Source organism: Mesorhizobium sp. B2-4-12 (assembly GCF_006441575.1).
In the GTDB taxonomy this organism is placed as follows: Bacteria; Pseudomonadota; Alphaproteobacteria; order Rhizobiales; family Rhizobiaceae; genus Mesorhizobium.
Genome location: NZ_VFVC01000019.1, coordinates 1 through 57,671, shown reverse-complemented (window position 1 = coordinate 57,671; position 57,671 = coordinate 1). Strand labels below are relative to the sequence as shown.

Genomic DNA, 57,671 nt, shown 5'->3' with positions numbered 1-57,671 from the left:
AGTCTGCGGCTCGCCTGGCCGCCGGAACAACAGCTCGCGCGCCAGTCCGCGCAGAAAATTCGAGATCGAGAGGGTCGTTTCGGCTGCCAAGGTGGAACTTTGCAGCGCGTGGCGCAGGCGCAGGATTTCGACGCCAACGGTGACACCGGCTATGCTGCCGTCCAGAACCGCATCGCCTTTTTTTCCAATGCGCTGCGTCTGCGACATCAGTTGATTGACCCGATCATAGGCGAGACTCTCGAAAGCGGTACGTCTTGGCACACGCTCATGCAAGCAGAGGCGCGCCAGGTCTTCGCGCATCACACGCACGATGCGGTTGACGAAGATCCACGGATCGGAGGGCAACACAACGATGAAAACACCGATTGCCAGCAGGATGCCAACCAGGATCGATGCGCAACCCGCCAGGAAAGGGCCGGGATCATAGGTCATCGCCTGATGCGGGCTGAGGAAAGCCAGAAAATTGATGGCAAAGGCCGTCGCCACGCCAACATAGCGCGGATTGGCCATCGCCAGCGCGGCAGGCACCAGGATCGGCACGACGAAGATCGTGAACCAGCCGAAGCCGGGCAAGGCGGGCAAGGCGATCTGACCGACAACGAAGGCAAAGGGCAGGGCCAGCAAGGTGCCCTTGAAAAAGCCCCAGGCCACTTGCACGGGATCGGGGCGGGCGGCGAACAGGCTGGAGACGACGGAGACCAGGATGACCGTGCCCGCGGCTTCCGACCATTTCGTCGTCAGCCAGAAGGCCGCGACCAGCAAGGTGGCGAGTGCCGCGCGCACAGCGTTGCGCGAGGCCGCATGGTAGTCGCGGTGTACCACCAGCGCCGGCTGCTTGCGCACACGGGCGGCGCGCGGGGCTGGCGCACGCAACGCGTCGAGGCCGCGCAGCACCTGCTTCAAGGCTTCCGCGAAATCGGCGGCGATGGTCAGGCGAGTGATGGTGCCGAGCCTCTCATCACCTTGCCCATCCGGCATGTCCGGCATCTGCCGTGCCTTGGCGGCGATGGTATCGAGCCGCACCACCCACGGCGTGGTGTCCTCGAGAGCGCCTGGTTTGCCTGCGAGTTCCCTGACCAGGGTATGCAGGTCGGCGCGCACGGGAATGAGCGCCGCGTTCTTTGGCGCGGCATGGGCATGCAGTGCGCGCGCGGCCGACAGAGCGGACAGAAGCTGGCCGATGGTGCGCCGGACCGGATGCGCGCGGGTCGCCAGGCTCGGCGCCTCCAGCCTTGCATAGACGCGCATTTCACCAAGTATCTCCGCTTCGGCGATCAGCTTTCGGTGAAGATCGGCCAAGACCGCGCTGTCGCGGCCGGAAAATGCACCGCCCGCATAAATGGCAAGGTCGAGAATGGAGCGCTTCAGCCTTTCGATGATGGCATCGCCCGCCAGCTTCGGCAGGATCAGCCGGCTGGTCACGCCGGCGCAGACTATGCCCAGCACGATTTCAGCGCAGCGTGCGACCGCCAGATCGACCACGAGATGGGGTTGGCCGAAAGCCGGCAGGCCAATGATCATCGCGGTGTAGCCGGCAAGCGCCGCGCCATAGGCCTCGGGATTGCGCAGCAGCGACGAGACGAAGGTGCTGATGCCGATCCAGACGGCAAGCACGGTCACCAGCAGCCACGGATTGGAGCCGAAGACCGTGGTGATGGCGATTGACGCTAATCCGCCCGCCAATGTGCCGAGCAGGCGGTAGAAGCCTTTGGCCAGCACCATGCCCGCGACCGGCTGGGCAACGATGAACACCGTCATCATCGCCCACTGCGGATGGTCGAGCTTGAGGGCGTAGGCGGCCAGCAGCGCGATCAGGCCGGCCGAAACGGTTCTAAGGGCGAAGATCCAGTCCGAGCGCGTGGGTCGCGTCAGGTCGGCGAACCGTGTCCCGAGATAATCTTTCAGCCGCGCCCCGATCACATGTTCGACTCCGTACCCGCACGGACAAGGTAGAGCAGGGGGCGCTCAGATATCCAGCACTTCCGTTTCGGCGAATTCGGCACGTTCCTGGATGAAGCGGAAGCGAGCCTCCGGCTTGGTGCCCATCAGCGCGTCGACCGCGTCCTTGGTCGCCGCCTCGGCATCGATCACATCGACCCGCAGAAGCGTGCGCTTCCTCGGATCCATGGTGGTCTCCTTGAGCTGCGAGGCCATCATTTCACCCAGGCCCTTGAAACGGCCGAGCTCGACCTTGCCGCGTCCGGTGAATTCAGTGCGCAGGAGCTCGTCCTTGTGCGCGTCGTTGCGGGCATAGGCCACCTTGCCACCTTGCCTGATCGAGTAAAGCGGCGGCACCGCCAGATAGAGGTGACCGCCACGCACCAGCGCCGGCATCTCCTGATAGAAGAAGGTGATCAGCAGAGAGGCGATGTGGGCGCCGTCGACGTCGGCGTCGGTCATGATGATGACGCGGTCGTAGCGCAAATCCTCGTCGCGATACTTGGAGCGCGTGCCGCAGCCGAGCGCTTGGATCAGGTCCGATATCTGCTGGTTGGCGGCCAGCTTGTCATTGCCGGCGCTGGCGACGTTGAGGATCTTGCCGCGCAACGGCAGCACTGCCTGGCTGGCCCGGTCGCGCGCCTGCTTGGCCGAGCCACCGGCGGAATCGCCTTCGACGATGAAGAGTTCCGCACCGGCGGCGGCGTTCTGCGTGCAGTCGGCGAGTTTGCCCGGCAGCCGCAGCTTGCGCACCGCGCTCTTGCGCGACACTTCCTTTTCCTGGCGGCGGCGTACGCGCTCGTCGGCGCGAGCGATCACCCATTCGAGCAGCTTCGAGGCTTCCTGCGGATTGTCGGCCAGCCAATGGTCGAAGGGATCGCGGATCGCGGTCTCGACGATCCGGATCGCCTCGATCGTCGCCAGCCTGTCCTTGGTCTGGCCAACGAATTCCGGTTCGCGGATGAACACCGAAAGCATGCCCGCCGCCGAGATCATCACGTCTTCCGAGGTGACGATCGAGGCGCGTTTGTTACCGACAAGATCGGCATAGGCGCGCAGGCCGCGCGTCAGCACGTTACGGAAGCCGGCCTCGTGGGTGCCGCCTTCGCCGGTCGGGATGGTGTTGCAGTAGGAATTGATGAAGCCGTCGCCGCCGAACCAGGTCACCGCCCATTCGAGCGAGCCATGGCCTCCTTGCCTGTCGCTCTTGCCAGAGAAGATTTCCCGCGTCACCTGAAATTCGTCGCCGAGCGACGCCTTGAGGTAGTCCTTGAGGCCGCCAGGGAAATGGAATTCCGCCTTGGCCGGCGTCTGATCCTTTTCCTTGATCAGCGAGGGGTCACAGGTCCAGCGGATCTCTACACCGCCAAACAAATAGGCTTTCGAACGCGTCATGCGGTAGAGCCGCGCCGGTTCGAACGCCGCGCCCTTGCCGAAGATCTGCTCGTCGGGATGGAAGCGGATCCTGGTGCCGCGCCGGTTGTGCACTTCACCGAGATGCTCAAGGCCACTCACCGGAATGCCGCGCGAAAAGCGCTGGCGGTAGAGCTGCCGGCCACGCGCGACCTCGACCTCGAGATGGTCCGACAGCGCGTTGACGACGGAAACGCCGACGCCATGCAGGCCGCCTGACGTCTCATAGACCTTCGAGTCGAACTTGCCGCCCGAATGCAGCGTCGTCATGATCACTTCGAGCGCGGGCTTCTTGTATTTCGGATGCGGGTCGACCGGGATGCCGCGGCCATTGTCGGTGACGGTGAGAAAGCCATCGGCCGAGAGTTCGACATCGATGAAGGTGGCGTGGCCGGCAACCGCCTCGTCCATTGAGTTGTCGATGACTTCGGCGAACAGGTGGTGCATGGCCTTGTCGTCGGTGCCGCCAATATACATGCCTGGCCGACGACGCACCGGCTCCAGACCTTCCAGCACCTCGATATCGGCGGCGCTGTAGCCCTCGCTGCCGTCCTTGGACGCCGCCGGGCGTTTTGCCGCCTGGACCAGCGGATCCGCCGGGCGCGCGGCCGCCCGAACCGGCTGCGGCTGCTTGTCCATATTGGCGAAGAGATCGTTGTTTTCGTCCATGCCTGCCATAGAGTCCGATGCTGCGAATCACCCGTCGATACTGCCACGCTTTTCAGCGCCAAGCGACGGAGGTTCCTGTTACGTTCGGGGGTCTAGCCCCTCTTATCCTAAAACCATTCGATAACCAAGCGGCCGGAAATAGATCAAATGCGGCCGTGCGGGATACCTGATTCTTTAACAATGCCGCCTAGCGTGAGCCCAACATAACAAGAAACTGCGGGCATCAGGGGTTTCGGCGTGAAGGGCAAGGCCATAACGATGATCGGCATCGCCGCCGTTTTCGGCGCGATCTCGATCTTTGCCGCGGATTTCTGGGTAAAGAGCCAGGCCAAGGCCGATGTCGGGGAAAAGACGGCGTCGATCGCCACTCCAGCGCCGCCCAGGATCGAATTCAAGACCATCGTCGTGGCGAACGCGCCGTTGCGTTACGGCATGGAGATCGACCGCGCCAAGCTCAGCGAAATTCCGTGGCCGCAGGATTCCCTGCCGCAGGGCGCCTTTGCCACCGTCGACGGATTGCTCGGCGAAGGCGGCCGCGTGGTGCTGTCACCGATCGAGGTCAACGAGCCGGTGCTGCTGGCCAAGCTGTCGGGACCAAACGGCCGTGCGACGCTCTCCAACATGCTTGCGCCCGGAATGCGGGCGGTCACCATCCGGACCGACGAGATCGCCGGCGTCGGTGGCTTCGTCACGCCGGGCGACCGGGTCGATGTCGTGCTGACACGCGATGCCGGCGCAATCCAGGAAGTGGCCAAGAATGCCCAAGGGGCTGCAGGTTCGACCGTCACCTCCGAAATCGTCGTCGCCGATGCCAAGGTGCTCAGCGTCGGCCAGGGCGCCGACGAGCGTCAGACGACGCCGCAGGTGGCCAATTCCGTGACCATCCAGGTGACGACCGATGGCGCGCAGAAAGTGGCGCTTGCCCGCACCGTCGGCACGTTGTCGCTGTCGCTGCGGTCGGCCAGCGAAGGCGGTGACGGCAATGGCGGCGTCACCACCATTTCCTCCTTCGGCGGATCGGTGGCGTCCAAGACCGAGGCGGCGGCCGGCTCGCTGTTCGACGCGGTGGCCAAGGAGCCTGAGAAGCCGACATTCAAGACGGTCATCGTGACACGCGGCACACAGGCCGAGGAATATCAGGTTCCTTCGCGGGACCAGAAATAAAGGCCGGTGGGGACCGGACGAGACGGGACAATGTTGATGCGTACGCTATATCGAATGACGGCTCGGCGGCACTTCGTGCGCGCCTTGGCGATGGTCGCCTCGCTGGCCGCGAGCGGAGTGCTCGCTTTACCCGGCGCCGCCAGGGCGGACAACGATGTCGTCTACGTCTCGTCGACCAGGAATGCATCGATCAAGGTCGCCAAGGGCAAGCCCAAGACGATCATGACGAGTGCTGCCTTCTACCAGATCGTTATCGGCGATCCGGAGATCGCCAACGTCAATCCACTGACCGACAAGTCTTTCTATGTGCTCGGCAACAATCTCGGCACCACCGGTATCGCGCTGTTCGACGACAAGAAGCAGCTGGTCGGCACCATCGACATCGAGGTGACGCTCGACACCGACCAGCTGGCGAGCACGATCCGCGCCAGCGTGCCGGATGCCAAGATCAAGGTCGGCTCGGCCAATGGCCGTGTCGTGCTGTCGGGCGAGGCGGATGACGCGGTCGCCGCCGAAAAGGCAAACAAGATCGCCACCCGCTTCTCCGGCAAGGAAGAAGTGATCAATTCGGTCAACATCTCATCGTCGCAGCAGGTCCAGCTCAACGTCCGCTTCGTCGAGATCAACCGCCAGGCAGGTCAGGATCTCGGCGCCAAATACAGCGCCAACTTTGCCTACGGCTTTGGTGGACGCGATGTTTCGCTTGACCCCGGGGCGGTGCCGGCGGCAGGAACCGGTGAAGCCATCGGCCGGCTGCTGTCCAACGGCGTCTCGATCGACATCGCCATCAAGGCCCTGGAAGAGCGCGGCCTTGCCCGACGCCTCGCGGAACCAAACCTTATTGCCCGGTCCGGCGAGACGGCGAGCTTCCTGGCCGGCGGCGAATTTCCGATCCCGGTTTCGGAGGACAATGGCAAGATCTCGGTCAGCTACAAGAAATATGGCGTCAGCCTCGACTTCACGCCGACCGTGCTCAAGGACGGGCTCGTGAGCCTCGACATCGCGCCGGAAGTATCCTCCATCGATGCGTCGGCCTCCTACAATATCGGCAACATTTCGGTGCCCGGTTTCATCGTTCGCCGCGCCAAGACGTCGGTCGACCTGAAGAACGGCCAGAGCTTCATGATCGCGGGACTGCTGCAGTCGCAGAACGACATCACCACCTCGCGCATTCCAGGCCTCGGCAAGATGCCGGTGCTCGGACCGCTGTTCTCGTCTAAATCGTATCAGCGGCGCGAGACAGACCTCGTCATCATCGTCACGCCCTACCTGGTCAAGCCCGTCGATCCGTCGAAGAAGATGGCCGGGCCGACGGACGGCACTCAACCGGCCAGCAACGTCGACTACTTTCTCAACAACACCGAGGAGGTGAAGGGGGCGAACAACGGCCGTGCGCTGGCGTTGGCCGATGGCAGCGCCGCGCGGACGGCCACCACGGTCGGTCATTTCCTCGACCTGCCGAAGGATTGAAGCGATGCGTGTGATCCTGAGAGCAAGCATCGCGTTGCTTCTTGCCGGTATCGCCGCCGGCTGCACCAGCGACGACTATGTGCGCAGCGAAGGTCCGACGACAGGCGCCGGCGAAGCGCAGGCCGCCAACACGGTCATGCAGATGGTCGATCCGTGGAAGTACGGTGTCCAGAACACCAGACTCCTCGTGCCGGCCAAGCGCGGTGATGCCGCCCCCGTCACATCCGATCAGGCGGCTGGCGCGAAGACGGCGCAGACAAGCACAAGTGACTGATTCAGGCGGGCAACTGATTCAGGCGGGCAACTGATCCAGGCGGGGATCGACTTCACAGGCGGCGAGAATGGCAAACGGCATCAAGACCAAGAAGATCCTGCTCGTATCGACGGACAGCACCTTCGTGCAGGACACACGCACCGCATTCGCCGCCTCCGAGGTCATCCAGCTCTCGACGGTGGAAAAGAATGTCACCGAATTGCGCGGCGAGATCCAGGAAACCGACTTCGGCGCCATCATCGTCGATATGGACGCGGCGAAGCTGGAGGAGATCGAATCGCTGCAGCGCGTCATGCGCAGGCTGGAGGGCAAGGCCCCGGTGGTCGTCGTCACCCAGGAGTTCAACGCCGCCGCCGTCCGCATCCTGGTGCAGCTCAAGGTCGCGGACTTTCTCGTCAAGCCGATCACCACGGCCGACCTGGTGCGATCGGTCGTGCGGGCACTGCAAGGGCCGGGGCGCGAGGAAAACACCGAGTCGCAGATCTACACCTTTATGCCGGCCGCGGGCGGTGTCGGCACCACGACGTTGGCGCTGCAGACGGCATTCCAGCTGCATCACTCGGTGACGCGCGGCGCCTCGACCTGCGTGGTCGACCTCAATTTCCAGCAGGGCGCCTGCGCGGAATATCTCGACCTCGAGCCGCGTTTCGACATCACCGAGATCGAGAACCAGCCCGAACGCCTCGACCGGCAACTCCTCGACGTGATGCTCTCGAAACATGCCAGCGGACTTTGCGTGCTGGCGGCGCCGACGCACCCATCGGAGATGCGTTCCTTCAAGACCGATGTCGTGGTGCGCATGCTGGACCTCGTTTCGGCCTATTTCGACAATGTCGTCATTGACATGCCGCGCACCTGGTTTCCGTGGACGGAAACGGTGCTGCTCGGCTCCAACAAGCTCTACATCGTCGCCGAAATGACGGTGCCGTGCCTGCGCCACACGCAAAGGCTGATCCAGGCCGTCTACGAGACCGCCGGCAAGGAGGTGAAGCCCAACGTCATCGTCAATCGCTTCGAGCAGAAGATGTTCGACAATGGCATCAAGCAGGCGGATGTCCAGGAAATCCTCGGCGAGCATTTCGTCGGCGGCATCGCCAACAACTACCGGCTGGTGCGCGAGGCGGTCGACCGTGGCGTGCCGTTGCACGAGATCGACGCCAATGCCAACGTGGTCAATGATTTGAAGAAGATCATCCTGCCGGAGGAGGCAGTCGCGACCGCCAGCAAGTCGAAGTCGCTCTTCGGTCTCGGCAGGGGCCTTTTGAAGAGGAGGGCCGGATGACCAGCCGTTTTTCCACCCTGCAGAACCGCGATGCGCGGCCGCAGCGTTCGTCCGAAACAACGCCGGTCGCGCATCACGCGGTGGTGATCCCGACAAGCCGAAAAGCTTTACCGGTAAAACCCGAGGTCGCCCCGGCAAAGAACGCCAACAGGGTGCTCGATGCCCGCATACGCATTCATCGGATGCTGCTCGAGGAAATCAACCTTGTCGCCCTGGAGCGCTTGCCGAAGGAGGAAATGCGGCGGCAGGTGCATGATTTCGTGTCGGAAAAAACCCGCCAGGAGCGGATGGCGATCAACACCGCCGAACTTGACGCGCTGGTGGACGACATCGTCGACGAGATGGTTGGCCTGGGCCCGCTGGAGCCGCTGCTCAAGGATCCCGACATCAACGACATCCTGATCAACGGCCACCAGAACTGTTTCGTCGAGAAGAAGGGCAAGCTGCAGCAGGTGCACATTCCGTTCAAGGATGAGGCGCATCTGCTTAGAATCATTAACAAGATCGTCGCGGCCGTCGGCCGGCGCGTCGATGAATCGCAGCCGATGGTCGATGCTCGCATGCTGGATGGGTCGCGTTTCAACGCTGCCATCCGCCCGGTTGGCGTCGACGGGCCGCTGGTGTCGATCCGCAAATTCTCCAAGAACAAGCTTGGCCTGCACAAGCTGGTCGAATTCGGCGCCATCACACAGAACATGGCCGAAGTGCTGGCCGCGGCGGTCCATGCCCGCAAGACGACGATCATTTCCGGCGGCACCGGCACCGGCAAGACAACGATGCTCAATGCACTGTCGGCCTTCATCCCGGAAGACGAGCGGCTGATCACCATCGAGGATGCCGCCGAGCTTCAGCTGCAGCAGCCGCATGTCGCTCGCATGGAGACGCGACCTGCCAACATCGAGGGCCATGGCGAACTGAAGCAACGCGATCTCGTCAAAAACGCGCTGCGCATGCGTCCTGACCGCGTCATCCTCGGCGAGTGCCGCGGCGAGGAGGCGTTCGACATGTTGCAGGCGATGAACACCGGCCATGAAGGATCGATGGCGACCATCCATGCCAACACGCCGCGCGATGCCATTTCGCGCCTCGAACAGATGCTGGGCATGACCGGCATGCCGATGACGGTCCAGTCGATCCGCAGTCAGATCGCCAGCGCCATCGATATCATCGTGCAGTTGACCCGGCTTTCCGACGGCAAGCGCAAGGTGACAAGCGTTGCGGAAGTGACCGGCATGGAAGGCGACGTCATCCAGATGCAGGAGATCTTCCGCTTCGTGCGCACCGGCATGGATGCCGACGGCGGAATTCTCGGCTATTTCGAAGCGACCGGCATCCGGCCGCGCTTCCTCGAGGACCTGCGCGCCATGGGCATCGAATTTCCCGGGCGCTATTTCGAACCCGGCCGGCCGCAGGAGTAGCCAGGTGTTCGACGGATTCAGCGCGATCTACGTCGTCTATGCCGGAGCCGCACTGACCGGCATCCTGATCGCCGAGGCCTGTTATCTTCTTTACGCTGGCCGCAGCGACAAGCGCGCCGCCATCAACCGGCGCATGAAGCTGCAGGAAAACAAGATCAGCCAGGAACAGGTGCTGATCCAGCTGCGCAAGGAGCGCGGCCTCGATGCCGGCACGTCGCTGTTCTCGCCGGACCGATTCCGTGCCCTGCGCACACAGTCGGGCATGATTATGCCGCTGTCGAAATTCCTGACGATCACCTGCGGCGTGGCGATGGCCGCGGCCCTGGTCGCCATCTGGTATGGGTTGCCGCCGCTCATGGGGCTCATCCTGTTCTTCGTGCTGGCGCCTCTGCTGCCGGTGGTCGCGATGCGCTTCATGCGCAAACGGCGGCACAAACGTTTCGGCATGCAGCTGCCGGAGGCGCTGGAGCTGATCACGCGTGGCCTCAAGGCCGGCCATCCGGTGCCGGTGGCCATCGCCATGGTGTCGCGCGAGATGCCCGATCCGATCGGCACCGAGTTCGGTGTCGTTGCCGATGAGGTGACCTACGGCTCCGATCTGGTTTCGGCGTTGAACAACCTGTTCGATCGCGTGGGGCACGAAGACCTGCCGCTGTTCGTCACCGCCGTCTCGATCCAGTCCAGTTCGGGCGGCAATCTGCGTGAAATCCTCGACGGCCTGTCGTTGACAATACGCGAGCGCGGCAAGCTGCGACGCAAGGTGCGCGCCATTTCGACCGAAGGCCGTCTGTCCGCCTATATCCTGACGGCAATACCGGCGCTTTTGTTTGCCGCCATCATGGCGTTGATGCCGGGGTTCTACAGGGACGTCTGGGGGGTGCCGAAAACCTGGTACATGCTTGGCGGGTCGGTTACCTGGCTGATGCTGGGCAATCTGATCATGTTCAAGATGTCGAATTTCAGGTTCTGACATGCGCGGTTTCATCGAATTCCTCGCCTCGCTTGCGCCGACCTCCTTGATCCCGGTGGCCGTTGCGCTTCTGGCCGTGGGTGTTGTCGCGGTCGCCTGGCCGATGGTGGTTGCCAAGGGTGATCGCAATGACGTGAAGCGCCGCCTCAAGGTTGACGACAGTCGCGCGGCCGCGAAACCCGAGCCGGTGCAGAAGAAGAACGCCGGCGTCGTGCGCGAGAAGGCGGTGAAACGGGCACAGGAATTCTACGCCAAGAGCGATCCGGAAAATGTTGCCCGGCTGCGCATGAAGCTGATCCAGGCGGGCTACATGGAGCCGCGCGCCGTCGGCATGTTCTTCCTCATTCGCTTCGCGGCACTGGTGGGTGCCGCGACGGGAGCCTTTGTGATCAACCGCTGGATGGCCAGCGCCGATGCGACGATGGCCAGCCGCTGGGCGTTCGTCATCCTGACGGGCGTGGCCGGCTACTTCCTGCCCGGCCTGGTGCTGAGCCAGAAAGTGCGGGAGAAGATGCGCGAATACCGCAACGGCTTTCCTGACTTCATGGACCTGTTGATCGTCTGCTCGGATGCGGGCATGAGCATGGAGGCGGGTGTCGAGCGCGTCTCGAAGGAACTCGCCAAGACCTATCCCGCGCTCAGCCAGAATCTGCAGCTGGTGTCGCTGGAATTGAGGGCCGGGCGCAGCCTCGACGACGCGCTGAAGGCGCTCGCCGATCGCCTTAGCCTGGACGAGGTGCGTTCTTTCGCGACGCTGCTGCAGCAGTCGAAGGAACTCGGCACCAGCCTGTCGGGAGCGCTTCGGGTCTTCTCCGACGAAATGCGTCACAAGCGCATGTCGCTGGCTGAGGAGAAGGCACATGCCTTGCCAGCCAAGATGTCGGTGCCGGTCACGGTGTGCATCCTGCCGGTGGTGCTGATGATCGCGATCATTCCGATCATCGTCAAATTGACGGGTGGGCACTATTAGATGTGTCGGATTGAGTTCAGGTCGGCCTGAACTCAATCCAACGTGTCCGCGGAGCAATCCACAAGCATGGCGTTCGCGATCAAGGCCAAAATTGCCAACCCCGGCGCGACGACATTCGCCTTCACCGCGCAAAAGACGATGTATGGCGGCAAGCATGTCGCCAAAGGCGATGCGATTTTCCTATTCGCCAGCGAGAATGAAGGCGGCCAGGGCCTTGTCGCGCGCGGCATCGCCACATCCGTCGAAGCGGTCGCGCGAAAGCCCGGCATTGCCCGGCAGACGCCGCGCGTAAGCCTGGCCATCGAACGAATCGCGCAGGCGAAGCGACCGCTGGGCCGAGCCGAACTCAAACGTCTCACCAACTGGAATGACGGTCAGCCGGGTTGCCACCGTCCCGTTGTTTGGCCGGCACCTGGTGGTGGTTAATGGCCGGTTTTTCGGAGACCGAATCTTAGCTGCATTTCGGCACCGAAGCTTAACCGCTGTGTGGTAACGTCCTTGCTGAAGAACGACCCGACAAATCGGGCGACGGGGCAGGGCATGCGTCAGGGAAATTTTGCGGCGGCGGTCACCATGGCGGTCGTCCTTATGATCACCGGGTGTACGACGAACAACAACGTCGACACGACCAAGACTACGGCCATTCAGCCCGCGGCAAAAAACATCGACACCTCCGATCTGGGACAGGGCAAAGCGCAGTTTCGCGACGCCAATTATGGTCTGGCCGAACAGCATTTCCGCAAGGCCGTCGAATTGAAGGCCGACAGTGCGGAGGCCTGGATGGGGCTTGCCGCATCCTATGACGAGCTCGGCCGCTTCGACTTCGCCGACCGCGCCTACGACCAGCTCCTGAAAGTCGCCGGCCGCAGGCCGCAGATCGTCAACAATATGGGCTATTCGCAACTGTTGCGCGGCAACAAGAAGAAAGCCAGGGCGCTGCTGCTCGAGGCCAAGGCCGGCATGGCCGATCCGACGGTTGTCAACGCAAATCTCGCCTTGCTGAACAAGGGCTGATGGGCAAGGCCGAGCCGGTCAAGCCGGCCTTGCGTTCGGCTTAGGCCGAGAGACTACTATTCGGCCGCACCCAGATAGTCCGACAGCGGCGGGCAGGAGCAGACGAGATTGCGGTCGCCCGCGACATTGTCGATGCGCGACACCGGCGGCCAGTATTTTGCGGCGGTATCCACGTTGCCCGCGGGATAGACCGCCTCCAGCCGCGAATAGGGATGGGTCCACGTGCCGGCCAGCGCCTCGGCGGCAGTGTGCGGCGCGTTGACCAGCGGGTTGTCGGCCAAGGGCCATTCGCCCTTTGCTACCTTCGCCGCTTCGCCGGCGATCGCGATCATGGCCTCGCAGAAGCGATCGAGTTCACCTTTCGGCTCGGATTCCGTCGGCTCGACCATCAGCGTGCCGGCGACCGGGAACGACATGGTCGGTGCATGGAAGCCATAGTCGATCAGCCGTTTGGCGATGTCATCGACGCTGATGCCCGCGCTCTCCTTGAGCACGCGGGTGTCGAGGATGCATTCATGAGCGATACGATCGCTCCTGCCCTTGTAAAGAAGCGGGAAGTACGACGCGAGCCGCGTCGCCACATAATTGGCCGAGATTATGGCGGTCTCCGTCGCCTGCTTGAGACCGGAAGCGCCCATCATGCGGATGTACATCCAGGTGATCGGCAGGATGGAAGCACTGCCGAACGGTGCGGCCGACACGGCATGGCCTGAGCCTTCGGTAACATGGCCCGGCAGATAGGGTTTCAGATGCGCCTTGACGCCGATCGGGCCGACGCCGGGACCGCCGCCGCCATGCGGGATGCAGAACGTCTTGTGCAGGTTCATGTGGCAGACGTCGGCGCCGATGTCGCCGGGGCGGGCGAGGCCGACCAGGGCGTTGAGGTTGGCTCCATCGAAATAGACCTGGGCACCATGCTCGTGGATAAGGGCGCAGAGGTGGCGCGCGCCTTCCTCGTAGACGCCATGCGTCGAGGGATAGGTGAACATCAGCGCCGCGAGATTCCTGGAATGCTCGTTGGCCTTGGCCCTGAGATCGTCCATGTCGATATTGCCGTCCTCGGTGCAGCGCACCACGACAACGCTCATGCCCGCCATCGCCGCGCTCGCCGGATTGGTGCCATGCGCGGAGGACGGGATCAGGCAGACCGTGCGATGGCCTTCGCCGCGCGAGCGGTGATAGGCGCGGATGGCCAGCAGCCCGGCATATTCGCCTTGGCTGCCGGCGTTGGGCTGCAGGCTTACCGCGTCGAAGCCGGTGATCTCTGACAGCCAGTTCTCAAGATCGCCGACCATGGCGCGATAGCCCGCCGAATGGCTGGCCGGCGCGAAGGGGTGCAAATTGGCGACGCTTGGCCAGCTCACCGGCATCATCTCCGCCGCGGCGTTGAGCTTCATGGTGCAGGAGCCGAGCGGGATCATTGCGCGATCGAGCGCAAGATCCTTGTCGGCCAACCGCCGCAGAAAGCGCATCATTTCGGTTTCCGAATGATTTTCGTGGAACACCGGCTGGGTGAGAAACTCCTTGCCGCGTCCTTTTCCAGGCATGCTGCCGTCGACAGCGCCGGCTGCCTTGGCGCCGAACAGCGCGGCGATCGCCTCCAGATCGGCTTCGGTCGAGGTTTCGTCGAAGTTGATGCCGACATGGTCGGCGTCGATGACGCGCAGCAGCCGGCCGGTTTCTTCGGCGGCCGTGGCGATCGCTTTCGCCTTGCCCTTCATTTCAACCGTTACCGTGTCGAAGCGGCTTGTGCCGAGCACGGGCAGGCCAGCGGCCTTCAGGCCCGCTGCAAGGCGGTTGGCGAGCCCATGGATGCGGCCGGCAATCGCCTGCAGCCCGGCGGGGCCATGCCAGATGGCGTAGGCGGTCGCCATATTGGCGAGCAATGCCTGCGCGGTACAGATGTTGGACGTCGCCTTGTCGCGCCGGATGTGCTGTTCGCGTGTCTGCAAGGCAAGCCGGTAGCCGGGACGGCCCTTGCTGTCGGTCGACTGGCCGACGAGGCGACCGGGCATCAGCCTCGTCAGTCTGTCGGAAACGGCGCAATAGGCGGCATGAGGGCCGCCAAAGCCCATCGGCACACCAAAGCGCTGCATGGGGCCGACGGCAATGTCGGCGCCGAGTTTCGCCGGCGCGTCGGTGAGCGTCAGGCCAAGCGGATCGGCGATGAACACGACAAGTGCGCCGGTCGCGCGGGCCTTTTCGATCGCCGCCTTATGGTCGCCATAGACGCCAAACGTATCCGGCCAGGAGACGAGCAGGGCGGCGGTGTTGTCGTCGATCGTCTCGCCGTCGACCTCGATGCCGAGCGGCTCGGCGCGCGTGCGCACAACATCCAGCGTCTGCGGATGCGGTGTGCCGGCAAGCGCCACCTTGGTGCGCTTGTCGCGGTGATGGCGCAAGGCAATACCGACGGCTTCGGCCACCGCCGTTGCCTCGTCGAGCAGCGAGGCTGACGCGACCGGCAGGCCGGTCAGTTCGGTGACCAGCGTTTGGAAATTGAACAGCATTTCCAGCCGACCCTGGCTGATCTCCGCTTGGTAAGGGGTATAGGCAGTGTACCAGGCCGGGTTCTCGAACAGATTGCGTTGGATGACCGGCGGTACGTGGACGCCGTGATAGCCGGCGCCAATGAAGCTCTTCAGCACCGTGTTCCTGGCCATGGTCGCCGACAATTCGGCCAGCGCTTCGGCTTCGCTGGCCGGCGCGGGTAGGGCCAGCGGCTGGTCGAGGCGGATCGATCTCGGCACGGCCTGGCTGATCAGCGTTTCCACGGAAGGAACGCCGATGACGGCGAGCATGGCTCTGACGTCATTGATGCCGGGGCCGATATGGCGGGCGGAAAAGGAGGTAGGTGCTGCGGTCATTTTTATCGTCCTGCTATCAGCCGATATGGGCTTTGTAGGCGGTCTCGTCCATGAGGCCGGCGAGTTGGCCTTCATCGGCGAGCCTCATCTTCCACAGCCAGCCGGCGCCGGTGGCCGCCGAATTGACCAGCGACGGGTCGGACGACAGCGTGCCGTTGGCCTCGGTGATTTCGCCGTCGACCGGCGCGTACACGTCGGAGGCGGCCTTGACGGATTCGACCACGACCGCGGTGTCGCCCTTGGCAAGCTTCCGGCCGGTCTCGGGCAGTTCGACGAAGACGAGGTCGCCGAGCTGCTCCTGCGCGTAATCGGTGATGCCGACGGTGGCGATGCCACCCTCGACGCTGAGCCATTCGTGATCGGCGGTGAAATAGGTCTTTGCCATGAGATTATCCTTTGCGGTAGCGATGCGGTGTGAAGGGCAGGGAACTGACGTCGACAGGGATTTTCGTGCCGCGCACGTCTGCGAAAATCCGTGTTCCGGGCTTTGCCAGCGGCGCCGCGACATAGCCCATGGCGACCGGATGACCGGCCGAGGGGCCGAAGCCGCCCGACGTGACATGGCCGGCAGGGTGGCCGTCGGCGTCAAACAGCGCCGCGCCGGCGCGCACCGGCTGGCGGCCTTCCGGCTTAAGCCCGACGCGCTTTTGCGCCGGGCCGCGTTCCACGGCGGCGCGCAAGGCGTCGGCGCCGATAAAGGCGCCGGAAGCCCTGATCTCCTTCGGAATTGCCCACATCAGCGCCGCCGCGGCCGGGTCTGTCTCCGGTGTGATGTCTTGGCCATGCAGGCAAAGTCCGGCTTCCAGCCGCAGGCTGTCGCGCGCGGCAAGACCGATCCAGAGCACGCGCTCATCTTCCAGCAGCTTCGCGACGAGGTCGCGCGCATCGGGCTCCCGCAGGCCGATCTCGAAACCATCCTCGCCGGTATAGCCGGACCGGCTCATGAACCAGTTCTTCCTGGGTTCGACACCGTGCATGAACAGCAACGAGCCGGTTTCGATGCCGGCACGGGACAGCACTGCCCAGGCCTCGGGCCCCTGGATGGCCAGGAAGACGCGGTCGAGCGGCTCGACCGTGGCGTCGAAACCGGCTGCAAGTTCGCGCAGGTGCTTTTCGTCGGCGACGGCGTTGCCGGCATTGGCGACCACCATGAAACGGTCGGCGCCGAGCCGCGTGACGATCAGGTCATCCAGGATGCCGCCGGCCTCATTGAGGAAGAACGTCAGCTTGGATTGCGAAATTTCGAGCGCGCCGGCGTCCAGCGGGCAGGCGCGGTCGAGCAGCGCAACGGCTTGCGGCCCGCTGACCTCGAACAGTTTCATATGCGAGATGTCGAAGAGACCCGCGTGCTCGCGGGTATGCAGATGTTCCTTCATGACGCCGGCCGGGTAGGTCAGCGGCATCGACCAGCCGGCAAAGGCGCCGAAGCGCGCGCCTGCGGCCGTGTGGATATCTTCGAGGGGAAGGTGTTTATCGTCGTCGCCCGTCATGTCGTCTCCAGAGTCGCACGCAATCGGCCGCGAATGGCGACCAGTCCGTGCCCCTCTGTCTGAAGCCTGAGAGACTCGCGCAGCCGGAACTCCGTCAGCGGCGCTTACACCTTCGGCGCGGGGGCAAGCCCCGACTTTCCAGAGTGTCTTTCCCGTCCACGGTTCTTTTGCCTGAGAGATTTCGGGCGATTTCCCCTTCGGCGGCAGCTCTCGCTGCTCTCTCCCGCAAACAGGTAGGACTCAAAGCCTGAGCCCTCGACGCGCCATCCATAGCCCGTCGGCGACACCTTGTCACCTCCCAGCGACATCTAAAGCGCGAAGCGCTGAACGGGTTTGGGCGATGCGCTTCGGGTATTTGTTCCGATGCGGCAAGCCTTCGCTAACCACACCGTTTGCCGGTTTTTCAAGACACTCCTGATATAGCAGGCTGATGTGAGGCGGATGGGGCGACGAATGGGCGGATCAATCATGAGCGCGCCGGTGGCGGGGCTGACATCAAAGATTAGCATTACTCCACAGGATGTCGTGATGCTGCGCCGCGACGTGTTCGCCGATGGTGTGGTCACGCGCGGCGAGGCCGAGGCCTTGTTCGCGCTCGACCAGACGGCGCGGGACAAATGCGCGGAGTGGGCGCCATTCTTTGTCGAGGCGGTGACCGATTACATCGTCCATCAGGAAAGGCCAGAGGGCTACATCTCGCAGGACAACGCCGACTGGCTGATCCGCACGATCTCGCGAGACGGCATGGTCGACAGCCGGACCGAACTCGAATTGCTGGTCCATGTGCTGGAAGAGACGAAATCATCGCCGGACCGGCTTTGCGTTTATGCCCTGGAGCAGGTCGCCCACGCCGTTGTCGACGGCAAGGGGCCGCTGATGCTGGGCGGTGCGCTGGTCCCCGGACTGGTCGCCAAGGCGGAAGTCGACCTGCTGCGCCGCATCCTCTATGCCCATGGCGGTGACGGCAACATCGCCATTACCCGCGGCGAGGCCGAGGTGCTGTTCAGGATCAATGAACAGACCGCCCAAGCCAACAACGATCCTTCCTGGAACGAGTTGTTCGTCAAGGCAATCGCCAACTTCGTCATGTGCTCGGCCGGCTATGAAGCGCCGACTCGTGACGTGGCTTTGCGCCAGGAAACTTTCCTTGAGCATGCGGATGTGGAAATCGGCGGCTTCTTCAACCGCATGGTCTCCGGTGGCCTTGCCGGCATCATCGAGGCCTACCGGTCCCCGGATGACATCGAAGCCGAATGGGAGGCGAAGAACAGGGCAGCGGAGGCCTTGGCCCGGCGCGCCGAAACGATCGATGCCGGCGAAGCCAAATGGCTGGTCGAGCATATCGGGCTGAATCGGCCCCTTTACGAAAACGAGCGTGCATTGCTGACCCTGATCAAGCATGCCTCGCCGGAGATTCATCCAGCTCTAAAGCCGCTGCTCGAAAAGGTTGCTTGAGTATTGGCTGTTAAGCCGTCGATGTCAGAGCACTATTCTCTCTCCGACTATCAAATACCACCATACCAGTCGTAGCCATTGTCTTCCCAGTAGCCGCCGCGGCCGCCGCCGACGCCGGCGAAACCGTCGACCAGTTCGATCCTGGAGAGATATTTCGGCATCTTGTAGCCAAGCTGGCGCTCGACGCGGACGCGCAGCGGCGCGCCGTTTTCGACCGGCAGGGGTTTGCCGTTCAGGCCGTAGGCAAGGATCGTCTGCGGATGGCGCGCGTCGATCAGGTCGATCGTGCCGTAATATTTGACGTCGCCGGACAGGCCGCGGTCGATCGTGTCGAGGCAGTGGAACATGACGTAACGCGCCTGCGGCTTGACGACGGCCTGGTCCAGCACCAGCGACAATGGCGTGCCGGTCCATTTGGCGATGCAGCTCCAGCCCTCGACGCAGTCGTGACGCGTGATCTGGGTGCGGCTCGGCATGTTCTGCAGCTGCTTACGGCTGAGCGATAGCGGCTTCTCGACAAGGCCCGAAACCTCCAAACGCCAGTCGGCGAAATTGTTGGCGAGAAGGCCCTTGTAGATATCGTCATCCGGCGCGGTGACACCGTTCGGCCGCTGCGGCTGGCGGATGTCGGCTTCCGTGAATTCCGGCGCCAGCCTATCGCGCCCGGCGAGCAGGCGTTGCGCGCGGTACGTCAGGCCATTTGCGTTCTCGAGGAAACTGCGCAGGCCCCCCCCTATGCCGAGCTGGCTGTCAAAGGCGTCGCAACCCGACAGCATGATGCCGGAGGCGCCAAGGCTGGCGGCGGTCAGAAACTTGCGGCGGCTGATTTCGAATTTTGTCATGTCACGCACTCCTCTCGGCGGGCTTGTCGTCATGCGCTGGGGGATCAGTGCGGTACCAGCCTGTGATGATGGAACGCAGCTCGTTGATCGGTCCGGCGGCGAGGATCATCAGGATGTGGATAACGAAGAAGGCAACCAGCAGCACCATGACGGTGAAATGGATGGTGCGCGCCGTCTGCCGGCCGCCGAGCAGGTCGTTGAGGAACGGCAGCACCGAATTCATGCTGGGCGACATGGCAAGGCCGGTGATGACCATCAGCGGCAGCAGAACAAAGAGGACGCCGCCATAGGCCATCTTCTGCAGAGTGTTGTATTCGCGCGTGTGGTGGAACTTCAGCCTGGCATGATCGACGATGTCCTGTGGCAAGCGCTTGAGGTCGTCGAGGCGCGGGGTGAGATCCCGCCGGATATGGCCGTTGATCAGGCTGGCGACCAGCCAGACGATCAAGGTCGTCGTCAGGATCCAGGCGAAGAAGAAATGCACCACGCGGGCCGTGCCGAGATCATAGTAGGAAGGGATGGTCGCCCAGGATGGGAAACCGCGCGCCGTCTCGTTGCCCGACGGACCCGACCAGCCAAGCACGCCTGTCGTGTCGAAGCGGTGCCCGAAGATCGCGGTGTAGCCGCGTGGGCCAGCATTGGTGTTCTCGGCGCCGATCTGGAAGATAGTGTTGTTGTAGCCGAAGCCGGATTGCTTGCCGATATAGAGCTGCGGCCGGGCGTTGAAGATCTGCAGGCCGGAAAGCAGCATAAAGAACAGCGAGATAGCCCAGATCCAGTGCGTCAGCCGCGTCCAGCGTGACTGACGGTAGATCAGCGTCTTGTCACCCGAAGCGGGAACGCCCGTTCCGATTTCTGGTTGGCTTCTGGCAAGGGATTCCATCTTGTCTCATCTCCCGGCCCTTTGGGCGCGACCTGCGTGTCCATTGTCCTCCTGATACGTCGCGATCCAAACCGATGTTTCATCCGATCACGGATTTATTACGGACCGCCCAGGCTGACGGCGAGGTTGACGGCCGCCGCGACGATGACGGTGTTGAAAAAGAACGACAGGATCGAGTGGACAAGCACGACCCGGCGCATATGCGTCGTCGAGATGTTGGTGTCGGCGGTCTGCGCGGTCATGCCGATGACGGTGGAGAAATAGAGGAAATCCCAGCCTTCAGGCCTCTTGTCGCCCGGGAACAGCAGGCCCCCGACGGGAATTTTCTTCTTGGTTCCGGCATCGACCTCTTCGCCGTCCATCCAGTAGACGTGGGCATAGTGGAGCGCGGCCATGGCATGGATGGTGAACCAGCCGAGCGGTATCGACAGCAGCGCGAAGCCGAGTTCGATGGGATGGCCTTTGTCCTTCTGGTTGATCAACAGGAACAATGAGATGACGGCGAGGCCGACGACGACGAGCGTGACCGCGAAGATGACCAGCACCGGCTGATCGGTGGCGCGCGCATTCTTGCTAAGATAGGTGCCGGTGAGCTTGGGCATCTGGGCGACGACCAGTATGACGTAGGCGGCAAAGAAGGCGTTGGCACCGATCGAATAGGCAAGCGGGGCATGAAGGAGCAACGCCACGAGGAGCGCAAAGACACCGATGCACGCCGACAGCACAAACAGCATGTGCCGCTGCACCGGCTTCTTGATTGGAGGGGTTTCGGCGGCCATGGCGGTCTCCACCTTGAATGGCGCTCTGCTTCTAGGCCAGTTCACCGTTTTCAAGGAAATGGCAAACCGCTAATTCTTGGTTTGACGCAATTCCGGACGGAAAACCGCTATGCACTTTTCCTGGAATTGCTTTAGCTGGGTGTGGCGGATTTCAGCGCGCGCCGCAAGATACGGTCGAGCTCGCCAAGGAACCGGGACCGATCCTGGGGCGCAAAGCTTGCATTGTAGCCCTTGCTTTCGCCTGTCTCGCGCAAATGCTGCTTGAGGTCGCGCATGGCAACCGCCATGCCGATCGTTTCCGGCGTGAAGGGACGTCCGGTGGGCCCAAGCACATGCGCACCAAGCGCTACCGAGCGGGCGGCAAGCGGAATATCCCCAGTCACCACAATATCGTTGGGCTTTGCGTTCTCGACGATCCAGTCATCGGCGGCGTCGGCGCCCTTCGACACCACGACGTTGCGGATCATCGGGTCGCGTGATGGACGCAGGCCGCCATTGGAGACATGGGTGACGACGATGCCATGGCGGTCGGCGACTTTCTCGACCTCGGCCTTGACCGGGCATGCGTCGGCATCGACGTAGATGGCGGGTGCGGACATTGTCACTCCAGGACGTGCGGGGCCGGAAACATATCCGGCCCCGCACGGAACTTCACAGAATCATGCCGGCAGGGCGCCAGACCTTTTGGCCGTCCAGGTGGCCATGTAGTCCATCAGCCCGGGATTGAGGCAATCATAGGGTTCGAGCCCGATCGACTTCAGTTGGCCGCGAATGCCGTCCATACGACCCGGATCGACACCGGATTCGATGATCGAGGAGACAAAGGCGGTGAAGCCCGGCGGCGACCAGCCATCCTCCTCGAAGCGCTCGGGGTGGATGAAGGTCAGGCCCTTGAACGGATGATCGCGCTCGACCGGCCCGTGCATGTGGACGCCGCAGCCGGTGCAGGCATGGCGCTGGATGAGCGCTGCCGCGTCGACCACCTTGAGCTTGTCGCCGTTCTCGGTGACGGTGACATCGCCAGTGCCGGCCACGGCAACGACCGAGAATATAGCGCCTTCGGGCTTCCAGCATTTGGTGCAGCCGCAAGCATGATTGTGCGCGATCTGGCCCTTGACCTTCACCTTCACCGGATTGCTGGTGCAAAGGCAGATCAGCGTGCCGCCGGCGAAGCTCGCGCTCTCCTTTGGCAGCCCATTGTCGATTTTCGGATGCAGTTTCTCCGCCATTTCTTTTCCTCCCAGGTTTTCGCCACAGAGGTCGCTGGCCGGTTGGCTGGCGGCGTGTGGCTGTCTTCAGTAAACGACGACGCTTCGGATCGACTTGCCCTCATGCATGAGATCGAACCCCTTGTTGATGTCCTCGAGCTTCAGCGTGTGGGTGATCATCGGGTCGATCTGGATCTTGCCGTCCATGTACCAGTCGACGATTTTGGGCACGTCGGTGCGGCCGCGCGCGCCGCCGAAGGCGGTGCCCATCCAGCTGCGGCCGGTGACCAGCTGGAACGGCCGCGTCGAGATCTCCTGGCCGGCACCGGCGACGCCGATGACGACCGACTTGCCCCAGCCGCGGTGCGAGGCTTCCAGCGCCTGGCGCATCACTTTGGTGTTGCCGGTGCAGTCGAACGTGTAATCGGCGCCGCCGATCTGGTCGGCACCGCGCTTGGTCATGTTGACGAGGTAAGGCACGATGTCGCCGTCGATCTCCTTCGGATTGACGAAATGCGTCATGCCGAAGCGCTCGCCCCATTCCTTCTTGTCGTTGTTCAGGTCGACGCCGATGATCATGTCGGCGCCGGCAAGCTTCAGGCCCTGGATGACGTTGAGGCCGATGCCGCCAAGGCCGAAGACGACGGCGGTGGCGCCTTGCTCGACCTTGGCGGTGTTGATGACGGCGCCGATACCGGTGGTCACCCCGCAGCCGATATAGCAGATCTTGTCGAAGGGCGCGTCGGGGTTGACCTTGGCGACCGCGATCTCCGGCAGCACGGTGAAGTTGGAAAAGGTCGAGCAGCCCATATAGTGGAAGATCTTGTCCTTGCCGATGGAAAAGCGCGACGAGCCGTCCGGCATCAGGCCTTGTCCCTGGGTGGCCCGGATGGCGGTGCAGAGGTTGGTTTTCCTGGACAGGCAGGACGGGCACTGCCGGCATTCAGGCGTATAGAGCGGGATGACGTGGTCGCCCTTCCTGACCGAGGTGACGCCCTTGCCGACATCGACCACGACGCCGGCGCCTTCATGGCCAAGAATGGCCGGAAACAGACCTTCGGGATCGGCGTCCGACAGGGTGAACTCGTCGGTGTGGCAGATGCCCGTCGCCTTGATCTCGACCAGCACCTCGCCGGGCTGAGGACCGTCGAGGTCGACCTCCATGATCTCCAGCGGCTTTCCGGCGGCGACAGCGACAGCGGCGCGCGTTTTCATCAGGCAATTCCTCCAAAGGCGATTTTTGCGCACGCTTTCAGGTTTTGCCTCGACGATCAACTGCTAGCTGGTTGCACACTTGGGCCAGCACGCAGAATTTTATTCCCTAACCGATTGAAAGGCAGCGATTGACCCACCCGGCTTGACCGCGCCAGCACAGGTCATAAAAGGAACGGCCGACCGAGGGATATCCGCATGTTCACCAAGATCCTGATCGCCAATCGTGGCGAGATCGCCTGCCGCGTCATCAAGACGGCACGCAAGATGGGCATTGCTACGGTCGCCGTCTATTCCGATGCCGATCGCGATGCCGTGCACGTCGAGATGGCCGACGAGGCGGTGCATATCGGTCCGGCACCCGCCGCGCAGAGCTACCTCGTCCCTGAAAAGATCATCGCCGCCTGCAAGCAGACCGGCGCCCAGGCAGTGCATCCGGGCTATGGCTTCCTGTCCGAAAGGGCTGCCTTCTGCGAGGCGCTGGAGAAGGAAGGCATCGTCTTCATCGGTCCCAAGCCGAAGGCGATCAAGGCGATGGGCGACAAGATCGAATCGAAGAAGTTCGCCAACGCCGCCAAGGTTTCGACGGTGCCGGGCTGGCTCGGCGTGATCGAGAATGCCGAGCATGCGGAGACGATTGCAGGCGAAATCGGCTATCCCGTGATGATCAAGGCCTCGGCCGGCGGCGGCGGCAAGGGCATGCGCATCGCCTGGAACCAGTCGGAAGTGCGCGACGGGTTCGACCGGGCCCGCTCCGAGGCCAAGAGCTCGTTCGGCGACGATCGTGTTTTCATCGAGAAGTTTGTCGTCGACCCGCGCCACATCGAGATCCAGGTGCTGGCCGACGCGCATGGCAACGCGCTCTATCTCGGCGAACGCGAATGTTCGATCCAGCGTCGAAACCAGAAAGTGGCGGAGGAGGCGCCGTCGCCATTCCTCGATGCCAAGACGCGCAAGGCGATGGGCGAACAGTCGGTGGCGCTGGCCAGGGCCGTCGATTATCAGAGCGCCGGCACGGTCGAGTTCATCGTCGACAAGGACAAGAACTTCTATTTCCTCGAAATGAATACACGATTGCAGGTCGAGCATCCGGTGACGGAGCTCGTCACCGGCATCGATCTGGTCGAGCAGATGATCCGCGTCGCCGCCGGCGAGAAGCTTGCTTTGAAGCAGAGCGATATCAAACTGAACGGCTGGGCGGTGGAGAGCCGGCTCTACGCCGAGGATCCCTATCGCAATTTCCTGCCCTCGATCGGCCGGCTGACACGCTACCGGCCGCCGGAGGAAGGACAGTTCGGCGATGTCGTCATCCGCAACGACACCGGCGTCACCGAGGGCTCGGAGATCTCGATGTTCTACGATCCGATGCTCGCCAAGCTGTGCACCTGGGCGCCGACCCGCATCGAGGCGATCGATGCCATGTCGGAAGCGCTCGACAGCTTTGTCGTCGACGGCATCGAGCACAACATTCCGTTCCTGGCGGCACTGATGCAGCATCCGCGCTGGCGGGAGGGGGCAATATCGACCGGGTTCATCGCCGAGGAATATCCCGATGGGTTCGCCCCCATCGTTCCGGACAGCGAGGAAAAGGCCGTCCTGGCCGCGATCGCCACCGCCGTGGAACTGCTGCGCCGCGACCGGCTGGACCGATTGGGTGGCCGCCTAGCACCGCATTCGGGAGCGCTCAAGCGCGACTGGGTGGTGAAGATCGGCGAAGATTATCTGTCGGCGTCCATTCTCGAGGGCATGATTTCCATTCCGATGGAAATCGATCTGTCGGTCGACGGCGGCAAGGCGCTGACCGTGTCGTCCGACTGGCGGCCGGGCGACCTGATCTGGCGCGGCACGGTCGGCACGCGCGAGGTCATCGCCCAGATCCGGCCGGTTGCAAACGGTCTTCGCATCGCCTGGAAAGGCATGTCGGTGGCCGCGCGGGCGATGCTGCCCCGCACCGCGGAACTGGAAAAACTAATGCCGGAGAAGGTGGCGCCGGACACGTCGAAGCTGCTGCTCTGCCCGATGCCTGGCCTCGTCGTGTCGATCGCCGTCGCCGAGGGCCAGGAGGTCAAGGCCGGCGAGACCCTGGCCGTGGTCGAGGCGATGAAGATGGAAAACGTGTTGCGCGCCGAACGCGACCTTGTCGTGTCGAGACTGAACGCCAAGCCGGGCGACAGCCTGGCTGTCGATGCGGTGATCATGGAATTCGCCTGAGAGACTGAGGCGAGCCGGGCAGGGATGGCGAAGCCTGTGGTTGACGGTCGTTTGTGCTGGACTGGTATCGCCGGGTCCCGGACAATACATCTCCATCGACTCAAGTTTACGGGCAGCGCGAGAAACCATGGCGGATGAAAGACTTCCACGCGATCCCCTGAAGCGTGAAGCCGTGATCGCGGCCATGCCGCCGAAGGCGCCCGTGCGGCCATTCGTTCATTTGCGCGTGCATTCGGCCTATTCGCTGCTCGAGGGCGCGCTTCAGCTTGGCAAGATCGTCGGCCATGCTCTGAAAGACGAAGCCCCGGCAATTGCCGTCACCGACACCAACAATCTTTTCGGTGCGCTGGAGTTCGCGCAGAAGGCGGTCAAGGACGGCATCCAGCCGATCATCGGCTGCCAGATCGCGCTCGCCTTTTCCGGCGAAAACAGCGACGGCCAGCGCGACCGCCGGCGGCAAGGCCCGGAGATGCGGCCGGTCGTCCTGATCGCGGCGACCGAAGTCGGCTATTCCAATCTGGTCAGGCTGGTCAGCCGCGTCTACCTGGAAACGCCGCCCGGCGAGGCCGTGCACCTGACCACCGGGATGCTGGAGGGCCACTCCGACGGCTTGATCTGCCTCAGCGGCGGACCGCGCGGGCCGATCGGCAACGCCTTGAAGGAAGATCGCCGCGATCTTGCCGAGACGCGGCTTTTGACGCTCAAGGCGCTGTTCGGCGACCGCCTCTATGTCGAACTGGAACGGGTTGCCGGCTACGACCGGATGATCGAACATTCGACGATCGATCTCGCCTATGCGCACGAACTACCGCTTGTCGCCACCAACGAGGCGTTTTTCTCGTCGCGCGACGATTATGAGGCGCATGACGCGCTGATTGCCATTGCCGAAGGCTCCGTCGTCGCCGTCGACACCCGCCGCCGGCTGTCGCCGGACAATTTCCTGCGCAGCCAGGCCGATATGGCGCAATTGTTCGCCGACCTGCCGGAAGCGATCGAAAACACCGTCGAGATCGCGCTGCGCTGCTCCTACTATCCAAAAAACCGCAGCCCGATCCTGCCGCGCTTCACCGGCGGCGACAGTGCCGACAAGGACGCAGCCGAAAAGGCCGAAGCTGCGGAACTGGCCCGTCAGGCACGCGAAGGGCTGGACGCGCGGCTTGCCCTGCATGGACCGACCCCGGGCTACACGGTCGAGCAATATCGCGAGCGGCTCGAATTCGAGCTCGGCATCATCGAGAAGATGAAATTCCCCGGCTACTTCCTGATCGTTGCCGACTTCATCAAATGGGCCAAGGCACAGGGCATTCCGGTCGGTCCGGGCCGTGGTTCGGGCGCCGGATCGCTGGTTGCCTATTCCACTACCATCACAGACATCGATCCGCTGCGTTTCTCCTTGCTGTTCGAGCGCTTCCTCAATCCGGACCGCGTCTCGATGCCCGACTTCGACATCGATTTCTGCCAGGACCGCCGCGAAGAGGTGATCCGCTATGTCCAGCAGAAATATGGTCGCGACCAGGTCGGCCAGATCATCACCTTCGGTACGCTGCAGGCCCGGGCCGTGCTGCGCGACGTTGGCCGCGTGTTGCAGATGCCCTATGGCCAGGTCGATAAGCTGTCCAAGATGGTGCCGCAGAACCCGGCCAATCCGGTCAAGCTCGCCGATGCCATCGCTAACGAGCCGCGCTTTGCCGAGGAGGCCGAGAAGGAGCCGATCGTCCAGACGCTGCTCGACATGGCGCAGAAGCTGGAAGGGCTCTACCGCCACGCCTCGACGCATGCCGCCGGCATCGTCATCGGCGACCGCCCGCTATCGGAGTTGGTGCCGATGTACCGCGATCCGCGCTCGGACATGCCTGTCACCCAGTTCAACATGAAATATGTCGAGCAGGCCGGGCTCGTGAAGTTCGACTTCCTCGGCCTGAAAACGTTGACGGTGCTGGAGACGGCGGTGAAACTGATCCGCCGCCGCGGCATCGACATCGATCTGGCGACAATCCCGCTCGATGATCCCGACACCTACGCCATGCTGTCGCGCGGCGAGGTGGTCGGCGTTTTCCAGGTTGAAAGTGCCGGCATGCGCAAGGCGCTGATCGGCATGCGGCCCGACTGCATCGAGGACATCATCGCGCTGGTCGCGCTCTACCGGCCGGGCCCGATGGAGAACATCCCGACCTACAACGCCAGAAAGCATGGCGAGGAGGAGATGGCGTCGATCCATCCCAAGATCGACCATCTGGTGAAGGAGACACAAGGCGTCATCGTCTATCAGGAACAGGTGATGCAGATCGCGCAGGAACTGTCGGGCTATTCGCTCGGCGAGGCCGACCTTCTGCGCCGCGCCATGGGCAAGAAGATCCGTGCCGAGATGGACAAGCAGCGCGAGCGCTTCGTCTCGGGTGCTGTCGAGCGCGACGTTGCCAAGCCGCAGGCCGACTTCATTTTCGACCTGCTGGCCAAGTTCGCCGACTATGGTTTCAACAAGTCGCACGCCGCCGCCTACGCCGTGGTCTCCTATCAAACGGCCTATCTCAAGGCGCATTATCCGGTCGAGTTCCTGGCGGCGTCTATGACGCTCGACATGGGCAACACCGACAAGCTGGCCGACTTCCGCCAGGATGCGTTGCGCCTCGGCATCGAGGTCCTGGCGCCGTCGGTGATGACGAGCTTTCGTCCCTTCGAGGTCGGCGAAAACCGCATCTATTATTCGATGGCCGCGCTCAAGGGCGTCGGCGACGCGGCGGTCGAGCATATCGTGGCCGTGCGGGGCGAAAAACCGTTCAAGAACCTTGCCGATTTCTGCGAAAGGGTCGACCCGAAGATCGTCGGCAAGCGCGTTTTCGAAAGCCTGATCATGGCCGGCGCGCTCGACTGCTTCGGCCACGACCGCGCTCAGATGATGGCTGGCGTCGAACGGATGATGGGGCTGGCTTCACTTGCCCAGCAGAACGCCGTTTCCGGCCAGGCCGATATTTTCGGCGCTTCGCTGGGCGCGCAGTCGCAGGCGCTCAACCTGCCGGCAACGGATCCGTGGCTTGCGGCCGACCGGCTGCACCGCGAATTCCAGGTCGTCGGCTTCTATCTCTCGGCTCATCCGCTCGACGAGTACAAGGCGGCGCTGCAGAAAATGCGGGTGCAGACCTGGGGCGAGTTCTCGGCCGCCGTCAAGCGGGGCGCCACCGCCGGCCGGCTTGCCGGCACGGTGACGACCAAGCAGGAGCGCAAGACACGCACCGGCAACAAAATGGGCGTGGTGCAGTTCTCCGACACGTCGGGGCAGTACGAGGCTGTGCTGTTTTCGGAAGGATTGGCCCAGTTTCGCGACTTCCTGGAGCCCGGCCGCTCCGTCGTCATCCAGGTCGCCGCCGAGGACAGGCCCGAGGGCGTCAATTTGCGCATCAATTCCGTGCAATCGCTGGAGGACGAGGCAAGCCGCATCCAGAAGGCGCTGCGCATTTTCGTCAGGAACGAAGGACCGGCCTCGATGATCCAGTCCCAGCTCACCCAGCGCGGCGATAGCCAGGTGAGCATTATCGTGATCAAGGAAGAGGCGCAGGGCGAGGTCGAGATAGCGTTGCAGGGCGGCTACCGCGTCTCGCCACAGATCGCTTCGGCGATGCGCGCGGTGCCGGGCGTGGTCGAAGTGGAACTGGTGTGATCGCCGCCTTTGCCATGCGGCCACCCATCGGTGGCATCCGCCGCTTGTATCACCGTGATCGGCAAGAAGGCCGCGGACAAGGTTCCGTCGAGAGACCGTTCCGCACTGGCGCGGCCTACGATGCCGCCACTTCAGCCGGCTGTACCGGTTTGCGCTGCAGATTGAGCAAGTTGCCCATCAGGATGAGCAGCGCACCGCCCGCGGTGAAGGCGTCGATCTGCTCGCTATAGAGCAGCCAGCCAACCAGTGCCGACAAGGGGACGCGCAGGAAATCCATGGGCGAAATGACGGTGGCGTCGGCGTAAGTGAGCGCGCGGGCCATGCAGAAATGCGACGACATGCCGGTGAAAGCGATCAGCAGGATCCATGGCCAGAGTTCGAGCTGTGGAGTGCGCCACACGTAAAGCGCCGGGAGGAAGCCGAGCACCGACTGGATGATCAGCATCCAGAAAATGATGCGCACGACACTGTCCGTGCGCGTCAGGGATTTGACGAGAACCAGCGAGACGCCGAAACAGACCGCGGCTCCCAGCACGACCAGATGCCCCGGATCGATGGCGTCGACACCGGGACGGACGATGATCACCACGCCGATCAGCCCCAGCACGACCGCCGCAAGCTTGGGGCGGTTCAGCCTTTCGCCAAGGAAGGTCACGGCCAGGATTGCCGTCCAGATCGGCGTCGTGAATTCGATCGAGATCAGCACCGCCAGCGGGATCAGCGTCAGCGCGTAGAGCCACGCCGCCTGACCGCTGTAGTGGACGACATTGCGGGCGATATGGGCGAGGGGACGCTGCGTGCGCATTGCCGCAAATCCGCCTGTCGTCATCACCAGCGGCAACAGGATGAAAAAGCCGATCACCGAACGCAGTTCCAGCACCTGAAAGACGTTGAGCTCGGCTGTCGTGGCGCGGCCAGCGACCGACATCGCCAGGAACGAGGCAATCGACAGCGCCATCCAGAACGCGGCCTTGGGGATCGAAGGGGTGGGTGCCATGTCAGCTATCTCGCAGGCGGTGGCTGACGGAGCAATCGCTAGCCGCCCCATTCTTCTGGTCCAGTTGCGGTGGTGCCGGTCCGAAACGGTCGCGTCGCAGACGGAACTTGATGCCGGAAGGGGCGTTGAGACGTGGGGTTCACCTGATGGATGACCACACCTGAGGAGGAGAGCTTCGATGATGTCACCAGCGCGATTTGTGCTTTGTGGGTGCCTGCTGGTCGCTACCAATGCGGCATATGCGGACGAAGGCAAATTTCTCCAGTCCTTTAAGGGGAATTTCGCCGGCAAGGGGGCTGTCCAGGTGACGACAGAGGCCCCGACCGTCAGCGTCTCCTGCACATTCAAGTCGGATTCGACATCATCCTCGTTGTCGCTCGACGGCAACTGCCGCGGGCTTATCCTGATGAGCCGCGCCATCAGCGCGCATCTGAAAACCAGTGGCACCAGATACAGTGGCGTCTATGTGGGATCGCGCACTGGTCCGGCGCAGCTCAACGGCAGCCGCTCCGGCAATGCGATCAACCTCGCGATCCGCTGGGCCAAGCCGGTCAATGGCAACAGCGTTTCGCAATTGACCGTGGAGAAAAAAGGCACCGACGGCATTCTGTTGACCGTCACCGACCACGATCCCAAAACCGGCAAGAACGTGGTGACCAGTCGCATCGATCTGAAGCGCACCTGACGCGTGCGTTGGATATTCAGGTGGTGTCTGACCTGAATCTCTATACGTCATATGCAGCGTCAGTCCTCGAGCGGCTCCGGCGGGTGGGCATCGCGGCCCCTGCCGAATGTATAGCCGGTTTCCACCGCCTTGCGGCCAAACTTGTCGCGTAGCGCGTCGATGGCGCCTTCAGCCATGGCGCGCTTGCGCGACTGGAGGTCGACGAGGTCAGGCGGGTCGGCCTTGTCGTCGTCGGAAAGGTCGCTGACGCCGATGCCGAGCAGCCGGTATTTCGTGCCGTCCGCTTCCCTGCGCAAAAGGTCCACGCCGGTCGAAAAGATGCGGTCCGCGAGCCTTGTCGGGTCGCCGAGCTGGCGGTTGCGGGTGCGCAGTTTGAAATCCTGGGTCTTCAGTTTCAGCACCACGGTGCGGCCGGCGATGCCTGACTTTTTCAGCCGCGCCGAGACCTTTTCCGAAAGGCCCCTCAGCACCGAGACCAGTTCTTCCAGCGATGCGATGTCGGTGTCGAAGGTGGTTTCGGCCGATACGCTCTTGGCGTCCTGGTCAGGGTCGACGCGGCGGACGTCCTCTCCGCGCGAAAGCCGGTAGAGCCGGTCACCCATTGAACCATAGCGGCGCATCAAGTCGCCGCGCTCCATCCTTTGAAGCTGGCCAATGGTGCGGATGCCGTCGCGCTCCAGCGTGGCGTTGAACGCCTTGCCGACTCCCCAGATCATGCTCACCGGCTGCGGCGCCAGGAAGCCGACCGCCTCGGCCTCGCCGATGACCGAGAAGCCGCGCGGCTTGTGGAAATCCGACGCGATCTTGGCGAGGAACTTGCAGTAGGAGAGACCGGCCGAAACCGTGATGCCGATCTCCTTCTCGACGGCCTGCGCAAAGCGCGCCAGCACCACCGCCGGCGGCAGACCGTGCAACCGCTCGGTGCCGGCGAGGTCGAGAAATGCCTCGTCGATCGACAGCGGCTCGACCAATGGCGTCAGCGCCTGCATCATGGCGCGCACTTCGCGGCCGACACGCACATATTTTTCCATGTTGGGCGGGATCACGACGGCCTCGGGGCAGGCCTCGAGCGCCTTGAACATCGGCATGGCGGAGCGCACGCCCCGGATGCGGGCAATGTAGCATGCGGTGGAGACCACCCCGCGCTTGCCGCCGCCTATGATCAGCGGCTTATCCTTGAGCGCCGGGTTGTCCCGCTTTTCGATCGCCGCGTAGAAGGCATCGCAGTCGATATGGGCCAGATGCAGCCGATAGAGCTCCGGATGGCGGGCAAGACGGGGGCTGCCGCAGCCCTCGCAGCGGCGCGTTTCGCTGCGCTGAAACGTCAGGCAGTCACGGCAAAAACCGTAATCGGGATTGTTGACAGGGGCCGCCATCGCTGCGAACATAAAGAGAACAGAGGCAATGGTACGACAGTGCAGGGCCAGCGACAAGCTTGGCCTGGGGAGAACGTATGAGCACGATCATAGTACCGCTGACGCCAGAGCTCTGGCCTGAATTCGAGGACCTTTTCGGCAAGCAAGGCGCCTGTTACGGCTGCTGGTGCACGCATTTCCGGCTGGCGCCGGCGGCGCGGCGCGAGAGCAGCCGCGAACGCAACAAGGACCACATAAAGGCGCGCATCGAGGCCGGCCCGCCCCCCGGCCTGCTGGCCTTCGAGGATGGTAAGGCGGTTGGGTGGATGCAGATCGGACCGCGCGCCGACGTGCCCGAATGGAACAACAAGGGCAGGGGCTCGGCACCGATCGATCCCGCCGATGCTTCCGATCCGGCCGTTTGGGCGATCTCCTGCTTTTTCATTCGCGCCAAGGCGCGAGGACGGGGCATCACCCACCAGCTCGTCGAAGGCGGTGTCGATTTCGCCCGCAGAAGCGGGGCACGCCTTGTCGAGGCCTGCCCGATCGACCTGTCCCGCGATTCGCGCTCGATCGGGCTGTTCGTCGGCTCGTCGCGCGTGTTCGAAAAGGCCGGATTCGAGAGGCTCGTCGAGCGCAAAGCTGGCCGGCCATTGATGCGACTGGTGTTGGGCGCCTGAACATCGCTGTCTTGCAGTTGTGATTGTATTTCCCTACCAGAAGTACGAACAGATTTTTGCCTTTCGACCAAACGGAGAGTTGCCGTGACCCGTATGTTGCCAGTTGCCCTTACCGCGTTCCTGCTCAGCGCGCCCGCTTTCGGCCAGACCGTCGACAGCCAAGGCGCGAAGCAATTGTCCGATGACCTGTCCCGCTATGTTGGTAAACAGGCGCTCGACAAAGGCATCCTGAAGGTTTCGGTCGAAGGCAACGCCTACAAGATCGTTTTTGATTTCAAGGCTCTTGCCGGGACATTTCCCGACCAGAAGCTGATGAAATTCGACTTTGCGCCCTACGCCCTGCTGGTCAAGCCGCGCAGTGACGGGTCCTGGGATGTCTCGATGGATTTTTCGCAAAGCGCATCTTTCGAGTTCAACGGGCCCGAGGGGCTGCAAAGCACACAGTTTTCGATCAAGGACGGCAAGGGCAGCGGCGTCTATGATCCGAAACTGGCCGCCTTTACCAGCGGCGCCAGCTCGATCGCGAGCATGACGATGGCATCGAAGGACGCCAAGCAGCAGATCGATATGAGCGCCGGCGCGGGCACCGCGACCCTGTCCGCGACCAAGGCGGCCAATGGCGGCGTCGATTTCACGACGTCGCAAAAGATTTCGAGCTTCGTCGAAGCGATAAAATACAATGATCCCGAGAGCGGGCTGAATTTTCCGGTCACGATAAAGTCGCCGGAATTGTCGGTGGAAGCCAGCGGCAAGGGCGTGCAGACCAAGCCGCTGCTCGACCTCCTGGCATTTGCCGTGGCCAATGAAGACGAGAAGACGCTGAAGGCAAATCAGGCGCAACTCAAGTCGCTTCTGCTCGCCGCGCTTCCGGTGTGGGAGCGCATCGATGGCACGTATAGCTTCAAGGATTTCGCGGTCGACAGCCCGATCGGCACTTTCGGGGCGACCCAACTCAGCGCCGCTTTCGGTACCGACGGCGTCTCCCAGAACGGCAAGATCAGCTATGGCATCAAGGCTTCAGGGCTGACCGTGCCGCAGCAGCTTTTGCCAAGCTGGAGCGTGGCGCTGCTGCCCACCGATATCGACCTGAATTTCGGCGGCGCGAATATCGATCTCGACAGCATGGCGAAGAAGGCTATCGAAGCCTTTGATCTCAATCACAAACCGCCGTTGTCGGCGGAATTCGGCGACCAGCTCAAGGCCGACTTCCTGGCCAAGACGCCGAAGGTCGTTATCGATCACAGCACCGTCAAGAACAAAGACATGGAGATCGCGCTGGAAGGCGAGATGACAAGCTTCGGCCAGAAACCCGACGCGAGTCTCACTGTCGATGTCGCCGGCTTCGACAAGATCATGGCGCATCTGCAGGAGGCGGCAAAGGCGCAGCCGGAGATCGGGCAGTACGTGCCTGTCGCCCTCATGGCGAAGGGTTTTGCCAAAACGCTGCCGGATGGCAAGTTGGAGTGGGTTATCAACACCAAGGCTGACGGCTCTGTCGCTGTCAACGGTGTCGTGCTGAAGCCTGCCGATCCCGCAGTGGACGATAGCGTCGATGACGGTAACGGCGCGGACGATGGCAACGGCGACGATACGGGCGGTAGCGATAATGGCGGTAACGACAATGGCGGATCAGGGGCGAAACTGAACCCTTGAGGGTTCAACCCTCGATCCCGAAACCAAAGTCACTTTTGGGCGATTTGCCTTAGAACCCCAGCGCGCCCGCGATCTTCGGCCCGGCTTCGCGCCAGTCCTGGACGACGATGACGTCGCCCGGGACTGGCGGCAGGAACGCACGCAGCGAATTGTCGGCCATCAGGTGGAAGAGATTTGCGTCGGCGACCGATTCCCGCACCGACGCCAGATTGTGCGGCTGATCGTCGACGAAGACCACCGGCCTGCGGCTGCTGCCGCGCAGCCTCGCCACCGCTGGTCCCTTGGCCATTTCAGTGGTCAGCAGCGGGTAGTTTAGCCCCAGGGCATCGAGATGGGCCCGGCGCACGGCACGATGCTTGTGCGGCATGGCCGTCAGCATGATGATCTCGGCGTTGTCGCCAAGTCTTGCCAAAGCTTCCACAGCACCGTCGGTGATGCTCTGCCAATCGGCTTGCGCATCGAAGAAATCGCCCAGAAGTGCCGTGACTTCCGGCTGTTCGATCAGACGGCCGCTGGGCGTTTCGGCGATATTGCCGGTCAGCCGGAAGGACGCCAGTGTCAGGCCATAGCCGCGCGCCTTGAGGTAATGCGGAAAGGGGCGGATGAATTCGAGCACGACGTCGTCGACGTCGAGCACCAGCAGCGGCCGGTCGTCGGCCGCCAGTTCCTCGATCTGGCGCGCGGTCTCTGGATCATCGCTCATATGGAACGCTCATGGTTGTCGTCGCCGAGCGGCAAAGCGCGCAACGCCTTGCCCACGGCTGCCGGCGGCGTGCCGGTTTCCTCGGCAAAGCGCATCAGGGTCGGCTCGTGGGCGAGAATGAACTGCAGGACGCCGGCCAGGAATCCCGGCTCGCCGGCGGCCTTTCGGATTGAATGCGCCTCTATTCCGGTGATCGCCAGAAAACGCGGCAACAGCTCCGGATCGGAGGCAACGAAGCCCAGCGCCTTCACGGCAAGCGTTTCCGCCTCTTCGCGCATTGACGCCGCGTTTGCCATCACTACCTTCGGTATGCGGAACGAGTCTCTTCCGCAGTAATGGCAAGAATTGTTTGCGGCAAGCCTTTACGACGCGGCGCGCCTTTTCGACGCGCGGGAAGACGGGTGGAAATCGCGCTGCTTTGCAGCCATAGGTTTCCGTTTCGTCAATCAAATTGCCGTATGGTGAAGCAGGGTTTGGTGCGCTCAAGGAAGAACGCATGACGGCTGCCTTCGAGCGGAGGGCGACCGGGACGGGATGTCGATGCCGAAGAAGGTCATGATCGTCGAGGACAATGAGCTCAATATGAAGCTCTTTCGGGACCTCATCGAAGCAAGCGGCTACGAGACGGTGCGTACTCGCAATGGTCTGGAGGCGCTCGACCTTGCCCGCAAGCATCGGCCGGATCTCATCCTGATGGACATCCAGCTGCCCGAAGTGTCGGGTCTGGAGGTGACCAAATGGCTGAAGGAAGACGACGACCTGCATGTCATCCCGGTCATCGCGGTGACTGCCTTCGCGATGAAAGGCGATGAGGAGCGCATCCGCCAGGGTGGCTGCGAGGCTTACATCTCGAAGCCGATCTCCGTGCCGCGTTTCATCGAAACCATCAAATCCTATCTGGGCGATGCCTGACATGCCTTTCCAGCCGAGCCGGAGTCTTTGAAATGACCGCGCGGATCCTCGTCGTCGACGACATCCCTGCCAATGTGAGGCTGCTGGAGGTCCGGCTGCTGGCCGAATATTTCGAGGTGCTGACCGCCACCAACGGGCCCGATGCGATCGAGACCTGCGAGAACGGCAAGGTCGACGTGGTGTTGCTGGACGTCATGATGCCCGACATGGATGGGTTCGAGGTCTGCCGGCGGCTGAAGAGCGATCCGGCGACGTCGCACATACCGGTGGTGATGATCACCGCGCTCGATCAGGTTTCCGACCGCGTGCGCGGGCTCGAGGCCGGCGCTGACGACTTCCTGACCAAGCCTGTCAACGACCTGCAGCTGATGACGCGGGTCAAGAGCCTGGTCAGGTTGAAGTCTCTGACCGACGAGCTCAGGCTGCGCGCTTCGACGACCCGCAACATCGGCATCGAAGAGTTGCTCAGCCGCAATTTCGCATCCGAGGACGCGACGCCAAAAGTGCTTTTGATCGACGAGCGCAAATCGTCGGTCGAGCGCATCGAGAAGATGCTGCGCGACCGTGCGGACCTCGACGTCACCGCCGATCCGCACGCCGGTTTCTTCCAGGCCGCCGAGACACCCTACGAATGCGTGATGATCTCGACGGCCTTCGCCGATTTCGATCCGCTCAGGCTCTGCTCGCAGTTGCGCTCGCTCGACCGAACCCGTTTCGTGCCGATCATTCTGCTGGCGGAAGAGGGCGAGGAAGAGCGCATCATCCGCGGCCTCGAACTCGGCATCAACGATTATCTGATGCGGCCGATCGACCAGCAGGAACTGACGGCACGGCTGCGCACCCAGGTGCGCCGCAAGCGCTACAACGACCAATTGCGCGCCAGCGTCACCCAGACCATCGAGATGGCGGTGACGGACGGCCTGACCGGGCTGCATAACCGCCGCTATCTCGACAGCCATCTGCAGACGCTGTTCGACCGCGCCGTGGCGCGGCGCCGGCCGCTGTCGGTGATGATCACCGATCTCGACCGCTTCAAGTCGATCAATGACGCGCACGGCCACGATGGCGGCGACGAGGTGCTGCGGGAATTCGCACGGCGGCTGCGCAAGAACGTCCGCGGCATCGACCTCGCCTGCCGGTTTGGCGGCGAGGAGTTCGTGGTGGTCATGCCGGACACCGACGGCGCGGTGGCCGAGAAGGTGGCCGAACGCATCCGCGCCGAAATCGCCCAAAAACCGTTCGCCATCGGTGCCGACGGCAAAACCATCGAGGTCACCGTCAGTGTTGGCGTGTCGTCGGTACTGAAGGGCGTGGATACGGTGGCGGCTCTGATGAAGCGCGCCGATCTCGCGCTCTATGAAGCCAAGAGTGGCGGCCGCAACCGCGTCGTCGCCAAGGCGGCGTAACGGCCCAGGCTCGATTATCCATGCGCTCCCGACAGGGTTACCCGTTTACCTTAATCCAAGCGATTCGCGAGCCTTGGTTAAGAAAGTGTTGATTTTCATAAGCTCTTGCGCAACTGTGCTGGTCAAGACGAAGCCGGCACGAGGGTAGGTAGCCGGCTCGATCTTCCGAATACCCCATGATGCTCAGGTCCGCCGCATCTCCTGGGTCCGTGGGGTCGGCCGGCCGGCGCTGGCACATAGTGGCCTCCTCGTACCGCTGCCAAACGCCGACCGGCCCCCTTTGTTTCAAACGGACTCAAGACTCTGTACCAAGCCCCAAATATCAGGGGCTTTTTTCATGCGCGGAAAATCTGACCAACCCTTCCTGAACTATGACGCTTCATCCGATGAGGCTGTTTGCCACTCGCCGACCGTGCCTCTCGCAGACGTTCGACAGCCTCCTGACAGGCGATTGACAGGGGGGTTTTTCTGTGCAGAAATTGGTTGGACCATTGGACCACTTGGAGGATGTGTGGACCAGAACAGCCTGCCACCTATCCAGACGACGGCGCGCGACGACGCCGTGCTGAAGGCTCTGGTGGGGTTTGTTCGCGCAGAAGCCCTGCAGCCCGGCGAGCGGCTGCCGACAGAGCGTATTCTGGCCGAGCGGCTGAAGGTCAGCCGCAACACGGTGCGCGAGGCGCTGACGCGGTGGGAGGGGCTTGGCCTTGTCGAGCGCCGGCAAGGCAGCGGCACCTATCTCAAGGCGGCCGTATCACCCGACATGCTGCATTTGCCGTTGACGCTGGCGGGCGGCAACGACTTCACCAGCCTGATGAGGACGCTGGAAATCCGGCGCGCGCTGGAAGCGGAAGCGGCGGCACTCTGCGCCGAGCGGGCGAGCCCGGCCGATATCGCCGAGATCGAACGCAGGCTCGACATCATGGAGCAGGCGTTTCGCACCCGTGACGGCATGTCGTCGGAAGAGGACTGGGAATTCCATCAGGCGATCTACCGGGTTTCGGGCAATCCGCTGTTCGAACAGATCATCGCCGCCATGCACGAACTGTTCCACAGTTTCTGGGAGCATCCGCTCGGCGTGCGCGATTTTGGTCATGCCAGCTTTCCCTACCACCGCACCATCTACGAGTGCATCGCCGCGCGCGATCCGCAAGGCGCCCGCGCCGAGGCGCTCAAGCTGATCGCCACCGTCGAGGACGATCTCAAGCGCGGTGCGGCCAAACTCAAACTTCCGAGCCAGACATGAATGAGCATCCGACCGGTTTCGATCACGATTATCTTACCGAGGCGGCGACGCTTCTGGCGCATGACGAACCGTTTCCGGGCGGCGCGGTAGTGCCGCCGATCTACCAGACGTCGCTGTTCACCTTCGCCAATTACGCCGAAATGGCCGATACCTTTGCCGGCAAACGAAAGCAGCCGATCTATTCGCGCGGCGACAATCCGACGGTGATGGAGTTCGAGACGCGCGTGGCCGCGCTCGAGGGCGCCGAGGCCGCGCGCGGCTTTTCCAGCGGCATGGCTGCGATCAGCGCCACCGTGCTTGCCTTCGTCGGAGCGGGCGAGCGCATCGTTGCGGTGCGCAATTGCTATGGCGATGCCTACCGCCTGTTCGAGCGGCTTCTGCCACGCCTCAACATCAAGGTCGACTATGTCGACGGTTCCGATCCAGATGCGGTCGCGGCGGCACTTCCCGGCGCCAAGCTGCTCTATCTGGAAAGCCCGACCTCGATGATGTTCGAGCTCCAAGACCTGCCGCATCTGACCCGGCTGGCCAAGGAGCAGGGCATCGTCATCACGATCGACAATTCCTGGGCGACGCCGGTTTTCCAGAAGCCGATCTCTCACGGCGTCGACCTGGTGCTGCACTCGGCCTCGAAATATCTCGGCGGCCATAGCGACACTGTCGCCGGCGTGGTGGCGGGTTCGGCTGCGCACATCAGGCATATCAACGAGCAGACCTACTCCTATCTCGGCGGCAAGCTGTCGCCGTTCGAGGCCTGGTTGCTGCTGCGTGGCTTGCGCACGCTGCCGCTGCGTTTGCCGCATCACATGAAGAGCGGGCTCACCATCGCCGAGCGGCTGAAGGCGCATGGCAATGTCGAGCGGGTCAACCATCCCGCCTATTCGAACCATCCGGGCAAGGCGACGCTGGCCGGCTATGCCGGCCTGTTCTCTTTCGAGGTGACGGACGATATCGACATCCCCGTCTTCGTCGATGCGCTGAACTTTTTCCGCATCGGCGTCAGTTGGGGCGGTCATGAGAGCCTGGTCGTGCCGGCCAAGGCGTCGCTGGAGCAGACGCCAGGACTGAATTCGATGGCGCGCTTCGGCGTCAGCCCCCGAACCATCCGCTTCAATGTCGGATTGGAAAGTGTCGAGGACCTCTGGGCCGATATCGCCCAGGCCTTCGAAAAAGCCAGAAAATAACAAGCGGGTTCAAAATGGGAGTCTTGAACATGAAAAAACTGACCGTCATGCTTGCCACCGTTGCGGGGCTGGCGATTTCCGCCGAAGGCGCGTTGGCCGATTCGACCCTCAAGATGGTCGAAGTCATCACCAGCCCGCCGCGCACCGAATTCCTGAAGAAGCAGATCGCCGAATTCGAGGCTGCCAATCCCGGCGTCAAGGTCGAGCTGATCTCGCTGCCCTGGGGACAGGCATTCGAAAAGTTTCTGACCATGGTGCAGGCCGGTGACACGCCCGACGTGGTCGAGATGCCGGAACGCTGGATGGGCCTCTATGCCAACAATGCCCAGCTCGAGGATCTTGGGCCCTACATGGCCAAGTGGGATGACGCCAAGACGCTCGGCGACCGCGCCAAACAGTTCGGCTCGACCGTCAACAACACCCAATTCATGATCCCTTACGGCTACTATGTGAACGCGCTGTTCTGGAACAAGAAGCTGTTCAAGGAAGCCGGCCTTGACGGCCCGCCGGCCACGCTCGACGAGTTCGTCGCCGACTCCAAGAAAATCTCCGCCATCCCGGGCAAGTACGGCTACTGCCTGCGCGGCGGGCCGGGTGCCTTCAACGGCATGCACATGTTCATGAACATTGCGGCCGGGAAGGGCGGCTATTTCAACGAGGACGGCACCTCGACCATCAACGAAGAAGGGTCGGTCAAGGGCCTGCAGATGCTGGCCGACATGTACAAGCAGGGCCTGGCGCCGAAGGATGCGGTAAGCTGGGGTTTCAACGAAACCGTCACCGGCTTCTATTCCGGCACCTGCGCCATGCTCAACCAGGATCCGGACGCGCTGCTCGGCATCGCCGACAAGATGAGCGCCGACGATTTCGCCGTGGCGCCGCTGCCGGTCGGACCAAGCGGCAAATCCTATCCGACGCTCGGCTACGCCGGCTGGGCGATGTTTGCCAACTCGCAGCACAAGGACGATGCCTGGAAGCTGATGGCGACCCTGCTGTCGCCAAAGGACAATCTGGAATGGGCCAAGGAAGTCGGCGTCATCCCGATCCACAATGGCGCCGACCAGGACGCTCATTTCAAGACCGAGCAGTTCAAGGGCTGGTTCACGGAACTGAGCGACAGCTCCAAATATGAGATGGTGACGCCGCCGACGCATCTGGAAAACCTCGGCAATTTCGTCGACCAGGTGGCGATCAAGAACTTCCAGGAAGTCTTGCTTGGCCAGAAGACGGCCAAGGAAGTCGCCGACCAGTGGGCAGCCTTCCTGACCAAGGAACAGCAGGACTGGCTGGCGAAGAACAAGAAGTGACGCCCTTCTTCCTTCTCCCCGTGACACGGGGAGAAGGTGTCACGAAGTGACGGATGAGGGGCAGCGCCAGAGTCTGCAAAGTTCGCGCAGCCCCCATCTGCCTGCCGGCACCTTCTCCCCGTGAACGGGGAGAAGAAAGCTGTTGCACGTCGGCACCAATCTTCCACTGCGAGCGCCAATGACCTATGCCGTGTCCGAAATACGATCCGCTGGCCGGCCGCGAAAGAAGCGGCTCTCCTACGCGACGGTCGAGCCTTGGCTCTATCTCAGCCCGGCGATCATCCTGCTGGTCGTGGTGCTGCTTGTGCCGCTGGTCATCGGCATCAGCTATTCCTTCCGCAAGTTCTCGGCCTTCAAGTCGGAATATGTCGGGCTGGGGCAGTATCAGGCGATGCTGTCGGACCAGGTGCTTGGACAGGCTTTGGTCAACACGCTGTGGTGGACGGTCGCCAGCCTGTTCTTCCAGTTCTTCCTCGGCCTTGGCCTGGCGCTGCTGCTCGACAAGCCGTTCTGGGGTCGCAAGGTGGTGCAGGCGCTGGTGTTTCTCCCTTGGGCCGTGCCGTCCTTCCTTTCGGGCCTGACCTGGGCGTGGCTGTTCAACCCGATCATCGGTCCGCTGCCGCATTGGCTATTCGCGTTGGGTCTGAAGGCCGAGCCGACCAACGTTTTATCCGATCCCTCGACAGCCATGTGGGGACCGATCGTCGCCAATGTCTGGTTCGGCATTCCCTTCTTCGCCATCACGCTTCTGGCCGCGCTGAAGTCCATTCCATCCGAACTGCATGAGGCTGCGGCAATCGACGGCGCTTCGCCGTGGCAGCGCTTCACCAAGGTGACGCTGCCGTTCCTGGCGCCGACCATCGCAATCACAGTGATGCTGCGCACCATCTGGATCGCCACATTCGCCGACCTGATCTTTGTCATGACGGAGGGCGGACCGGCCGGATCGACCAATACGGTGCCGGTCTACATCTATGTCAGCGCCTTCAAGTCGCTGGACAAGGGTTATGCTTCGGCGGTCGCCGTTCTGCTGCTCGTGCTGCTCATCGCCTATGCGATCGCGCTGATCGCCATCCGCCGCTCATTGGTGAGGCACGTCTGATGATCGCTGGACGCTCGACCTCGCAACGGTTCTTCGGCGGCATCGGCCTCTACGCGGCAATCGCCGCCTACGTGATCTTCGCGCTGTTCCCGATCTACTGGACCTTGAAAATCTCGGTGACGCCGGAAAGGCTTCTCTATTCCGAAGGCATTACCTTCTGGCCGTCGCAAACGACGCTGCAGAATTTTGCAACCGTGCTCGAAGCCACCGATTTTCCACGCTATTTCCTCAACAGCGTCATCGTCTCGGTCTCGACGGCGGCGTTGGTGACAGTCATCGCAACGCTCGCCGGCTACGCCATGTCGCGCTTCACCTTTCGCGGCAAGGCGGCATTGGCTCTCATGTTGCTTTTAACCCAGACCTTTCCGCTGGTGATGGTCATTCCGCCGATCTACCGCGTCATGGGCCAGATCGGCCTGATCAACAGCCTGACCGGGCTGATCATCATCTACACGGCCTTCAACACCGCCTTCGCCACCTTCCTGATGCAGTCCTTCTTCGACGGCATCCCGAAGGATCTGGAGGAGGCCGCGATGATCGACGGCTGCACGCGGGCTCAAGCCATGCGCCGCGTGATCTTGCCGCTGACGCTGCCCGGCATGGGCGCCACGCTGGGCTTTGTCTTCACCGCCGCCTGGAGCGAGCTTCTGTTCGCGCTGATGCTGATTTCCAGCGACGACCAGAAGACCTTCGCCGTTGGCCTGCTTACGTTCATCGGCAAGTTCGCCGTCGACTGGGGGCAGATGATGGCGGCGTCCATTCTGGCGCTGATCCCGGTCTGCATCTTCTTCGCCTTCCTGCAACGCTATCTCGTCACCGGCCTGACCGCCGGCGCCGTCAAAGGATAGATCGATGGCTTCTGTTACGCTTGAAAAGGTCCGCAAGGATTATGGTGCTGTCCGTGTCCTGCACGCGGTCGATCTTGAAATCGCCGATGGCGAGTTCGTCGTCCTGGTCGGCCCGTCGGGCTGCGGAAAGTCCACGCTTTTGCGCATGATAGCCGGGCTTGAGGAAGCCTCCGGCGGCGAGATCCGCATCGGCGAGCGGCTGGTCAACGACGTGGCGCCCAAGGATCGCGACATCGCCATGGTGTTCCAGTCCTATGCGCTCTACCCGCATATGGATGTGTCGAAGAACATGGGCTTCAGCCTCATGCTGAGGAAGGCCGAGAAGCCGGCGATCGATGCCCGCGTCGATGGTGCGGCCAAGCGGCTCGGCCTGGACAGTTTCCTGCAACGCCTGCCCAGGCAGTTGTCGGGCGGCCAGCGCCAGCGTGTCGCCATGGGCCGGGCCATCGTGCGCGATCCCAAGGTTTTTCTGTTCGACGAGCCGCTGTCGAACCTCGATGCCAAGCTGCGCGTTCACATGCGCGCCGAGATCAAGGCGCTGCACCAGCAGCTGAAAACCACCTCGGTCTACGTCACGCACGACCAGATCGAGGCGATGACCATGGCCGACCGCATCGTCGTCATGCATGACGGGCTGATCCAGCAGGTCGGCGCGCCGCTCGATCTCTATGACCGTCCAGCCAACATGTTCGTTGCCGGCTTCATCGGCTCGCCCGGCATGAATTTCCTGCCGGCGACGATTCGCAAGGGCGATGGATTGGAAGCGGAGCTGGCCGATGGCCAGTCGCTGAAACTGCTGGACGGCCTGCCGCTCAAGGAGGGTGATACAATCACCGTCGGCCTGCGGCCCGAGCATATCCGGCTGGCCGCTGACGGTGCTCTGCAAGGCGAGGTGGGGGTGGTGGAGCCGCTCGGTCTGTCGACGCAGTTCTACGTCAAACTGGCCGGCCAGCAGCTTTGCGTCTTCGCCATGGGCCGTGCCGGGGTAAAGCCCGGCGATACTGTGCGGCTCGCGGCCGATCCGGCGTCGCTGCATCTGTTCGACCCGAAAAGCGGCGATCGCATCGGGTAGGGGACTCAGTCCGCCGACCAAACAAAAAAACGCCGCCCAATGGGCGGCGTTTTGCATTCCACAGAAACCCAGATTACTTGATCTTGGTTTCCTTGAATTCGACGTGCTTCTTGGCGACCGGGTCGTACTTGCGGAACGACAGCTTGTCGGTCTTGGTACGGCTGTTCTTGCTGGTCACGTAGAAGAAACCGGTGTCGGCGGTCGACAGAAGCTTGATCTTGATGTTTGCGGCTTTGGCCATGGTATCAGTCCGTTTGTTCGTGGAGTTTTGGCCGCTGGAGCACGGGGAAAACACCCGGACGCGGGAAACTTGGCGCGACACATAAAGAACGTACCCGGAAAGTCAAGCCCGGCCGACCCCGATGTGGCCCGTTCGATCTGCCCGGTATGCACAAATTACACGGTTACCGCCTCGGGCGTGGCAACCTTCTTCCAGTCCCCGGTCGTGTTCCACCAGCGATTCGGATTGGCGCGGTCGTCCAGCCCCTTGGAGCGGCTGGCAAGGATCGGCTGCAGGCGGATCACCGGCTCCTGATAGGAATGCGCCTGGAAAATCGCCTCGACGACGCGGCTGGCCAACGCCTGGTCATCAGGCAGTTCGAATGAAACCTCGACCGTGCCCGGGCGGCGGCGCAATTCGGCTTCGGCGCCGGCGGCCGCACCTTCCAATGGCCTGTAGCGCTCGACGCCGTACGCCGATTGATAGGCGTTGCGGTCATATTTGCCCATGGCCAGCGGGGCGATCGCGACCACCGCGTCCATGATACGGTCGACATCCGCGGCTGGGGCCTGGAAGGTCACAAGCAGCAGAAGCGTCATTCGCAGGGATGTGGTTTCAAAGCCGCTGTCGATCATGGGAGTGTCCTCAACTTCCGATGTTTGGGAACACTTCTTTTAACGCCTGGCTGCTGACATGGTTCTGTCAGCAGCCTGCCGCCGCAGGGCGGAGACAAAGGGCTTTTGTCGCGCTACAGGAGAATCTTGCGCACAAGCCTGAAGCAGACCAGGACGATGTAGGCGGCGAAGAACAGGCCGAGCGACCAGCCGAAGCCGGAAGGTCCGAAACTGTCCATGCCGATCCCGATCGCCTGCGGGCCAAGCACCATGCCGACGCCGTAGCACAGCACGAAAGCGGCATTGGCCGACGCCAGTTCGTGGCCGGAAAGCTGCGAACCGAGATGGGCGAGGCCGATCGTGTACATGGCCGCGACGACACCGCCCCAGACGAAAAGCAGCGCTGCCATGAAGTGCCAGTTCGCGGCGAAGAAAGGCATGAACACCGTGCCGGCCAACCCTACAATGGCACAGGCGAGCAGCAGATAGCGGCGATCGCTCACCCTGTCGCTGATCATGCCGATCGGTATCTGCAACAGAACGTTGCCGAGACCGATCATGGTCAGGAGAAGTGCCGCGTCGGCCTCGGAGTAGCCGATGCGGTTGCCGTAGACTGGAAACAGAGCGAAGCCGCCGGTCTCCACCGCGCCAAACACCAGCACGGCGAAGGTCGCGGTCGGAACCAGCCAGATGTAGCGCAGGAAGTTGCTGGTTTCGCCGTCGGCGACAATGGTGGGGCTTTCGTTGCGCGCTGCCAGCACCGGTATCGCGGCCAGCGTCACCAAGGCGATGATGACGCCGAATGGCTTGAAGCCGGAGCTGCCGAGATGGGCGAACAGCCACGGACCGGCTGCAAAACCGAGCGACAGGACAGTGGCGTAAATGCCAAGGACAAGGCCGCGCCGATAAGGAGGCGCCGACGTGCTGATCCAGAATTCCGACAGGATGAACAGCACGGTCAGTGCGATGTGCAGCACGACGCGCAGCGGGAACCACATCCAGAAATCGGGTGCGAAATGAAAGCCGATGAAGGCGAGCGCGCCGGCGGCAATCATGCCAATCATGGTCCAGGCGACACCGAAGCGCATGGCGAGCGGTGTGGCCAATGGCGCTCCGGCGATCGAGGCCAGGCCGGCGACAGCCGTGTTGAGGCCGATCATGGAGGCCGAATGGCCGCGTGTTTCCAGGATGACGCTGAGCAGGGGCATGCCCAGGCCGATGGCGATGCCGACGACGCTGATCGACGAGATCGCCGCGATCATCGGCAGCCAGTGTACGCGTTCGTCGCCCTTTGGTTGGGTATCGACCGTCATGGGATATCTGAGTACTCGATGTTTTACAGAATTTCGCGGGTGAAGCGATTGCGGATCAGCCGATAGAAAGGGACGGGGCTGCCCGGACGCAGCTGCGGATCATGGGCCAGACGCTTTTCCAACTCGTCCAGGATCGTTCGGGTGATGTCGGGTATGTCGGCTTCGCGAGCCTTGGCAAGCGGTAGCCAGACCAGTTCCTCGAGTTCGTTCGTCGGGCCGCCACCGGGCAGCTCGACGGCGACGTCGCCGCGCCAGGCGCTGAAGAAGCGTGTATCGAAGCGGCGCACCCGGTTGGGCGGAGTGATGGCCCGGGCGATGAAGCGCAGCATGTCCAGAGAGGGCTGCACGCCATGTTCGGCAAAACCCTGCCAATCGCGCCTGGCGGTGGCAAAGGCACCTTTGCGGCCGATCAGAAGCCCGGCTTCCTCGTAGGTCTCGCGGATCGCCGACAGGGCGATGGCGCGGGCTCGTGCGGCGCTGGTGCGACCTGGGCCGGCGGTAAGCTTTGTTTCCTGTTCCGGGTGTAATGCCGCGGCGACAGCGATGCGACTGTCGGCAGGGTCGGTGCGGCCCCCGGGGAAGACGAATTTTCCAGGCATGAAGGCGTGGCCGGCATGCCGGCGACCCATCAGCACCAGAACTTCATCGCCCTTGCGGTCGAGCAGGATCAGGGTCGCCGCATCGCGCGGGCGTATCGGCCGATCGCTATGAGCGATCATGCTCCGCTCGATCCTGTCGACTTCCGCCTTGGTCATACCATCCATGCGCAGGACCTAGCGGAAACTTCTTGCATGCGAAAGTGGCCTTGATGATCGGCATGTTGCGCCAGCCAGTACCTCAGGCTCCCGGATGCGGCTCGATCACATCCTTTTCGCCACCAAATCCATGCATATAGAACGCCCATTGCAGTCCGATGACGGCACCTTTGACAGGCTGCAGCAGTGCAACCGACAGCAAGATGGTCAAGGGCACCCAAATCGCGATGTGCTGCCAGGTAGACAAGGTCGAGGTCGCTTCGACGCCCATGAAGGCGCCGAGAACGATGTGGCCGACGATGACGATGACCAGATAGGCCGGCAGGTCATCGGCGCGATGGTGGTGGATCTCCTCGCCGCACACGCTGCAGGTCTCCACGGTCTTGGTGAAGCCGCGAAACAGCTTGCCTTCGCCGCAGTTCGGGCAGCGGCCCAGCAGACCGCGCTTCATCGCCGTCCACAAGGGGCGGGCAATCCGGCCGGTGTGATGTTCGCCGCCGAAAACCTGTTGTTCCATCATCGTCTCCTGCCGCGTGAACCCGGTCGCGATTGCGACGCACGGGCGCGGCCTTTAGCCTTGTGAAATGACCGTTTCGAGCCTGGCAGGGGCTTCGGGTCGGTCAACATTTCGAAACGCATCGCGCCAGCCATCGGAGCCACCTGGACGAGCCGAACCTCGACGCGATCCGCCAGTTGGTAGCCTTTGCCGGAGCGTTCTCCAAACAGGGAGCGGGCAGTTTCGTCGAATATATAGTAATCGCCGCTCAGAGTTGACACGGGGATGAAACCATCGGCGCCATACTGCGGCAATTGGACAAATAGTCCTGATTTGGTGACGCCGGAGATGCGGGCATCGAACCGGTCGTCAATGCGTTCGGCAAGATAAGCGGCGATCAGCCGGTCGACCGTGTCGCGCTCGGCAGCCATCGCGCGGCGTTCGGTCCCGGAGATCAGCACCGCAACATCTTCGAGACGGGCCGCTTCGTCCTGGGTCAACCCTCCCGGACCGAGGCCGAGTGCGGTGATAAGTCCGCGATGCACGATCAGATCGGCGTAGCGGCGGATCGGCGAGGTGAAATGCGCGTAGCGCCTCAAATTGAGGCCGAAATGGCCGATGTTCTTCGGCGAATATTCGGCCTGGCTCTGCGAGCGCAGCACCACCTCGTTGACCAGGCCCTCATTGTCGGCGCCGCGTACGCGTTCCAGAATGCCGTTGAATTGGCTCGGCCGCATCTGCGCGCCGCGCGCCAGCGACAGGCCAAGCGTCTGCAGGAACTCGCGCAATGATTCCTGCTTGGCGAGTGAGGGAGCGTCATGGATGCGATAGACCAGCGCCTGTTTCTTCGCCTCCAGCGTTTCGGCGGCGGCGACATTGGCCTGGATCATGAATTCTTCGATCAGCTTATGGGCATCGAGCCGTTCCGGCACGATGACGCGGTCGACCGTGCCATCGTCTTTCAGCAGGATCTTGCGTTCCGGCAGGTCGAGTTCGAGCGGCTGGCGGCCTTCGCGCCCGCGCTTGAGGATCGCGTAGGCATCCCACAGCGGCTTCAGCACCGTGTCGAGGATCGGGCCGGCCTTGTCGTCCGGCACACCGTCGATTGCCGCCTGCGCCTGCGGGTAGGCGAGCTTCGCCGCCGATTTCATCATGATGCGGTGGAACGAGTGCCTGATCTTGTGACCATCGGCGGAGAAGGTCATGCGCACCGCCAGCGCCGGCCGGTCCTGCCCCTCGCGCAGCGAGCAGAGGTCGTTGGAGATGCGCTCGGGCAGCATCGGCACGACGCGGTCCGGAAAATAAACCGAATTGCCGCGCTTCAGCGCCTCGCGGTCGAGCGCCGTGCCGTACCGGATATAGGCGGCGACGTCGGCGATGGCGACCGTAATGACCACGCCGCCAGGGTTCTTCTCATCACTATCAGGTGTGGCGAATACCGCGTCGTCATGGTCCTTGGCGTCGGCCGGATCGATGGTGACGAGCGGCAGGTCGCGCCAGTCCTCGCGGTTGGCCATCGTCGCCGGTTTGACGGTTTCGGCTTCAGCAATGACGTCGGCCGGGAAAATGTGCGGAATGTCGTGGGCGTGGATGGCGATCATCGAGACCGCCTTTTCACTGGTCAGCGAGCCCAGCACGTTGAGTACCTTGGCCCTCGGCAGCCCATAGCGAGAGGCTCGGGCGGGTTCGACCTCGACCAGGTCGCCGTTCCTGGCCCCGTTCTGGAATTCCTTGTCGACGACCAACTCCGGCTGGCGCCGTTCCACCGGCTCGATGCGAAAGGTGCCGTCCTGAAGCACCCGGAAGACACCGAGAACGGCATCGTTGCGCTTCTCGAAGATCTTCATCACCCGGCCGGTATAGGCGGGACCCGACGGATCATCGGTCGGGAACGTCTTGGCCAGCACGCGGTCACCGATGCCCGGCGCCGGCCCGCTGCCGCCGCGCGACACCCGAATCGAGACCACGGGCGGCTCGCCCGGGCCGACGGACTCGGCCGGGTGCGCCAGCAAGACGCCGTCGCCATCACGGCCAAATATGTCGAGCACGGCGACATGGGGCAGGGCGCCGACGCGGGCCAGCCGCTTGCGCTCCTTGCTGAGGATACCCTCATCCTGAAGGTCGCGCAGCAGGTCCTTCAGCCAGATGCGGTCGTCACCGCGCAGCGCGAACGCCTTGGCGATGTCGCGTTTTCCCGCCCGGTCTGGGTTTTCGGCGATGTAGCGCAGGATTTCGTCGCGCGAAGGCCGGTAATCGTCCTTGACCTTGGCCCTGGTGTCGGCGGTGCGCGGGTCGCCGTGGCTTCTTCCGGTGATCCTGCGCGCCACGCCGTCCTACCCTTTTTTCTTCGCGGCCGGCTTTTTGGCCGCTGTTTTCTTGGCCGCCGGGGCCTTGGCCGCTGCCGCCGCTGTCTTGCGAGCCGGTTTCCTGCCGCCGCCGCCCTTGGCTTCCTTTTCGGCAATCAGCGCCAGCGCATCTTCCAGGGTCACCAATTGCGGATCCTTGCCCTTGGGCAGTGTGGCATTGACCTTGCCAAAATTCACGTAAGGTCCGTACTTGCCGTCTCGCACGACGATCTTGCCGCCTCCGTCCGGATGGTCACCGAGCTCCTTCAGCGCTGCCGGAGTACCACCGTTGCGGCCGCCCTTGGCCTTCGACTGCTTCTCGGCAATCACGGTGACGGCCCGGTTGAGGCCGATCGAGAACACATCCTCGATGCTATCGAGATTGGCGTAAGTGCCATCATGCAGCACGAAGGGGCCGTAACGGCCGAGCCCGGCCGAGATCATCTTGCCGCTCTCGGGATGCTTTCCGACGTCGCGTGGCAGCGACAACAATGCCAGCGCCTTCTCGTGATCGATGGAGTCCGGCGTCCAGCCCTTGGGCAGGCTGGAACGCTTGGCGTCCTTGCCCTCGCCGCGCTGGATATAGGGGCCGAAGCGGCCAGAGCGCAGCGTGATTTCCTCCGCCGTGTAGGGGTCCTTGCCGAGCAGCCTGGTGCCGTCCTCGCCGCCGCCATTCTCGCCATTCGGGTTGGCGGCGTCGCCGAGCTGGCGGGTGAAGGAGCATTCGGGATAGTTGGAGCAGCCGACGAAGGCGCCGAATTTGCCGAGCTTCAGCGACAGATTGCCGGTGCCGCATTTCGGGCAGATGCGCGGGTTCGAACCGTCTTCCCGTGCGGGGAACACCAGCGGTGCCAGTTCCTCGTTCAGCGCATCCAGCACGTCGGTGACGCGCAGTTCCTTGATGTCGGCGACGGCACCGGAAAAATCCTTCCAGAAATCGCGCAGCACGTCCTTCCAGGCGAGCTTGCCGTCCGAAATCTCGTCGAGCTTTTCCTCCAGTGATGCGGTGAAGTCGTACTCGACGTAGCGCTCGAAGAAGCTTTCGAGGAACGCCGAGAGCAGGCGGCCCTTGGCCTGCGGCACCAGCCGGCGCTTGTCGATGGCGACATAGTCGCGGTCCTCGAGCGTCTTCAGAATCGCCGTATAGGTCGACGGCCGGCCGATGCCGAGTTCCTCCAGCTTCTTGATCAGCGAGGCCTCGGAGTAGCGCGGCGGTGGCTCTGTCGTGTGCTGGGTGGCGTTGATCGCCTGACGGGTGAGCTGCTCGCCGGCACGGATCTCCGGCAGACGGCGGTTTTCCTCGTCTTCGGCGTCGTCGTCCTTCTGGTCGGTATAAGCGGCGATGAAGCCGTCGAAGCGGACGACCGAACCCACGGCGCGAAGCTCGGCGGTGCGGGCGCCGTTTACGGCTTCGATCTCGACAGTCGTGCGCTCTATTTCGGCCGGCTGCATCTGGCTGGCGATGGCGCGCTTCCAGATCAGTTCATAGAGCCGCGCCTGGTCGGCATCGAGATATTGCCTGACCGATGCGGGGGTGCGCATGAAATCGGTCGGTCGGATCGCCTCGTGCGCTTCCTGGGCGTTTTTGGCCTTGGCCGTGTAAAAACGCGGCTTTTCCGGCAGGTACTTTGGGCCGAACTCCTTGGCGATCGCGTCACGCGCGGCTGAAATCGCCTCAGGCGCCATCTGCACGCCGTCGGTTCGCATATAGGTGATCAGGCCGGCGGTTTCGCCACCGATGTCCATGCCCTCATAAAGCCGCTGCGCCACCTGCATGGTGCGGGTGGCCGAGAAACCGAGGCCCGACGAGGCGGCCTGCTGCAGCGTCGAGGTTGTGAACGGCGGGCCGGGGTTGCGCTTGGTCGGCTTGGCTTCGACGGACAGCGCCTTGAAGGCAGCACCTTCGAGCATCGCCTTGATGTCGTCGGCCTGCGCCTTGTTGGAAATGTCGAGTTTTTGGAGTTTCTTGCGTTCGAAGGCGGTCAGCCGCGCTTCGAAAGTCTCGTTGCGCGGCGTGCCGAGGATGGCCGCGATCTGCCAGTATTCCTCGCGGATGAATCGCTCGATCTCGGATTCGCGGTCGCAGACCAGGCGCAATGCCACCGATTGGACGCGGCCGGCCGAACGGGCACCCGGCAATTTGCGCCACAGCACCGGCGACAGCGTGAAGCCGACGAGATAGTCCAGCGCCCGGCGGGCGAGATAGGCGTCGACCAGCGGCGCATCGATCTGGCGTGGATTGGCCATCGCCTCCAGCACCGACGATTTGGTGATGGCGTTGAAGACGACGCGGCTGACCGGCTTGTCCTTCAGCGCTCGCTTCTGCTTCAGCACTTCCAGCACATGCCAGGAAATGGCCTCACCTTCGCGATCCGGGTCGGTGGCGAGGATCAGTCCATCAGCATCCTTGACCGCCTTGGCGATGTCGGCGAGCCGCTTGCCAGATGCGGTATCGACCGCCCAGGACATGGCGAAATCTTCATCCGGACGCACCGAGCCGTCCTTGGCCGGCAAATCGCGGACATGGCCGAACGAGGCGAGGACTTTGTAGTTCCTGCCGAGATATTTGTTGATTGTCTTCGCCTTGGCCGGCGATTCGACGACGACGACGTCCATGAGGTCTCTTATCTGCTGTGATGCGCCAGAAGAATTCCGCTGCGCGCGACGAAATCTCGTTTCTGTTTGTCGCTCACATGGCCGCGCTTTTGCATCCGGTCAAGGGGAGGCGTCTAAATTGCCGGACTGTCCGCAGCGAATACACTCATAGAGTGTATGGAGAAAATAACAGAATTTCGGTCGGGGGAGGTGATGGCCGCAAGCCGGCGAAATGACCGGATGCTCTTCCGACGAGTCGAGAAAAATCGCCTGGCGTGCCGCCCCTCTACCACATGTGCCGGTGCACGAAAGGAAGCTGGCCGCCGCTGCATGGAGGGGGCGGCGACCAACCTCTGTCCCGCCGACACGCGGGAACGGGTGTTGAGGCTCAGTCGGCCTTGACGACGTGCCAGACGTCGGCGACACCGTCACCGCTCATGTCACCGGCCTTCTTGTCCTTGACGAAGGTGTAGACCGGCTTGCCGTCATAGGCCCACATCTTGGTGCCGTCGGTGCGGTCGATAACAGTCCATCCGTCGCTGGCCTTGGCTCCGGCTTCGGCCTTCAGCGGCGGCCAGTTGGCGGCGCATTTGTCGTAGCAGTTGCTCTTGCCTTTCCCGTCCTTGTCATAGGTGTAGAGCGTCATGCCCATCGCGTTGGTGTATATCTTGGTGCCACCGGCCTCCGCTTCCTTCCACGCCTCGGCGGCGAAGGATGCTACGGTGCTGAGCAGCAGCGCGGCCAGCCCTGCGGTCATCGTTTTCATGGAAATCTCCCTGGCTGATATCTGGAGACTCGCGGAAAATCGCGGCCTCGTTATGTCAACGCCCTGCGCGGCTGCTTTCTTCCCCCGCCCGCGATGACTTGCCACAGCATGGTGGTTGGCCACAGCATGGTGGTTGGCCACAGCATGGTGGCTGGCCACAGGATGGTGATTGGCGAACAAACCCGCGTGCCGCTATATCGTCGCCAGAACAGTCGGAGCTTTTGGAATGGCATTGGACATCGGCTATGTCAGCGCGGTCGGGGCGGGCGCCATCTCGTTCCTGTCGCCTTGCGTGCTGCCGTTGGTGCCGCCCTATCTCTGCTACATGGCCGGCGTTTCGGTCGAGGATTTCCGCGGCAATGCCGGTGTGACGGCAAGGGAAGGCGCGCGCGGCGCGCTGCTCTACTCCTCGATCGCCTTCGTGCTCGGTTTCTCGACCGTGTTCGTGGCGCTCGGCGCGGGCGCCTCGACCATCGGCCGGCTGCTGCGCGTCTGGCAGGAGCCGCTTGCGATGGGCGCCGGTGTGCTGATTATCCTGATGGGCCTGAATTTCCTGGGCATCCTGCGCATCCCGCTCCTGTCGCGCGAGGCGCGCTTCCAGTCGCAGGGCAAGCCGGCCAGTGCCGTCGCCGCCTATGTAATGGGTCTGGCCTTCGCCTTCGGCTGGACGCCGTGCATCGGTCCGGTATTGGGGCCGATCCTGACGCTGGCCGGCGGCCGCGAAACGGTGGGCGAAGGCGCGCTGCTGCTCGCCGCCTATTCGCTGGGGCTCGGCATACCGTTCCTGATCGCGGCGCTATTTTCTGGGGCTTTCATGCGCTTCCTCGGCAAATTCCGTGTCCATCTCGGCCGTGTCGAGAAAGCAATCGGCGCGCTGCTCGTCGTCGCCGGGGTGTTCTTCCTCACCGGCGGGGTGCAGGCGGTATCGTACTGGCTGCTGGAGAATTTCCCGGTGCTGGGGCGGCTTGGATAGCCCACCGCCGATGGACCCACTGATTAAAAGTCAGTTGCTCCACCATCTCACCTGAATTTAACCACATTGGTGCAGCATGGCGCCGCTGCTATCCTGTCTTGATTCCCAACGCATTTCATATGGTTGTCCGTCCATGAGCCAGAGATCCTGCCTGTCCGTCATTCTCGCCGCCGGCGAAGGCACGCGCATGAAGAGCGCGCTGCCGAAGGTGCTGCACCCGATCGCAGGACTGCCGATGGTGGCTCACGTGGTGAAGGCGGCCGAAGCCGCCGGCGCCAGCAGCGAGGCGATCGTCATCGGGCATCGCGCGGAAGAGATGCGCAAGGTGGTGGCGAAATTCTCACCGAAGGCGGAGACCTTCGTGCAGGAGGAGCGCCTGGGTACGGCACATGCCGTTCTTGCCGCACGTGAAGCGATATCGAGGGGTCATGACGACATTCTGGTCATGTTCGGCGACACGCCGCTTATCGATGCGGAAGCGCTGACGCTGGCGCGGCTGAAACTCGCCGAAGGCGCGGCCGTCGTGGTGATCGGCTTCCGTCCGCCCGTTCCAAACGGCTATGGCAGGCTGGTCGAAAAAGGCGGCAAGCTGATCGCTATCCGTGAGGAAAAAGACTGCTCCGAGGCGGAGAAGAAGATCACCTTCTGCAATGCCGGCATGATGGCGATTGCAGGCAAGCATGCGCTGAAACTGCTCGATGCGGTCGGCAATCAAAATGCCAAGGGCGAGTATTACCTCACCGACATCGTCGAGATCGCCGGCGCCCAAGGTCTCGATGTGGTCGCCACCGAAGCCAGCTTCGAGAATGCGCTCGGCATCAACAACCGTGCCGAACTGGCGCAGGCCGAAGGTATCTGGCAGCAGCGCCGGCGGGAGCAAGCCATGCTGTCGGGCGTGACATTGATCGCGCCTGAAACGGTATATTTCTCGTACGACACCGAGATCGGCGCCGACACGATCGTCGAACCCAATGTCTGGTTCGGCCCGGGGGTGAAAATCGCCGGTGGCGCCAAGATCCACGCCTTCAGCCACATCGAAGGTGCCACTATTGCTGCCAATTGCGATGTTGGGCCGTTCGCACGGCTGCGGCCGGGTGCCGATCTCAGGCAAAAGGCAAAGGTCGGCAATTTCTGCGAGGTCAAGCAGGCCATCATCGAGGAAGGCGCCAAGGTCAACCATTTGACCTATATCGGCGATGCGCGGGTGGGCGCGGCGGCCAATATCGGCGCCGGCACCATCACCTGCAACTATGATGGTTATTCGAAATTCTTCACAGACATCGGCGAGGGCACCTTCATCGGCTCGAACTCGTCGCTGGTGGCGCCCGTTACGATCGGCAAGGGCGGCTATATCGCCTCGGGCAGCGTCATCACCGAAAATGTGCCGGACGATGCGCTGGCCTTCGGACGGGCTCGCCAGAAGACGATCCCCGGCAAGGGCAAGGAATTGCGCGAGCGCTTTGCTTCGGCAGCGGCCGCGAAGAAGAAGGCTGCGGAATAGGCAATGCTTTTACGCAAGCCATAAATAGATAACTCGCCCAAGCGCGCCGAGAAGCAGCACGAAGGCCGTCAGTGACTGGATGAAGAATCCAGGATACCGTTTCAACGGCGCGGAAAGGTATCCGACGAAATAGGCGATGCGTCCGATCAGCCAGACGAGCCCGAGGCCGGCGGCCCAGGCAGGGCTCCAGTAGATGGCGAACAGCCACATGGCCGGGAGGAAGATCGGCAGCCATTCGATCGTGTTGCAGTGCGCCCGGATCGCCCGTTCGAGCCGCGGGTCGCCCGTCATGACCGGGGCGAGTATTCCGGTCGTGGAATGGGTGCGGGCGACCGTCAGGGCCATACCGAATATCATGAGGCCGCAAAGCAGGGTGACCGCTGCCACCGGGTAATAGCGTTCCATCGTGCATCCTCCTTGCGGACGAATTCTATACGGAGCATGGCCGGTCGCCAGCAATATCGCGCAAAACGATGCTGGCCGCAGGAACATCGCGAAAACCTGAACAATAGCGGTAACCAGCTTGCAAGAGCGGTCTGTCATGGTGCATGCGTGCAGAAGCGTTCCGTTACACGGGGCGAAATGCAATGTGATTTTCGCGGCAGGCCGGCCATCCCTAAATAGCGCTGGTTTTCCACGGGCAATCGGGGACTGTCTGCATGTGCGGTATCGTTGGGATCGTCGGCCACTCGCAGGTTGCGCCACTCATCGTCGATGCGCTGAAGCGTCTGGAGTATCGCGGCTATGACTCGGCCGGCATCGCCACCGTCGAGCGTGGCAAGCTTGCCCGCCGGCGCGCCGAGGGCAAGCTGGTCAACCTCGAGCGCCGGCTCAGGGACGAGCCGCTCGACGGCACCATCGGCATCGGCCACACGCGCTGGGCAACCCATGGCGTGCCCAACGAGACCAACGCGCATCCGCATTTCTCCGAAGGTGTGGCCATCGTCCACAACGGCATCATCGAGAATTTCGCCGAACTGCGCGACGAGCTGACGCGCGACGGCTATTGCTTCGCCTCGCAGACCGACACCGAGGTCGTCGCCCATCTGGTGGCGCGCGAACTGGCCAGGGGGCTGCAGCCGGTCGAGGCCGCGCACCAGGCGCTGAAGCGGCTGGAGGGCGCCTTTGCGCTGGCCATCATGTTCAGGGGCGACGACAACCTGATCGTCGGCGCCCGCAACGGGCCGCCGCTGGCCGTTGGCCATGGCGATGGCGAGATGTTTTTGGGCTCCGACGCCATCGCGCTCGCCCCGTTCACCAATTCGATCACCTATCTCGAGGACGGCGACTGGGCGGTGGTGCGCCGCGACGGCGTCGCCATCTTCGACATCGGCGGCCAAAAGGTCGACCGCAAGCGCCAGCAATCGCTGTCGACCAGCTTCATGGTCGACAAGGGCAACCGCCGCCATTTCATGGAGAAGGAAATCCATGAACAGCCCGAGGTGATCTCGCACACGTTGGCGCACTATGTCGATTTCGTCTCCGGCGTGTCGAAGCCGCTCGATCTGCCGTTCGATTTCGCCAAAATCGGCCGGCTGGCGATCTCGGCCTGCGGCACCGCCTATCTCGCCGGCCTGATCGGCAAATACTGGTTCGAGCGCTATGCGCGGCTGCCGGTCGACATCGATGTCGCCTCGGAATTCCGCTACCGCGAGATGCCGCTGTCGGGCAACGATGCCGCCTTCTTCATCTCGCAGTCGGGCGAGACCGCCGACACGCTGGCCTCGCTGCGCTACTGCCGCAAGGCCGGCATGAAGAT

Annotated in this window: 50 protein-coding genes and 1 riboswitch (1 of these 51 running past the window's edge); of the genes, 26 read left to right on the top strand and 24 right to left on the bottom strand. The window is 62.8% G+C overall.

The window, feature by feature from the left end; genetic code table 11:
• Together FJ934_RS13635 and parE are read right to left on the bottom strand one after the other, a co-directional pair.
• A protein-coding gene (locus tag FJ934_RS13635) for an FUSC family protein (protein WP_140610138.1) crosses the window boundary here: on the bottom strand, positions 1–1,920 show its 5' portion. It extends 147 nt beyond the left edge of the window; only the first 1,920 of its 2,067 coding nucleotides appear in the window; its start codon is at positions 1,918–1,920; its stop codon lies beyond the left edge, outside the window.
• Positions 1,921–1,965: 45 nt separating this feature from the next.
• A complete protein-coding gene (parE, locus tag FJ934_RS13630) occupies positions 1,966–4,020 on the bottom strand; it encodes a DNA topoisomerase IV subunit B (RefSeq protein WP_140610137.1) in 2,055 nt (684 codons plus the stop codon).
• 237 nt (positions 4,021–4,257) lie between these two features.
• On the opposite strand from parE, the gene cpaB reads away from it, so the two are divergent.
• From cpaB to FJ934_RS13585, 9 genes are all read left to right on the top strand, one after another.
• Positions 4,258–5,184, top strand: a complete 927-nt coding sequence (gene cpaB, locus FJ934_RS13625; RefSeq protein WP_246671504.1) for a Flp pilus assembly protein CpaB — start codon at positions 4,258–4,260, stop codon at positions 5,182–5,184.
• A 30-nt stretch (positions 5,185–5,214) separates the two neighbouring features.
• Entirely contained in the window at positions 5,215–6,654 is a 1,440-nt protein-coding gene (locus tag FJ934_RS13620) for a type II and III secretion system protein family protein (RefSeq protein WP_140610136.1), read from the top strand.
• Positions 6,655–6,658: 4 nt separating this feature from the next.
• A complete protein-coding gene (locus FJ934_RS13615; protein WP_140610135.1) occupies positions 6,659–6,928 on the top strand; it encodes a hypothetical protein in 270 nt (89 codons plus the stop codon).
• Between the two features lie 67 nt (positions 6,929–6,995).
• Positions 6,996–8,210: a response regulator/pilus assembly protein gene (locus FJ934_RS13610; protein WP_140610134.1), complete on the top strand. Its 1,215-nt coding sequence runs from the start codon at positions 6,996–6,998 to the stop codon at positions 8,208–8,210.
• The gene (locus FJ934_RS13605; RefSeq protein ID WP_140610133.1) at positions 8,207–9,628 is read left to right on the top strand and encodes a CpaF family protein; all 1,422 of its coding nucleotides are present in this window, start codon (positions 8,207–8,209) and stop codon (positions 9,626–9,628) included. Before FJ934_RS13610 ends, FJ934_RS13605 begins: the two co-directional genes overlap by 4 nt.
• Before the next feature lie 4 nt (positions 9,629–9,632).
• Positions 9,633–10,598, top strand: coding sequence for a type II secretion system F family protein (locus FJ934_RS13600; protein WP_140610132.1), 966 nt, complete (start codon positions 9,633–9,635; stop codon positions 10,596–10,598).
• Position 10,599: 1 nt separating this feature from the next.
• On the top strand, positions 10,600–11,568 hold the full coding sequence (locus FJ934_RS13595) for a type II secretion system F family protein (protein ID WP_140610131.1): 969 nt from the start codon (positions 10,600–10,602) through the stop codon (positions 11,566–11,568).
• Positions 11,569–11,634: 66 nt separating this feature from the next.
• Positions 11,635–11,994, top strand: a complete 360-nt coding sequence (locus FJ934_RS13590; RefSeq protein WP_140610130.1) for a hypothetical protein — start codon at positions 11,635–11,637, stop codon at positions 11,992–11,994.
• Positions 11,995–12,108: 114 nt separating this feature from the next.
• On the top strand, positions 12,109–12,582 hold the full coding sequence (locus tag FJ934_RS13585) for a tetratricopeptide repeat protein (protein ID WP_140610129.1): 474 nt from the start codon (positions 12,109–12,111) through the stop codon (positions 12,580–12,582).
• Positions 12,583–12,638: 56 nt separating this feature from the next.
• Here FJ934_RS13585 and gcvP read toward each other — a convergent pair whose 3' ends face one another.
• The 3 genes from gcvP to gcvT are packed head-to-tail and all read right to left on the bottom strand — an operon-like array spanning position 12,639 to position 16,939.
• A complete protein-coding gene (gcvP, locus tag FJ934_RS13580; protein ID WP_140610128.1) occupies positions 12,639–15,449 on the bottom strand; it encodes an aminomethyl-transferring glycine dehydrogenase in 2,811 nt (936 codons plus the stop codon).
• A 16-nt stretch (positions 15,450–15,465) separates the two neighbouring features.
• Positions 15,466–15,834, bottom strand: coding sequence for a glycine cleavage system protein GcvH (gcvH, locus tag FJ934_RS13575; RefSeq protein WP_140610127.1), 369 nt, complete (start codon positions 15,832–15,834; stop codon positions 15,466–15,468).
• Positions 15,835–15,838: 4 nt separating this feature from the next.
• On the bottom strand, positions 15,839–16,939 hold the full coding sequence (gcvT, locus tag FJ934_RS13570) for a glycine cleavage system aminomethyltransferase GcvT (RefSeq protein ID WP_140610126.1): 1,101 nt from the start codon (positions 16,937–16,939) through the stop codon (positions 15,839–15,841).
• A 149-nt stretch (positions 16,940–17,088) separates the two neighbouring features.
• Positions 17,089–17,175: riboswitch (glycine riboswitch) on the bottom strand.
• 217 nt (positions 17,176–17,392) lie between these two features.
• Here gcvT and FJ934_RS13565 point away from each other — a divergent pair.
• Positions 17,393–18,394 carry a hypothetical protein gene (locus FJ934_RS13565; RefSeq protein WP_140610125.1) on the top strand — a complete coding sequence of 334 codons (1,002 nt, stop codon included), beginning with the start codon at positions 17,393–17,395 and terminating at the stop codon, positions 18,392–18,394.
• Positions 18,395–18,444: 50 nt separating this feature from the next.
• Here the strand turns inward: FJ934_RS13565 and FJ934_RS13560 are convergent, their stop codons facing one another.
• The 6 genes from FJ934_RS13560 to FJ934_RS13535 all read right to left on the bottom strand — a co-directional run bounded on the left by FJ934_RS13560 (position 18,445) and on the right by FJ934_RS13535 (position 23,321).
• Entirely contained in the window at positions 18,445–19,236 is a 792-nt protein-coding gene (locus tag FJ934_RS13560; protein WP_140610124.1) for a molybdopterin-binding protein, read from the bottom strand.
• Position 19,237: 1 nt separating this feature from the next.
• Complete coding sequence (locus FJ934_RS13555; protein WP_140610123.1) at positions 19,238–20,119, bottom strand: cytochrome b/b6 domain-containing protein; 882 nt, start codon at positions 20,117–20,119, stop codon at positions 19,238–19,240.
• Between the two features lie 98 nt (positions 20,120–20,217).
• Complete coding sequence (locus FJ934_RS13550) at positions 20,218–20,898, bottom strand: DUF1345 domain-containing protein (protein ID WP_140610122.1); 681 nt, start codon at positions 20,896–20,898, stop codon at positions 20,218–20,220.
• Between the two features lie 131 nt (positions 20,899–21,029).
• A complete protein-coding gene (locus tag FJ934_RS13545; protein WP_140610121.1) occupies positions 21,030–21,497 on the bottom strand; it encodes a YaiI/YqxD family protein in 468 nt (155 codons plus the stop codon).
• Positions 21,498–21,557: 60 nt separating this feature from the next.
• Positions 21,558–22,127, bottom strand: a complete 570-nt coding sequence (gene gfa / locus FJ934_RS13540; RefSeq protein ID WP_140610120.1) for an S-(hydroxymethyl)glutathione synthase — start codon at positions 22,125–22,127, stop codon at positions 21,558–21,560.
• A 66-nt stretch (positions 22,128–22,193) separates the two neighbouring features.
• A complete protein-coding gene (locus FJ934_RS13535) occupies positions 22,194–23,321 on the bottom strand; it encodes an S-(hydroxymethyl)glutathione dehydrogenase/class III alcohol dehydrogenase (RefSeq protein WP_140610119.1) in 1,128 nt (375 codons plus the stop codon).
• 195 nt (positions 23,322–23,516) lie between these two features.
• On the opposite strand from FJ934_RS13535, the gene FJ934_RS13530 reads away from it, so the two are divergent.
• Positions 23,517–25,529 carry an acetyl/propionyl/methylcrotonyl-CoA carboxylase subunit alpha gene (locus FJ934_RS13530; protein ID WP_140610118.1) on the top strand — a complete coding sequence of 671 codons (2,013 nt, stop codon included), beginning with the start codon at positions 23,517–23,519 and terminating at the stop codon, positions 25,527–25,529.
• A 184-nt stretch (positions 25,530–25,713) separates the two neighbouring features.
• Entirely contained in the window at positions 25,714–29,184 is a 3,471-nt protein-coding gene (gene dnaE / locus FJ934_RS13525) for a DNA polymerase III subunit alpha (RefSeq protein ID WP_181165612.1), read from the top strand.
• Positions 29,185–29,299: 115 nt separating this feature from the next.
• Here dnaE and FJ934_RS13520 read toward each other — a convergent pair whose 3' ends face one another.
• On the bottom strand, positions 29,300–30,181 hold the full coding sequence (locus FJ934_RS13520; protein WP_140610116.1) for a DMT family transporter: 882 nt from the start codon (positions 30,179–30,181) through the stop codon (positions 29,300–29,302).
• Positions 30,182–30,359: 178 nt separating this feature from the next.
• Here FJ934_RS13520 and FJ934_RS13515 point away from each other — a divergent pair, with 178 nt between their 5' ends.
• Positions 30,360–30,866: a hypothetical protein gene (locus FJ934_RS13515; RefSeq protein ID WP_140610115.1), complete on the top strand. Its 507-nt coding sequence runs from the start codon at positions 30,360–30,362 to the stop codon at positions 30,864–30,866.
• A gap of 59 nt (positions 30,867–30,925) precedes the next feature.
• On the opposite strand, the gene FJ934_RS13510 is transcribed toward FJ934_RS13515, so the two are convergent.
• Positions 30,926–32,254: a DNA polymerase IV gene (locus FJ934_RS13510; RefSeq protein ID WP_140610114.1), complete on the bottom strand. Its 1,329-nt coding sequence runs from the start codon at positions 32,252–32,254 to the stop codon at positions 30,926–30,928.
• A gap of 65 nt (positions 32,255–32,319) precedes the next feature.
• Here FJ934_RS13510 and FJ934_RS13505 point away from each other — a divergent pair, with 65 nt between their 5' ends.
• Together FJ934_RS13505 and FJ934_RS13500 are read left to right on the top strand one after the other, a co-directional pair.
• A complete protein-coding gene (locus FJ934_RS13505; protein ID WP_140610113.1) occupies positions 32,320–32,901 on the top strand; it encodes a GNAT family N-acetyltransferase in 582 nt (193 codons plus the stop codon).
• Positions 32,902–32,994: 93 nt separating this feature from the next.
• Positions 32,995–34,554, top strand: coding sequence for a hypothetical protein (locus tag FJ934_RS13500; protein ID WP_140610178.1), 1,560 nt, complete (start codon positions 32,995–32,997; stop codon positions 34,552–34,554).
• Positions 34,555–34,603: 49 nt separating this feature from the next.
• Here FJ934_RS13500 and FJ934_RS13495 read toward each other — a convergent pair whose 3' ends face one another.
• On the bottom strand, positions 34,604–35,257 hold the full coding sequence (locus FJ934_RS13495; protein ID WP_140610112.1) for a hypothetical protein: 654 nt from the start codon (positions 35,255–35,257) through the stop codon (positions 34,604–34,606).
• Positions 35,254–35,553 carry a DUF3572 domain-containing protein gene (locus FJ934_RS13490; RefSeq protein WP_140610111.1) on the bottom strand — a complete coding sequence of 100 codons (300 nt, stop codon included), beginning with the start codon at positions 35,551–35,553 and terminating at the stop codon, positions 35,254–35,256. Before FJ934_RS13490 ends, FJ934_RS13495 begins: the two co-directional genes overlap by 4 nt.
• Before the next feature lie 238 nt (positions 35,554–35,791).
• Between FJ934_RS13490 and FJ934_RS13485 the strand changes: the two genes are divergently transcribed.
• The 8 genes from FJ934_RS13485 to ugpC all read left to right on the top strand — a co-directional run bounded on the left by FJ934_RS13485 (position 35,792) and on the right by ugpC (position 44,334).
• Positions 35,792–36,169, top strand: coding sequence for a response regulator (locus FJ934_RS13485; RefSeq protein ID WP_280113136.1), 378 nt, complete (start codon positions 35,792–35,794; stop codon positions 36,167–36,169).
• 32 nt (positions 36,170–36,201) lie between these two features.
• A complete protein-coding gene (locus FJ934_RS13480; RefSeq protein WP_140610110.1) occupies positions 36,202–37,575 on the top strand; it encodes a PleD family two-component system response regulator in 1,374 nt (457 codons plus the stop codon).
• 511 nt (positions 37,576–38,086) lie between these two features.
• Positions 38,087–38,821, top strand: a complete 735-nt coding sequence (locus FJ934_RS13470; protein ID WP_140610109.1) for a FadR/GntR family transcriptional regulator — start codon at positions 38,087–38,089, stop codon at positions 38,819–38,821.
• Complete coding sequence (locus FJ934_RS13465) at positions 38,818–40,005, top strand: PLP-dependent transferase (RefSeq protein ID WP_140610108.1); 1,188 nt, start codon at positions 38,818–38,820, stop codon at positions 40,003–40,005. Before FJ934_RS13470 ends, FJ934_RS13465 begins: the two co-directional genes overlap by 4 nt.
• Positions 40,006–40,034: 29 nt before the next feature.
• On the top strand, positions 40,035–41,312 hold the full coding sequence (locus FJ934_RS13460) for a sugar ABC transporter substrate-binding protein (RefSeq protein WP_140610107.1): 1,278 nt from the start codon (positions 40,035–40,037) through the stop codon (positions 41,310–41,312).
• A gap of 178 nt (positions 41,313–41,490) precedes the next feature.
• Positions 41,491–42,414 (top strand): sugar ABC transporter permease, encoded by a 924-nt coding sequence (locus tag FJ934_RS13455; RefSeq protein ID WP_140610106.1) that lies wholly within the window; start codon positions 41,491–41,493, stop codon positions 42,412–42,414.
• Positions 42,414–43,262, top strand: a complete 849-nt coding sequence (locus tag FJ934_RS13450; protein WP_140610105.1) for a carbohydrate ABC transporter permease — start codon at positions 42,414–42,416, stop codon at positions 43,260–43,262. The genes FJ934_RS13455 and FJ934_RS13450 overlap by 1 nt, the downstream gene beginning before the upstream one ends.
• A 4-nt stretch (positions 43,263–43,266) precedes the next feature.
• Entirely contained in the window at positions 43,267–44,334 is a 1,068-nt protein-coding gene (ugpC, locus tag FJ934_RS13445; RefSeq protein WP_140610104.1) for a sn-glycerol-3-phosphate ABC transporter ATP-binding protein UgpC, read from the top strand.
• A gap of 73 nt (positions 44,335–44,407) precedes the next feature.
• Here the strand turns inward: ugpC and rpmG are convergent, their stop codons facing one another.
• The 8 genes from rpmG to FJ934_RS13405 form a co-directional block, all read right to left on the bottom strand.
• Entirely contained in the window at positions 44,408–44,575 is a 168-nt protein-coding gene (rpmG, locus tag FJ934_RS13440) for a 50S ribosomal protein L33 (protein ID WP_006201775.1), read from the bottom strand.
• 155 nt (positions 44,576–44,730) lie between these two features.
• Positions 44,731–45,189, bottom strand: a complete 459-nt coding sequence (locus FJ934_RS13435; protein ID WP_140610103.1) for a hypothetical protein — start codon at positions 45,187–45,189, stop codon at positions 44,731–44,733.
• Positions 45,190–45,302: 113 nt separating this feature from the next.
• Positions 45,303–46,481, bottom strand: coding sequence for an MFS transporter (locus FJ934_RS13430; RefSeq protein WP_140610102.1), 1,179 nt, complete (start codon positions 46,479–46,481; stop codon positions 45,303–45,305).
• A 23-nt stretch (positions 46,482–46,504) separates the two neighbouring features.
• Positions 46,505–47,245: an NUDIX domain-containing protein gene (locus FJ934_RS13425; protein ID WP_140610101.1), complete on the bottom strand. Its 741-nt coding sequence runs from the start codon at positions 47,243–47,245 to the stop codon at positions 46,505–46,507.
• A gap of 73 nt (positions 47,246–47,318) precedes the next feature.
• On the bottom strand, positions 47,319–47,753 hold the full coding sequence (locus tag FJ934_RS13420) for a DUF983 domain-containing protein (RefSeq protein WP_181165609.1): 435 nt from the start codon (positions 47,751–47,753) through the stop codon (positions 47,319–47,321).
• Positions 47,753–50,059 carry a ribonuclease R gene (gene rnr, locus FJ934_RS13415; protein WP_140610099.1) on the bottom strand — a complete coding sequence of 769 codons (2,307 nt, stop codon included), beginning with the start codon at positions 50,057–50,059 and terminating at the stop codon, positions 47,753–47,755. The genes FJ934_RS13420 and rnr overlap by 1 nt, the downstream gene beginning before the upstream one ends.
• A gap of 6 nt (positions 50,060–50,065) precedes the next feature.
• On the bottom strand, positions 50,066–52,693 hold the full coding sequence (gene topA / locus FJ934_RS13410; RefSeq protein WP_140610098.1) for a type I DNA topoisomerase: 2,628 nt from the start codon (positions 52,691–52,693) through the stop codon (positions 50,066–50,068).
• A 367-nt stretch (positions 52,694–53,060) separates the two neighbouring features.
• Positions 53,061–53,438 carry a hypothetical protein gene (locus tag FJ934_RS13405; protein WP_140610097.1) on the bottom strand — a complete coding sequence of 126 codons (378 nt, stop codon included), beginning with the start codon at positions 53,436–53,438 and terminating at the stop codon, positions 53,061–53,063.
• A gap of 226 nt (positions 53,439–53,664) precedes the next feature.
• Between FJ934_RS13405 and FJ934_RS13400 the strand changes: the two genes are divergently transcribed.
• Both FJ934_RS13400 and glmU read left to right on the top strand, forming a co-directional pair.
• Positions 53,665–54,411 (top strand): cytochrome c biogenesis CcdA family protein, encoded by a 747-nt coding sequence (locus FJ934_RS13400; protein WP_140610096.1) that lies wholly within the window; start codon positions 53,665–53,667, stop codon positions 54,409–54,411.
• Between the two features lie 133 nt (positions 54,412–54,544).
• A complete protein-coding gene (gene glmU, locus FJ934_RS13395; protein ID WP_140610095.1) occupies positions 54,545–55,912 on the top strand; it encodes a bifunctional UDP-N-acetylglucosamine diphosphorylase/glucosamine-1-phosphate N-acetyltransferase GlmU in 1,368 nt (455 codons plus the stop codon).
• A 9-nt stretch (positions 55,913–55,921) separates the two neighbouring features.
• Here glmU and FJ934_RS13390 read toward each other — a convergent pair whose 3' ends face one another.
• On the bottom strand, positions 55,922–56,317 hold the full coding sequence (locus FJ934_RS13390) for an MAPEG family protein (protein WP_140610094.1): 396 nt from the start codon (positions 56,315–56,317) through the stop codon (positions 55,922–55,924).
• A gap of 254 nt (positions 56,318–56,571) precedes the next feature.
• Here FJ934_RS13390 and glmS point away from each other — a divergent pair.
• Positions 56,572–57,671, top strand: a 1,100-nt coding sequence (gene glmS, locus FJ934_RS13385) for a glutamine--fructose-6-phosphate transaminase (isomerizing) (RefSeq protein ID WP_140610093.1), incomplete at its 3' end; no start/stop codon positions are given.

Coding starts and splice junctions, on each gene's coding strand:
- parE (WP_140610137.1), bottom strand. CDS start 4,020: ATGGACGAAAACAACGATCTCTTCGCCAATATGGACAAGCAGCCGCAG.
- FJ934_RS13495 (WP_140610112.1), bottom strand. CDS start 35,257: ATGAGCGATGATCCAGAGACCGCGCGCCAGATCGAGGAACTGGCGGCC.
- FJ934_RS13480 (WP_140610110.1), top strand. CDS start 36,202: ATGACCGCGCGGATCCTCGTCGTCGACGACATCCCTGCCAATGTGAGG.
- FJ934_RS13430 (WP_140610102.1), bottom strand. CDS start 46,481: ATGACGGTCGATACCCAACCAAAGGGCGACGAACGCGTACACTGGCTG.
- FJ934_RS13565 (WP_140610125.1), top strand. CDS start 17,393: ATGGGCGGATCAATCATGAGCGCGCCGGTGGCGGGGCTGACATCAAAG.
- dnaE (WP_181165612.1), top strand. CDS start 25,714: ATGCCGCCGAAGGCGCCCGTGCGGCCATTCGTTCATTTGCGCGTGCAT.
- FJ934_RS13585 (WP_140610129.1), top strand. CDS start 12,109: ATGCGTCAGGGAAATTTTGCGGCGGCGGTCACCATGGCGGTCGTCCTT.
- FJ934_RS13610 (WP_140610134.1), top strand. CDS start 6,996: ATGGCAAACGGCATCAAGACCAAGAAGATCCTGCTCGTATCGACGGAC.
- FJ934_RS13455 (WP_140610106.1), top strand. CDS start 41,491: ATGACCTATGCCGTGTCCGAAATACGATCCGCTGGCCGGCCGCGAAAG.
- gcvP (WP_140610128.1), bottom strand. CDS start 15,449: ATGACCGCAGCACCTACCTCCTTTTCCGCCCGCCATATCGGCCCCGGC.
- FJ934_RS13620 (WP_140610136.1), top strand. CDS start 5,215: ATGTTGATGCGTACGCTATATCGAATGACGGCTCGGCGGCACTTCGTG.
- FJ934_RS13505 (WP_140610113.1), top strand. CDS start 32,320: ATGAGCACGATCATAGTACCGCTGACGCCAGAGCTCTGGCCTGAATTC.
- FJ934_RS13510 (WP_140610114.1), bottom strand. CDS start 32,254: ATGTTCGCAGCGATGGCGGCCCCTGTCAACAATCCCGATTACGGTTTT.
- FJ934_RS13450 (WP_140610105.1), top strand. CDS start 42,414: ATGATCGCTGGACGCTCGACCTCGCAACGGTTCTTCGGCGGCATCGGC.
- FJ934_RS13615 (WP_140610135.1), top strand. CDS start 6,659: ATGCGTGTGATCCTGAGAGCAAGCATCGCGTTGCTTCTTGCCGGTATC.
- FJ934_RS13545 (WP_140610121.1), bottom strand. CDS start 21,497: ATGTCCGCACCCGCCATCTACGTCGATGCCGACGCATGCCCGGTCAAG.
- topA (WP_140610098.1), bottom strand. CDS start 52,693: ATGGACGTCGTCGTCGTCGAATCGCCGGCCAAGGCGAAGACAATCAAC.
- FJ934_RS13485 (WP_280113136.1), top strand. CDS start 35,792: ATGTCGATGCCGAAGAAGGTCATGATCGTCGAGGACAATGAGCTCAAT.
- FJ934_RS13405 (WP_140610097.1), bottom strand. CDS start 53,438: ATGAAAACGATGACCGCAGGGCTGGCCGCGCTGCTGCTCAGCACCGTA.
- FJ934_RS13420 (WP_181165609.1), bottom strand. CDS start 47,753: ATGGAACAACAGGTTTTCGGCGGCGAACATCACACCGGCCGGATTGCC.
- glmU (WP_140610095.1), top strand. CDS start 54,545: ATGAGCCAGAGATCCTGCCTGTCCGTCATTCTCGCCGCCGGCGAAGGC.
- FJ934_RS13425 (WP_140610101.1), bottom strand. CDS start 47,245: ATGGATGGTATGACCAAGGCGGAAGTCGACAGGATCGAGCGGAGCATG.
- FJ934_RS13605 (WP_140610133.1), top strand. CDS start 8,207: ATGACCAGCCGTTTTTCCACCCTGCAGAACCGCGATGCGCGGCCGCAG.
- FJ934_RS13535 (WP_140610119.1), bottom strand. CDS start 23,321: ATGAAAACGCGCGCCGCTGTCGCTGTCGCCGCCGGAAAGCCGCTGGAG.
- gcvT (WP_140610126.1), bottom strand. CDS start 16,939: ATGACGGGCGACGACGATAAACACCTTCCCCTCGAAGATATCCACACG.
- FJ934_RS13555 (WP_140610123.1), bottom strand. CDS start 20,119: ATGGAATCCCTTGCCAGAAGCCAACCAGAAATCGGAACGGGCGTTCCC.
- FJ934_RS13590 (WP_140610130.1), top strand. CDS start 11,635: ATGGCGTTCGCGATCAAGGCCAAAATTGCCAACCCCGGCGCGACGACA.
- FJ934_RS13400 (WP_140610096.1), top strand. CDS start 53,665: ATGGCATTGGACATCGGCTATGTCAGCGCGGTCGGGGCGGGCGCCATC.
- FJ934_RS13560 (WP_140610124.1), bottom strand. CDS start 19,236: ATGACAAAATTCGAAATCAGCCGCCGCAAGTTTCTGACCGCCGCCAGC.
- FJ934_RS13595 (WP_140610131.1), top strand. CDS start 10,600: ATGCGCGGTTTCATCGAATTCCTCGCCTCGCTTGCGCCGACCTCCTTG.
- FJ934_RS13490 (WP_140610111.1), bottom strand. CDS start 35,553: ATGGCAAACGCGGCGTCAATGCGCGAAGAGGCGGAAACGCTTGCCGTG.
- FJ934_RS13515 (WP_140610115.1), top strand. CDS start 30,360: ATGATGTCACCAGCGCGATTTGTGCTTTGTGGGTGCCTGCTGGTCGCT.
- FJ934_RS13390 (WP_140610094.1), bottom strand. CDS start 56,317: ATGGAACGCTATTACCCGGTGGCAGCGGTCACCCTGCTTTGCGGCCTC.
- ugpC (WP_140610104.1), top strand. CDS start 43,267: ATGGCTTCTGTTACGCTTGAAAAGGTCCGCAAGGATTATGGTGCTGTC.
- gfa (WP_140610120.1), bottom strand. CDS start 22,127: ATGGCGGAGAAACTGCATCCGAAAATCGACAATGGGCTGCCAAAGGAG.
- FJ934_RS13500 (WP_140610178.1), top strand. CDS start 32,995: ATGTTGCCAGTTGCCCTTACCGCGTTCCTGCTCAGCGCGCCCGCTTTC.
- rpmG (WP_006201775.1), bottom strand. CDS start 44,575: ATGGCCAAAGCCGCAAACATCAAGATCAAGCTTCTGTCGACCGCCGAC.
- FJ934_RS13460 (WP_140610107.1), top strand. CDS start 40,035: ATGAAAAAACTGACCGTCATGCTTGCCACCGTTGCGGGGCTGGCGATT.
- FJ934_RS13550 (WP_140610122.1), bottom strand. CDS start 20,898: ATGGCCGCCGAAACCCCTCCAATCAAGAAGCCGGTGCAGCGGCACATG.
- FJ934_RS13435 (WP_140610103.1), bottom strand. CDS start 45,189: ATGATCGACAGCGGCTTTGAAACCACATCCCTGCGAATGACGCTTCTG.
- FJ934_RS13465 (WP_140610108.1), top strand. CDS start 38,818: ATGAATGAGCATCCGACCGGTTTCGATCACGATTATCTTACCGAGGCG.
- gcvH (WP_140610127.1), bottom strand. CDS start 15,834: ATGGCAAAGACCTATTTCACCGCCGATCACGAATGGCTCAGCGTCGAG.
- FJ934_RS13530 (WP_140610118.1), top strand. CDS start 23,517: ATGTTCACCAAGATCCTGATCGCCAATCGTGGCGAGATCGCCTGCCGC.
- FJ934_RS13520 (WP_140610116.1), bottom strand. CDS start 30,181: ATGGCACCCACCCCTTCGATCCCCAAGGCCGCGTTCTGGATGGCGCTG.